49 protein-coding genes (1 of these 49 running past the window's edge) are annotated in these 57,440 nt (G+C 68.6%); 22 read left to right on the plus strand and 27 right to left on the minus strand.

Annotated elements, in window-relative coordinates; all coding sequences use genetic code 11:
* Positions 1-560: 560 nt before the first annotated feature.
* On the minus strand, positions 561-1,556 hold the full coding sequence (locus C5B97_RS14775) for a stage II sporulation protein M (RefSeq protein WP_104312786.1): 996 nt from the start codon (positions 1,554-1,556) through the stop codon (positions 561-563).
* A 16-nt stretch (positions 1,557-1,572) separates the two neighbouring features.
* On the opposite strand from C5B97_RS14775, the gene C5B97_RS14780 reads away from it, so the two are divergent.
* Positions 1,573-2,439, plus strand: a complete 867-nt coding sequence (locus C5B97_RS14780) for an RDD family protein (RefSeq protein ID WP_104312787.1) — start codon at positions 1,573-1,575, stop codon at positions 2,437-2,439.
* Positions 2,440-2,527: 88 nt separating this feature from the next.
* On the opposite strand, the gene ahcY is transcribed toward C5B97_RS14780, so the two are convergent.
* The 3 genes from ahcY to C5B97_RS14795 form a co-directional block, all read right to left on the minus strand.
* Complete coding sequence (gene ahcY, locus C5B97_RS14785; RefSeq protein WP_104312788.1) at positions 2,528-4,000, minus strand: adenosylhomocysteinase; 1,473 nt, start codon at positions 3,998-4,000, stop codon at positions 2,528-2,530.
* Between the two features lie 77 nt (positions 4,001-4,077).
* The gene (locus tag C5B97_RS14790; protein ID WP_104312789.1) at positions 4,078-5,520 is read right to left on the minus strand and encodes a phosphomannomutase/phosphoglucomutase; all 1,443 of its coding nucleotides are present in this window, start codon (positions 5,518-5,520) and stop codon (positions 4,078-4,080) included.
* Positions 5,517-5,723: a DUF3499 family protein gene (locus tag C5B97_RS14795; protein ID WP_104252264.1), complete on the minus strand. Its 207-nt coding sequence runs from the start codon at positions 5,721-5,723 to the stop codon at positions 5,517-5,519. Before C5B97_RS14795 ends, C5B97_RS14790 begins: the two co-directional genes overlap by 4 nt.
* A gap of 35 nt (positions 5,724-5,758) precedes the next feature.
* Between C5B97_RS14795 and C5B97_RS14800 the strand changes: the two genes are divergently transcribed.
* Complete coding sequence (locus C5B97_RS14800; protein WP_179557960.1) at positions 5,759-6,220, plus strand: hypothetical protein; 462 nt, start codon at positions 5,759-5,761, stop codon at positions 6,218-6,220.
* Between the two features lie 24 nt (positions 6,221-6,244).
* On the opposite strand, the gene C5B97_RS14805 is transcribed toward C5B97_RS14800, so the two are convergent.
* The 4 genes from C5B97_RS14805 to manA all read right to left on the minus strand — a co-directional run bounded on the left by C5B97_RS14805 (position 6,245) and on the right by manA (position 12,806).
* On the minus strand, positions 6,245-7,732 hold the full coding sequence (locus tag C5B97_RS14805) for a DUF5719 family protein (RefSeq protein WP_146080832.1): 1,488 nt from the start codon (positions 7,730-7,732) through the stop codon (positions 6,245-6,247).
* The gene (locus C5B97_RS14810) at positions 7,719-10,700 is read right to left on the minus strand and encodes a glycosyltransferase (RefSeq protein ID WP_181027033.1); all 2,982 of its coding nucleotides are present in this window, start codon (positions 10,698-10,700) and stop codon (positions 7,719-7,721) included. The genes C5B97_RS14805 and C5B97_RS14810 overlap by 14 nt, the downstream gene beginning before the upstream one ends.
* A 239-nt stretch (positions 10,701-10,939) precedes the next feature.
* On the minus strand, positions 10,940-11,257 hold the full coding sequence (locus C5B97_RS14815) for a WhiB family transcriptional regulator (protein WP_104252260.1): 318 nt from the start codon (positions 11,255-11,257) through the stop codon (positions 10,940-10,942).
* 217 nt (positions 11,258-11,474) lie between these two features.
* Entirely contained in the window at positions 11,475-12,806 is a 1,332-nt protein-coding gene (manA, locus tag C5B97_RS14820) for a mannose-6-phosphate isomerase, class I (RefSeq protein WP_181027034.1), read from the minus strand.
* A 229-nt stretch (positions 12,807-13,035) separates the two neighbouring features.
* Here manA and C5B97_RS14825 point away from each other — a divergent pair, with 229 nt between their 5' ends.
* Positions 13,036-14,223: an acyl-CoA dehydrogenase family protein gene (locus C5B97_RS14825; protein ID WP_104312793.1), complete on the plus strand. Its 1,188-nt coding sequence runs from the start codon at positions 13,036-13,038 to the stop codon at positions 14,221-14,223.
* A 78-nt stretch (positions 14,224-14,301) separates the two neighbouring features.
* Positions 14,302-15,774 carry an O-antigen ligase gene (locus C5B97_RS14830; protein WP_104312794.1) on the plus strand — a complete coding sequence of 491 codons (1,473 nt, stop codon included), beginning with the start codon at positions 14,302-14,304 and terminating at the stop codon, positions 15,772-15,774.
* A gap of 13 nt (positions 15,775-15,787) precedes the next feature.
* Here C5B97_RS14830 and C5B97_RS14835 read toward each other — a convergent pair whose 3' ends face one another.
* Complete coding sequence (locus C5B97_RS14835; RefSeq protein WP_104312795.1) at positions 15,788-17,155, minus strand: hypothetical protein; 1,368 nt, start codon at positions 17,153-17,155, stop codon at positions 15,788-15,790.
* An 80-nt stretch (positions 17,156-17,235) separates the two neighbouring features.
* Between C5B97_RS14835 and C5B97_RS14840 the strand changes: the two genes are divergently transcribed.
* Together C5B97_RS14840 and C5B97_RS14845 are read left to right on the plus strand one after the other, a co-directional pair.
* Positions 17,236-17,538, plus strand: coding sequence for a hypothetical protein (locus tag C5B97_RS14840; RefSeq protein WP_146080833.1), 303 nt, complete (start codon positions 17,236-17,238; stop codon positions 17,536-17,538).
* Entirely contained in the window at positions 17,535-19,241 is a 1,707-nt protein-coding gene (locus tag C5B97_RS14845; RefSeq protein WP_104312797.1) for a rhamnan synthesis F family protein, read from the plus strand. The genes C5B97_RS14840 and C5B97_RS14845 overlap by 4 nt, the downstream gene beginning before the upstream one ends.
* 44 nt (positions 19,242-19,285) lie before the next feature.
* On the opposite strand, the gene C5B97_RS14850 is transcribed toward C5B97_RS14845, so the two are convergent.
* Positions 19,286-20,668 (minus strand): hypothetical protein, encoded by a 1,383-nt coding sequence (locus tag C5B97_RS14850; protein ID WP_104312798.1) that lies wholly within the window; start codon positions 20,666-20,668, stop codon positions 19,286-19,288.
* 149 nt (positions 20,669-20,817) lie between these two features.
* Here C5B97_RS14850 and C5B97_RS14855 point away from each other — a divergent pair, with 149 nt between their 5' ends.
* Positions 20,818-21,675, plus strand: coding sequence for an NAD(P)-dependent oxidoreductase (locus C5B97_RS14855; RefSeq protein ID WP_104312799.1), 858 nt, complete (start codon positions 20,818-20,820; stop codon positions 21,673-21,675).
* A 66-nt stretch (positions 21,676-21,741) separates the two neighbouring features.
* Here C5B97_RS14855 and C5B97_RS14860 read toward each other — a convergent pair whose 3' ends face one another.
* Entirely contained in the window at positions 21,742-23,034 is a 1,293-nt protein-coding gene (locus C5B97_RS14860) for a glycosyltransferase family 2 protein (RefSeq protein ID WP_104312800.1), read from the minus strand.
* Positions 23,035-23,118: 84 nt separating this feature from the next.
* Between C5B97_RS14860 and C5B97_RS14865 the strand changes: the two genes are divergently transcribed.
* The 3 genes from C5B97_RS14865 (at position 23,119) to C5B97_RS14875 (ending at position 27,192) form a co-directional block, all read left to right on the plus strand.
* Positions 23,119-24,996, plus strand: a complete 1,878-nt coding sequence (locus tag C5B97_RS14865; RefSeq protein WP_219819819.1) for a rhamnan synthesis F family protein — start codon at positions 23,119-23,121, stop codon at positions 24,994-24,996.
* Positions 24,997-25,140: 144 nt separating this feature from the next.
* Positions 25,141-25,989, plus strand: coding sequence for an ABC transporter permease (locus tag C5B97_RS14870; RefSeq protein ID WP_179557949.1), 849 nt, complete (start codon positions 25,141-25,143; stop codon positions 25,987-25,989).
* Entirely contained in the window at positions 25,990-27,192 is a 1,203-nt protein-coding gene (locus C5B97_RS14875) for an ABC transporter ATP-binding protein (RefSeq protein WP_104312802.1), read from the plus strand.
* A gap of 162 nt (positions 27,193-27,354) precedes the next feature.
* Here the strand turns inward: C5B97_RS14875 and C5B97_RS18010 are convergent, their stop codons facing one another.
* From C5B97_RS18010 to C5B97_RS14910, 6 genes are all read right to left on the minus strand, one after another.
* Positions 27,355-30,684 (minus strand): hypothetical protein, encoded by a 3,330-nt coding sequence (locus tag C5B97_RS18010; RefSeq protein ID WP_181027035.1) that lies wholly within the window; start codon positions 30,682-30,684, stop codon positions 27,355-27,357.
* A gap of 268 nt (positions 30,685-30,952) precedes the next feature.
* Positions 30,953-32,017 (minus strand): NAD(P)-dependent oxidoreductase, encoded by a 1,065-nt coding sequence (locus C5B97_RS14890; RefSeq protein WP_104312804.1) that lies wholly within the window; start codon positions 32,015-32,017, stop codon positions 30,953-30,955.
* 70 nt (positions 32,018-32,087) lie between these two features.
* Complete coding sequence (locus C5B97_RS14895) at positions 32,088-33,332, minus strand: hypothetical protein (RefSeq protein ID WP_104312805.1); 1,245 nt, start codon at positions 33,330-33,332, stop codon at positions 32,088-32,090.
* Positions 33,329-34,546: an acyltransferase gene (locus C5B97_RS14900; protein ID WP_104312806.1), complete on the minus strand. Its 1,218-nt coding sequence runs from the start codon at positions 34,544-34,546 to the stop codon at positions 33,329-33,331. The genes C5B97_RS14895 and C5B97_RS14900 overlap by 4 nt, the downstream gene beginning before the upstream one ends.
* A 108-nt stretch (positions 34,547-34,654) precedes the next feature.
* The gene (locus C5B97_RS14905; protein ID WP_104312807.1) at positions 34,655-35,287 is read right to left on the minus strand and encodes a hypothetical protein; all 633 of its coding nucleotides are present in this window, start codon (positions 35,285-35,287) and stop codon (positions 34,655-34,657) included.
* 73 nt (positions 35,288-35,360) lie between these two features.
* A complete protein-coding gene (locus C5B97_RS14910) occupies positions 35,361-37,070 on the minus strand; it encodes a rhamnan synthesis F family protein (RefSeq protein ID WP_104312808.1) in 1,710 nt (569 codons plus the stop codon).
* 93 nt (positions 37,071-37,163) lie between these two features.
* Here C5B97_RS14910 and C5B97_RS14915 point away from each other — a divergent pair, with 93 nt between their 5' ends.
* Positions 37,164-38,216, plus strand: a complete 1,053-nt coding sequence (locus C5B97_RS14915; protein ID WP_104312809.1) for a glycosyltransferase — start codon at positions 37,164-37,166, stop codon at positions 38,214-38,216.
* Positions 38,217-38,289: 73 nt separating this feature from the next.
* Here C5B97_RS14915 and rfbA read toward each other — a convergent pair whose 3' ends face one another.
* Positions 38,290-39,150, minus strand: coding sequence for a glucose-1-phosphate thymidylyltransferase RfbA (gene rfbA, locus C5B97_RS14920; protein WP_104252242.1), 861 nt, complete (start codon positions 39,148-39,150; stop codon positions 38,290-38,292).
* 2 nt (positions 39,151-39,152) lie between these two features.
* Entirely contained in the window at positions 39,153-39,767 is a 615-nt protein-coding gene (locus C5B97_RS14925) for a dTDP-4-dehydrorhamnose 3,5-epimerase family protein (protein WP_068479667.1), read from the minus strand.
* 122 nt (positions 39,768-39,889) lie between these two features.
* On the opposite strand from C5B97_RS14925, the gene C5B97_RS14930 reads away from it, so the two are divergent.
* The 5 genes from C5B97_RS14930 to C5B97_RS14950 all read left to right on the plus strand — a co-directional run bounded on the left by C5B97_RS14930 (position 39,890) and on the right by C5B97_RS14950 (position 45,120).
* Positions 39,890-40,831, plus strand: a complete 942-nt coding sequence (locus tag C5B97_RS14930; protein ID WP_181027036.1) for a glycosyltransferase — start codon at positions 39,890-39,892, stop codon at positions 40,829-40,831.
* Between the two features lie 123 nt (positions 40,832-40,954).
* Positions 40,955-41,938 carry a dTDP-glucose 4,6-dehydratase gene (rfbB, locus tag C5B97_RS14935; RefSeq protein WP_104252240.1) on the plus strand — a complete coding sequence of 328 codons (984 nt, stop codon included), beginning with the start codon at positions 40,955-40,957 and terminating at the stop codon, positions 41,936-41,938.
* Positions 41,935-42,834, plus strand: coding sequence for a dTDP-4-dehydrorhamnose reductase (rfbD, locus tag C5B97_RS14940; protein WP_258068298.1), 900 nt, complete (start codon positions 41,935-41,937; stop codon positions 42,832-42,834). Before rfbB ends, rfbD begins: the two co-directional genes overlap by 4 nt.
* On the plus strand, positions 42,834-43,991 hold the full coding sequence (locus C5B97_RS14945) for a glycosyltransferase family 1 protein (protein ID WP_104312811.1): 1,158 nt from the start codon (positions 42,834-42,836) through the stop codon (positions 43,989-43,991). Before rfbD ends, C5B97_RS14945 begins: the two co-directional genes overlap by 1 nt.
* 163 nt (positions 43,992-44,154) lie before the next feature.
* Complete coding sequence (locus C5B97_RS14950; protein ID WP_104312812.1) at positions 44,155-45,120, plus strand: endonuclease domain-containing protein; 966 nt, start codon at positions 44,155-44,157, stop codon at positions 45,118-45,120.
* 111 nt (positions 45,121-45,231) lie between these two features.
* Here the strand turns inward: C5B97_RS14950 and C5B97_RS14955 are convergent, their stop codons facing one another.
* The 3 genes from C5B97_RS14955 to C5B97_RS14965 all read right to left on the minus strand — a co-directional run bounded on the left by C5B97_RS14955 (position 45,232) and on the right by C5B97_RS14965 (position 48,506).
* The gene (locus tag C5B97_RS14955) at positions 45,232-46,617 is read right to left on the minus strand and encodes an LCP family protein (protein ID WP_104312813.1); all 1,386 of its coding nucleotides are present in this window, start codon (positions 46,615-46,617) and stop codon (positions 45,232-45,234) included.
* Between the two features lie 58 nt (positions 46,618-46,675).
* Positions 46,676-47,218 (minus strand): 5-(carboxyamino)imidazole ribonucleotide mutase, encoded by a 543-nt coding sequence (gene purE / locus C5B97_RS14960; RefSeq protein ID WP_104312814.1) that lies wholly within the window; start codon positions 47,216-47,218, stop codon positions 46,676-46,678.
* 85 nt (positions 47,219-47,303) lie between these two features.
* Positions 47,304-48,506, minus strand: coding sequence for a 5-(carboxyamino)imidazole ribonucleotide synthase (locus C5B97_RS14965; protein ID WP_258068299.1), 1,203 nt, complete (start codon positions 48,504-48,506; stop codon positions 47,304-47,306).
* Between the two features lie 163 nt (positions 48,507-48,669).
* Between C5B97_RS14965 and C5B97_RS14970 the strand changes: the two genes are divergently transcribed.
* Positions 48,670-49,299 carry a GtrA family protein gene (locus tag C5B97_RS14970; protein WP_181027037.1) on the plus strand — a complete coding sequence of 210 codons (630 nt, stop codon included), beginning with the start codon at positions 48,670-48,672 and terminating at the stop codon, positions 49,297-49,299.
* 35 nt (positions 49,300-49,334) lie between these two features.
* Here C5B97_RS14970 and C5B97_RS14975 read toward each other — a convergent pair whose 3' ends face one another.
* The 3 genes from C5B97_RS14975 to C5B97_RS17780 are packed head-to-tail and all read right to left on the minus strand — an operon-like array spanning position 49,335 to position 51,360.
* Positions 49,335-50,048 (minus strand): PH domain-containing protein, encoded by a 714-nt coding sequence (locus tag C5B97_RS14975; RefSeq protein WP_104312817.1) that lies wholly within the window; start codon positions 50,046-50,048, stop codon positions 49,335-49,337.
* On the minus strand, positions 50,048-50,920 hold the full coding sequence (locus tag C5B97_RS14980) for a biotin--[acetyl-CoA-carboxylase] ligase (RefSeq protein ID WP_146080834.1): 873 nt from the start codon (positions 50,918-50,920) through the stop codon (positions 50,048-50,050). Before C5B97_RS14980 ends, C5B97_RS14975 begins: the two co-directional genes overlap by 1 nt.
* Positions 50,917-51,360, minus strand: a complete 444-nt coding sequence (locus C5B97_RS17780) for a DUF4199 domain-containing protein (protein WP_146080835.1) — start codon at positions 51,358-51,360, stop codon at positions 50,917-50,919. Before C5B97_RS17780 ends, C5B97_RS14980 begins: the two co-directional genes overlap by 4 nt.
* Positions 51,361-51,470: 110 nt before the next feature.
* On the opposite strand from C5B97_RS17780, the gene C5B97_RS14985 reads away from it, so the two are divergent.
* The 4 genes from C5B97_RS14985 to C5B97_RS15000 are packed head-to-tail and all read left to right on the plus strand — an operon-like array spanning position 51,471 to position 54,673.
* Complete coding sequence (locus C5B97_RS14985; protein WP_104252231.1) at positions 51,471-53,084, plus strand: acyl-CoA carboxylase subunit beta; 1,614 nt, start codon at positions 51,471-51,473, stop codon at positions 53,082-53,084.
* Positions 53,081-53,326, plus strand: a complete 246-nt coding sequence (locus C5B97_RS14990) for an acyl-CoA carboxylase subunit epsilon (protein WP_244296236.1) — start codon at positions 53,081-53,083, stop codon at positions 53,324-53,326. Before C5B97_RS14985 ends, C5B97_RS14990 begins: the two co-directional genes overlap by 4 nt.
* A gap of 10 nt (positions 53,327-53,336) precedes the next feature.
* The gene (locus C5B97_RS14995; RefSeq protein WP_104312819.1) at positions 53,337-54,083 is read left to right on the plus strand and encodes a hypothetical protein; all 747 of its coding nucleotides are present in this window, start codon (positions 53,337-53,339) and stop codon (positions 54,081-54,083) included.
* Between the two features lie 56 nt (positions 54,084-54,139).
* Positions 54,140-54,673 carry a septum formation family protein gene (locus tag C5B97_RS15000; protein ID WP_104312820.1) on the plus strand — a complete coding sequence of 178 codons (534 nt, stop codon included), beginning with the start codon at positions 54,140-54,142 and terminating at the stop codon, positions 54,671-54,673.
* 102 nt (positions 54,674-54,775) lie between these two features.
* Here C5B97_RS15000 and C5B97_RS15005 read toward each other — a convergent pair whose 3' ends face one another.
* Both C5B97_RS15005 and C5B97_RS15010 read right to left on the minus strand, forming a co-directional pair.
* On the minus strand, positions 54,776-56,053 hold the full coding sequence (locus C5B97_RS15005; RefSeq protein ID WP_181027038.1) for a class I SAM-dependent RNA methyltransferase: 1,278 nt from the start codon (positions 56,051-56,053) through the stop codon (positions 54,776-54,778).
* Positions 56,054-56,100: 47 nt separating this feature from the next.
* Positions 56,101-56,757 carry a putative glycolipid-binding domain-containing protein gene (locus tag C5B97_RS15010; protein WP_181027039.1) on the minus strand — a complete coding sequence of 219 codons (657 nt, stop codon included), beginning with the start codon at positions 56,755-56,757 and terminating at the stop codon, positions 56,101-56,103.
* 202 nt (positions 56,758-56,959) lie between these two features.
* On the opposite strand from C5B97_RS15010, the gene C5B97_RS15015 reads away from it, so the two are divergent.
* Positions 56,960-57,440, plus strand: the 5' portion of a protein-coding gene (locus C5B97_RS15015; protein WP_104312821.1) for a nucleoside triphosphate pyrophosphatase. 170 nt of this gene lie beyond the right edge of the window; 481 of the gene's 651 nt are visible here — the first part of the coding sequence; its start codon is at positions 56,960-56,962; its stop codon lies beyond the right edge, outside the window.

Raw genomic sequence — 57,440 nt, forward strand, 5'->3', positions numbered from 1 at the left:
GAAACTGACAAAAAACAAAACAACACCAAACCCGAAGGCTCAGTACTGACTTGTATTGTCCAAATATGTTTCCAAAAGGAATCCTTACCCCTCCAAAAAGAAGAGGCACGGGATCAAATTGGCATTTGACATAGTGCACGCTGTTGAGTTCTCAAGAATCGAGCGCTTCCCTCTTCAGACCTCACGGCCTTCTCTAAGGAGCAATCGCTTGCACTGCAAACCCCGGACAAGAACCACGGACCGTGAGCATGAAGCTCATCCTCCGCACAACCACCTGGAAGAACCAGAGGCCGTTGATCTCGCTACCCGGTGAGGCAGGAGTTCCGAGTGTAGATCATGTTGCTCCAACTTGCAAGAACAAGTGGCAGATGCTGATCTTTCTTTCAGAACTGTCCGGCCCGTGCGACCCGCTCTCGCGTTTCGCTCCGTCGGCCTGACGAGTGATTACATTACGCAGAGACCTAGCGACGCACAACTCGGGGCGATCCCGGGCGTGTCGCCCGCATCCCCTGCTCCACCCGCGCTCCGGGCCACCGGTAGGTCAGCCCGCGTCAACGCAGTCAGCCGGCGTAGACGCGCTGAGCTCCACCATCGAACTTCTCGAGGGCCCCGGTCTCCCCCGCCCGAACTGCGCGGCCGCCGAGCCAGAGCGCGTAGACCAGGTAGAGACCGAGCGCCGCGGCGCCGATGCCGATCTTGATCGGCCACGGCCAGTCCTGACGAGTCACGAACCCCTCGACGAGTCCGGAGATGAACAGGAAGATCGTCGTGCCGATTGCCACGACGATGAGCGCGCGGCCGTCGTCAGCGAGCGACTGCATCCGCGTCTTCGCCCCCGGTGCCACCCATGCCCAGAAGATGCGAAGACCTGCCCCAGCAGCGACGAAGACCATCGTGAGCTCGAGCAGGCCGTGGGGCGCGATCCAGAGGAAGAAGACGTCGAGGTGCCCGTGAGCACCGAGGACAGCTGCGCTCTGGCCCAGTCCAAGCGCGTTCTGCACGAGCACCACCGGCACCCACAGTCCTGTGATGCCGAACGCGATGCACTGCGCCGCGATCCACGCGTTGTTCGTGAAGACGCGCGCAGCGAAGCTGGATTCCGAGAACTCGGAGTAGTAGCCGACGAAGTCCTCCTCGGCGTACTGCTCCAGGGCGGCCTCGGAACCGAGGAAGCCGAGGATCTCCGGGTTCGCCACGATCCACCAGTAGCTGAGCGCGGCGACCGCGATCGTGAAGAGGGCCGCGCCAAGCGTCCACCACCTCACGCGGTAGAGCGCAGCAGGCAGCGCCATCGTGAAGAACGCCCCGAGGAGCACCAGGATGTTTCGCCCGGCTCCGGTGAACCTCCCCCGCGCACGCGACAGCTGCACGGAGAGGAACTCCCCCTCCCGAGTCTCCCCGTAGCTCGTGCGCAGCGCCGACAGCTCCGTCGACGAATCCTGGTAGCGGGTGATGAGCTCGTCGATCTCGGCGCCGGTCAGATTGCGGCGCCGAGCGAGCGCCCCCAGGCGCTGCCAATCCGCCGAACGGGCGGTTGTGAGAGCTTCAAGATCCATCTGTTTCAATACTGCCATGGCCACTCAGACGCGACCCAGGGAACGCCTGAGCGTCACCGACGAGCAGCTTGTCGTCGGCGAAGGAGTCCACCTGGACGTGAGACCCGCGGGCTTTGCGCTCCGGGCCGCCTCCTCCGCCCTCGACGCGCTGGTCTACATGGCCGGCTACATCGGGCTCCTCATCCTGACGATGACCATCCTGTCGAGCGACGACTTTCCCGTTGCCATCGACGAAGCGCTGCTCAGCGCCATCGCCATCGCCCTGCTCGTCGCCTGCCTCGTCGTCGCCCCCTGTGTCGTCGAGACGCTCACGCGCGGGCGATCGGTCGGCAAGTTCGCGACCGGCCTGCGGATCGTCCGCGACGACGGTGGCGCGTCCGGGTTCCGTCAGGCATTCATCCGCGCCCTCCTCGGATTCATCGAGCTCTACGGGTCGGCAGGCGGCATCGCCATCATCACGGGTCTCGTCAACTCCCGGGCAAAACGGCTCGGCGACGTCCTCGCCGGCACGACCTGCCAGCGCGAACGGGCCCCGAAGCTCCGCCGCCACCTCGGGCCGATGCCCCCGCAGCTCGTCGGGTGGGCGACGATCGCGGACGCAGGCAGGCTCCCCGACCGCACCTCGCGTCGCATCCTCGACTACCTGGACCAGTCCGCGCAGCTCACTCCGGCACACCGGTACCGGGCGGCAGGCGAGATCGCCCGCGAGACGCTCCCCCACGTGCATCCGATCCCGGATGTCGACGCTGACACCTATCTGCGGGGCCTGGCTGTCCTGCGCCGAGACCGCGAGCTCGCGGCCCTTGCCGCGATCGCCCGGCGAGAGGACGCACTCGCGCCCACCCTCAACGGCATGCCCCACTCCTTCCCCGACCGAGGCTGAACGGCTCGGTCACCGAGCGACGACGACGAAGCCCGCCAGAACAGCTGGCGGGCTTCGTCGTCTCGGCGATCGGAAGTGGCCGAACGGATCAGTATCGGTAGTGGCTGACCTTGTAGGGCCCGCCGACCTCGACGCCGATGTAGTCGGCCTGCTCCGGCGTCAGCTCGGTGAGCTGCACGCCCAGGGCATCGAGGTGAAGGCGCGCGACCTGCTCGTCGAGGTGCTTCGGCAGCACATGGACGCCGATCGGGTAGGCGTCGAGTCGCTGCCAGAGCTCAAGCTGCGCCAGGACCTGGTTCGTGAAGGAGCTGCTCATGACGAACGACGGATGACCCGTCGCGTTGCCGAGGTTGAGCAGGCGCCCCTCCGAGAGGACAAGCACCGAACGCGAGTTCGGAAGGCGCCACTCGTGCACCTGCGGCTTGATCTCGACGCGCGTCGCTCCTTCAAGCCGCTCGAGGCCGGCCATGTCGATCTCGTTGTCGAAGTGGCCGACGTTGCCGACGATGGCCATGTGCTTCATGCCGAGCATGTGCTCGAGCGTCAGCACGCTCTTGTTGCCGGTGCACGTGATCCAGATGTCGACCTGGTCGAGCACGTCCTCGACCTTCGCGACCTGGAAGCCGTCCATCGCGGCCTGCCACGCGCAGATCGGATCGATCTCGCTCACGATCACGCGGGCGCCCTGCCCGCGAAGGGCCTCCGCTGCCCCCTTGCCGACGTCGCCGTACCCGACGACAAACGCCGTCTTGCCGCCGATGAGCACATCCGTCGCACGGTTCAAGCCATCCGGCAGCGAGTGGCGGATGCCGTACGTGTTGTCGAACTTCGACTTCGTCACCGAGTCGTTCACGTTGATCGCCGTGAACTGCAGCTCCCCGCGCTCGGCGAGCTCGTAGAGTCGGTGCACACCGGTGGTCGTCTCCTCCGTCACGCCGCGCACCTCCTCGGCGATGCGCGTGAAGTGCCCGGCGTCGTGCGCGAGCGACTCGCGAATGGTGTCAAGGACAACGCGCATCTCGGTGCTGTCCTCATCGCTCGCCTCCCGGACGGACCCGGCGAGCTCGGCCTCGCGGCCGAGGTGCACGAGCATGGTCGCGTCGCCGCCGTCGTCGAGGATGAGGTTGGGGCCGACTGCTCCCTCTGCGCTCCAGTCGAAGATGCGCGAGGTGCACCACCAGTACTCCTCGAGCGTCTCGCCCTTCCACGCGAAGACCGGCACTCCGGTCGGGGCCTCGACCGTGCCCTCCGGCCCGACGGCGACGGCCGCGGCCGCCTCGTCCTGCGTGGAGAAGATGTTGCAGCTCGCCCAGCGGACCTCGGCCCCCAGGTCGGTGAGCGTCTCGATGAGCACCGCCGTCTGGACGGTCATGTGCAGCGATCCCGCGATGCGCGCCCCGGCCAGCGGCTTCTGCCCGGCGTACTGCGCCCGGAGCGCCATGAGCCCGGGCATCTCGATCTCGGCGAGACGGATCTGGTGGCGACCCGCGGCTGCCAGTGCCAGGTCCGCGACGACGAACGGACGTTCGGTGGAGAGCTCGATACCCGACGTTGGTGCCATGAGTGCTGCTTCCTTGCTCCGGGGGTGGTGGTGGATGCTGCCGGCCCCGGCCCCGAGAGGGGCGCGGAGGCCCGTTGCTACTGCGCTCGGATGAGGGACAGCACCTGGTCGCGAAGCGACTGCAGGCGTGCCTCGTCCTTGGCTTCGGCGTTCAGACGGAGGAGCGGCTCCGTGTTGGAGGCGCGCACGTTGAACCACCAGAAGCCGGTCTCGTCCGCACCGCGGACCGTGAGCCCGTCGAATTCCTCGAACTCGGCGATGCTGGCGAAGGCGTCGACGATCCGCGCCAGGGCGGCGGGCACATCCGCGACGGTCGAGTTGATCTCCCCGGACGCGAAGTACGGGTTCTCGAGCCCGCCGATCTCGGAGAGCTGCTTGTCGGATCCGCCGACCGCTGCGAGCACGTGCATGGCGGCAAGCATCCCGTTGTCGGCGCTCCAGAAGTCGCGGAAGTAGTAGTGCGCCGAGTGCTCGCCGCCGAAGACCGCGTCGGTGGCCGCCATCTGCGCCTTGATGAGCGAGTGGCCGACCTTCGTCTGGACCGCCTTCGCGCCCTCCTGCTCGATGGCCTCCGGCACGTGACGGGAGACGATCAGGTTGTGGAGGATCGTGGGCTCGTTCTCGCCGGCTGCGCGCACGCGTGCGATCTCGCGTCGCGCGACGATCGCCGTGACGGCGCTCGGCGAGACGGGCTCGCCGAGCTCGTCGATCAGGAAGCAGCGGTCGGCGTCGCCGTCGAAGGCGAGACCGAGATCCGCGCCGTGCTCGACGACGGCCGCCTGCAGGTCGACGAGGTTCTTGGGGTCGAGCGGGTTCGCCTCGTGATTGGGGAAGGTGCCGTCGAGCTCGAAGTACATGGGGATGATCTCGAGCGGCAGCGCCCCGAGACCGGCCGCGTCGCCGAGCACGGCGGGCACGGTGAGCCCGCCCATCCCATTGCCGGCGTCGACGACGACCTTGAGCGGGCGGATGCCCGAGAGGTCGACCAGCTCGCGCAGGTACGCCGCGTAGTCGGCGAGCACGTCGATGCGCTGCTCCGAGCCCGGCCGATCGACCGCGGGGATACCGTCGTCGAGGAACGCGGCTGCCCTGTCGCGGATCGCGGAGAGACCGGTGTCGAAGCTGAGCGCCTTGGCGCCCGCGAGCGAGAGCTTGATGCCGTTGTAGGCGGCGGGGTTGTGGCTTGCCGTGAACATGGCGGCGGCCGCGTCGTAGCGGCCGGACGCGAAGTAGTCCTCGTCAGTCGAGCAGAGGCCGATGTGCGTGACGTTCGCACCTCGCGCGATGGCACCGCGGGCGAAGGCGGCGGCGAAGCCAGGCGAGGAGTCGCGCATGTCGTGGCCGACGACGACCGTCTGCCCGGCGAGAGCGAATTCGTCGACGAACCCGGCGCCCAGCGCCGTCACGAGCGTCTCCGTGAGCTCGCTGCCCACGAGCCCCCGAACGTCATAGCTCTTCACGACACCAGAGAGAGAACCCCGCTCGTCAGTCGACGCGGGTGCGATAGCCACAGAAGTCATGAACCCAAAACTACCGGACGCATCATGCTCCACCCCTGCGGTGGCGTCGAGCGTTCTGCGTGGCGTGCGCACAGGTCGTAGCTGTGCGGTTCCGCCGCGAGCGCAAGCGGGCCGATGACGGCGAGCTTGTCCTCGTAGTCGAACGTCAGCGTGTACTCCGCTTTGCGGGAGCACGCGACTCGTGAGCATGGTCGATTGGGCATCGGGGCAAGTGTACGCCGGGCGTAAACTCGCAGTCATGCCACGTCGCCGCCGGGAGAAGAAATCCGAGAACGCCAGGAGGCAGGCGCGCCCTGAGCGCGGCCTCGCCCGCGGAAGGCACGGCAGGGGCATCCGCTCGAGCGTCGCGGGCCCCTACCTTCCGATGCTCACCGGACGCGTGGTCAGGTTCGAGAACCATGTCGCGGATGCGATGAACTACCTGCGCGCGGCGAATCCCGAACGGCTCGCGAACGTGCAGGTCGACATCGCCAACGTGCCCAAGACGCTGCAGCACTCCGATGGCATGGACCGCTGGCATGTCGAGGCTCCGAATCGGATCATCCTCTACCGAGTCGCGATCGATCGGCTCGCGCGGCTGCACTGCGAGGACCCGGTGCACTACCGAATGCTCGTGGAACGGTGCGTGCTGCAGGCGGTCGCCGAGCTGCTCGGCTCGGACCCGTGGGACATCGCGCCGGAGCGCTTCGGCGACGAGTGACCTCGCCGGCCGCGGGCCCGGCGCTCAGCGGTAGACGGTGATGACCTCGGCGAGCGGGTTGCTCGCCGAGATGGGGATGGCAGCGAGCTGGCCGTCGCCCGCGTAGGCGAGCTGGACGGAGACCCGGTCGAGTCCCTCGAGCCGGTACTCGCGGCCTGCCTCGACGTCGACGGACGTGGTGCCGTGCGCCGGGATGGAGATCGCAGTCTCAGTGCCGTCGTCTGCGATGAGCGTCGCGGTCTTCTCGACCCCGTCGGCGTCGGCGAGCTGCAGCTTCGGTGACGGGCCGTTCGGCACGGCCACGACCTGGCCGCCGCTCAGCGCGGGAACCGGCTGGTACCAGGCCAGGTCCGAGGAGGTCGCCGTGGCCGTCGTCTGCACCGAGGCGACGACGGGGTGGCTTGCCTCGATCTCGAGGGTGTACTGGCCGATCGGGTATCCGGTGAGCGGGATCTCGGTGGTTCGGCCTCCCTGGATCGTCAGCGAGATCGGCTCGAGCGACGTGCCTGCTGCATCGCGAACGGCCACCGAGAGCTCGGTCTCCTCGTCGCCGGGCGCGAGGACGCGAAGCGTGGCGCCGCGCTCGAGCACCAGGGTGCCCTCCGCCTCGGACGCCGTGCTCGTCGAGGGCACGCCCACGATCGAGAGGGAGGTGCTCGGCGCGTCCTGCGCTCCGATGATCTCGATGCCGCTCGGCGTCGCCCCCGAGGTGCGCGTCTGGTGCAGTGTGGAGGTCACGCTGCCGGAGACGGCTTCGACCTGCACGACGAGGTCGCCCCGGTCGGGCGCCACGCCCTCGAGGCTCACCACCTCACGGCTGCTGGCGGGCACCGCGATCTCGCGGATCGTCGGGGCCTGCACCGTGCCATCCGCCGTCGTCACCGTCACGCGGACCTCGGCGGCTCGGTCGGCGGGGTTCACGAGGACCAGCTGCGTGCTGCTGCCCTCCGCGGTGCTCCCCCCGACGAGCCACTGCTCGGCGGACGGCATGCGGCAGGATGTCGCGGCGAAGCCCGCGGCCGAGGGCTGAGCGAGCTCCAGTGTCTGTGCCGCTCCGAACTCGGTCGGGGCGCCGTCCTCGGTCATCCCCGGAACCGTGAAGCGGACCGGCGCGAGCGCCTGCTGCTCGTCGGCGGCTGGGGTCGACTGCACGATCGGCTCGATGTCGAGCTCGTCGAGGTCTCCGGCGAGACGGATGCTCGTCGTCCCCAGGGTCGCTGGCAGCGTCGGGTCATCCGTCGCCAAGCCGAGCAACGTGAGGGGGCCTGGGCACACGCGCTCCTGCGCGCTCGCGACCGGGCTGACGAGGACAGCATTGGCGGGAGTGGAGAGCACGGCCTCCGGTGCGAGCTGCACCGCCGCGACCACGCCTCCCACGGTCACGAGCGCGGCGCCGACGCTCAGGACCCGCCAGATGGGACGCCGGCCGCTCGCGGCCGGTCTGGAAGCCTCGCGGGCGGCGTCGTCCGCGGCACGCGCCTCGGCGATCACGGTCGATTCATCGGGCGTCATGGTCGCCTCCCCGTGCTCCCGTGCCGAGCACGTCGTCATCGTCGTCCTCGAAGTCATCGACGGTGAGCGATGTGACGTCGCGACGCAGCATCCGCTCGCCATCGTCGAAACCGTCGCCGTCCAGGTCGTACCAGGGGCGACCGGTGGTCTTCTCGCGGCGGCGCATATCGGCGGCACGCGCCGTGAGGCCCCCGGTCGGGAGGGCAGTGAGGAGGGTCAGCGCGAGCAGGACGCCTTGCACGATGAGCATCCACCGCCCGAGCGTCGTCCCGGTGTTCGCAGTGTCGAGGGGGCCGGCGACGCTCGGGTCGGTGGGTTCGAGCGTGGGTCCGACCACCTGCCAGAGCGCGCCGAACTCCGTTGCGCCCGCCGGACGCAGGCCCGGGTTCGCGTCGAGCGAGGACACGAGTCGGCCCTCCATAGTCGCCGCGTCGCTTGAGCCCTCCGGCACGAGCAGGTACGAGATGCCGAGCGCGTGCAGCTCCTCTGTCGGGCGGAAGAGGGAATCCGAGGCGAAGTTCACGGCCAGTTCAGCCAGGCGCTGGTCACCGGAGGAGAAACCGACGCTTGTCGTGCGCAGCGTCGATTGCGAGTCGAGGCCGTCACCCGTTCCCCGTTCGAGCCGCACCTCGACCGCGCCACTCGGAAGCGGAACGATGACGAGGGTTCCCACCTCGTCAGAAGCTCGCCCCTGGGCGTCGACGATCGCTGGAAGGGACCGGCCGTCGCCTGCGCCGACCAGTGCGTCGCCGCGCGCCACCGCAGTTGCCGGCAGTGCAGCCAGGAGCACCATGCCCGCGATCGTGACGCCGGCGAGGACGTGCGAGGCGCGCGCTCGGATCGCCCCGAGCGTCGCCGCGGCCGCCACCACAGCGCCGAGCCACATGAGCGACTGCGCACTGCCCGGCCACAGCGAGATGCTCTCGACGCCGACGTGCGCGAACCCGAGACGGGTTGCCGCCGCGCTGGTCACGAAGCCGAGGAGGAGGAGCTGGAGACCGAAGAGCGCCGCGCGCCAGTTGCGGCCACCTGGGGCGAGGACCGCGAGAAGGAACAGGGGCGCCACCAGGACGGCGGCGATGATCGGGGCGAAGGGATACGCCTCGAGCTGTCCACCAGCCCAGCTGGGATCGGCGACGAGCGAGGTGGGGAAGCCGAGGAGCAGCTGCCACGCATCCGGCGCCGTGCTCGCGAGCGGGACGCCCGGGTCGGCGAACAGGGCCAGCGGCCGCCCTCGGTTCCATTGCGCGACCGCGAGCGGAGCGAAGAGGACCAGGGTCGGAGCGGCCGTCAGCAGTCGCTGCAGGAACCCACGACCGCCGATCACCAGCCAGACGAGCCAGACGACGGCAAGCGGGACCGCGAGGAGCGGAGCGGATGCGATCGCGACTGCGGCGAGCAGGCCGGTGGCCGCCGCGCGCGACCAGTTCCGCGAAGCGCTCAGGGCGGAGAAGATCAGCCATGGGAGGACGAGGTGCGCGATGACCGCCGCGATGCGCCCCTCGGCCAGCGCCACCAGCAGCGGGGGCGCGAGCATCCAGGCGAACGCACCGAAGGCGCGGAGGCCGGCCCGCTTGGTGAGTCGCGCCACAAGAAGCCAGGCGCCCATCGCGGCCAGCGGGAGGGCGAAGAGCCAGAGCAGCACGATGCTGAGACTCGGGTACCAGAAGGTGAGGGTGCCGAGCACCGCGAGCACATAGGTGAAGGGGTCTGCCACACCGAAGGCCCCGTCACCCACGTCGCGGACGCCGTACCCCGTCCTCCCCCACAGCGCGCCGATCGAGTCGGCGAGGGGAAGGAGTCCGCCACCGGACAGCGTCGTCTGACCGATGAGCGGCAGCGCCAGCCCGAGGCCGAGCAGCGTGGACACGAGCAGCACCCAGAGGCCGCCGGAGCCGACCAGCGAGTACCGCTCGCGCTCCTCGTGCGTGAGCGCACGCAGCTCCTCGCGTTGCAGGCCCAGCGTCTTCTGGTTCTCCTCGGCGCTCACGAGCAACGGCTCGATGACCGTCCACGACTCGGTGCGGGTCTTCGCGAACTGCGCCCTCGAGCGGGCCGCGCCCGTCTTGCCGAACGTCACGCGAGCGGCGGACCTGAGCTCTGCGAGGATACGCCGCGGACGCTTCCGAACGAGGTGCCAGACGCCCTTGAGGATGGCGATCGGTATGAGCAGGAGCCGGAGCACGGCGAACGCGGGCGGCGGGGTCTTCGTGAGACTGCGGTGGACCCTCGCGGTATCGCGCGCCGCCGCGACGGCAGAGGCGCTCATCGAGGGGTTCATCGCGGCCGTGCCCGGAGCCTCCGGGTCGCAGGCGACTCGAGCAGACGGGGTCAGGAGCACACGTCCGCCGGCGAGCCACACGCGCGTGCAGAAGTCGAGCGCATCGTCCACTGCCGGGAGACCGGGGTCGAAACCGTCGAGAGCCAACCACGGTTCACGGCGCACCAGCATCCCACCGGCCGCGACACCGAGCACGTCGGAATCCTGATCGAACTGGCCCTGATCGAGCTCGTCCTCGCGAAGGCGCAGGCTCTCACCGTTCTGCAGCATGGACTGGCCGAACTCCACGAGCGTCGCGGCGTCGTCGCTGCGCACCAGCTTCGGGCCGGTCACCTCGAGCGACGGATTCCGCTCAGCCGTCGCGAGGAGCTGCTCGAGCGCATCGTGCTCCGGGGCGTTGTCGGCCGCGAGCAGCCAGAGCCAATCCCCCTCCGAGTGGAGGCCCTGCTCCTCGAGCACGGCAACGGCTTCGGCGACGGCACCGCCGAAGGTCGTATCGGTCTCCAACGTCAGCAGGATGTCCGGCTCGGACGCCCGCATGATGTCCAGTGTCGAATCCGTCGAGGCCAGATTCACCATCACGACGCGTTCGGGGAGGCGCGAGGAGCCCTCGAGCGCGGCGATGGTGCGCTCGAGCGCGCGCGACGCATCTCGCGCGACAAGGATTGCGGTGACTCCGGGACGCATTGAACGAATGGTATTCGGGTCCCCCGGCCGATCTCGCATTGGGGGCGGCAAGCCGCGACACGCGTCGACGGCGCACTGGCTCGTCTCCCGCTCATGCATCCGGCTCCCCCGCTCATGGATGCACGAAGGGCCCCGCCCGACCGGAGTCGAGACGGGGCCCCGCCTGCTCGCGCGCTCTCACCCGAGACTGACTGGCCAAGACGATGCGGCCCGGGCCTGACGCCCGTGGCCCGCGCCGCTCAGGCTTGCTTGCGGAGCTTGCGCCGCTCCCGTTCGCTCAGCCCACCCCAGATGCCGAAGCGCTCATCGTTGGAGAGCGCGTACTCGAGGCAGTCGCTCCGGACCTCGCAGGAATCGCAGATGCGCTTCGCGTCGCGCGTCGAGCCGCCCTTCTCCGGGAAGAAGGCTTCGGGGTCGACCTGCGCGCACAGCGCGTCTGCCTGCCAGGCGAGCGGGTTGTCGTCTCCGACATTCCTGCGGACTCCTGGGACGCCGAGGACGACCGGGTCGACATACCAGTCTTCGGGAACCGAGGGGTTCCTCCCTGGAATTGCCATATCACGTTCTCCCCACGTTGCTTGCGGGCACCTGCCCGCGCGTCGGAATCATTACATCGTTGTAATTCACCCCGCGTCAAGTCGGAAGCCCTCAACACTAAGCCCGGTCTTGAGACTTTTCGGAGAAGCCGCGCGGGATTCGCGACGGCGTGTCGCCGAGGATCCCCTGAGGGACCAGGAAACGGCGCGTCGGAATGCCCGCGCCGGAAATTCCCAGCTAGTCGGCGTGTCGCATCGGCACCGTGTCGCGCCTGTCGAGCCCCGGACCCGCCGCGAAGAGGTCGACCGAGCCGATCACTCGCACCGGCAGCTCGTCCGGGGTCACGAAGACAGACTCGCCCGCCGAGATGGAGGCAGTCGTCTTGGCTCCCTCGAGACGGGCCTCCCCCTCGAGGCAGAGCAGCATCGTGGGCCCATCGAGGTGGATGGTCTTGACCGTGTCGACAGGACTCGGAACAACCCGCACGAGGCGGAAGTCGGGGATCTCGGGCCGATACTCCTCGACACCGTCCTGGATGCGCGTCGCCGCGATGTACGGCGGGGGCACCGGCGCGAAGTCCAGCCGTGCGAGCAGCTCGGGAATATCGATGTGCTTGGGCGTGAGCCCGCCACGCAGCACGTTGTCGGACGCCGCCATGATCTCGATGCCGAGCCCGCGGACGTAGGCGTGCATGTTCCCGGCCGGCAGGAAGATAGCCTCACCACGACGGATGGTGATGTGGTTGAGCAGGAGCGCGAGCGCGATCCCGGGGTCACCCGCGTACATGCGCGCGAGCGTCGCGATGATGCCGCGCTCACGAGCGAAGCGCTCGGCCTGGTCACCGGCCTCGTCGCCCGCGAGCGCGACCCGGGACACGGCGGCGACGAGTTCATCAACCGCCTCGCCACCCTCGAGGAGCCAGGTGACGAGTTCCCGGAGATCCTCGCCGGTGGCGAGCGAGCGGACCCGAGCGCTGAAGTCTGCAAGCGCCGCGCGCCCAGCTCCCGGCTGCTCTTGATCTGCATCCGCCCGCTGGGCGAAGTCGCCGACCACGGCGGCGACCTCACCGAAATCGCGGAAGCCGGCGAGGGCATCCATCGTCTCGCTCAGCGCGAGGAGCATCTCGGGTTTGTGGAGCGGGTCCTTGTAGTTGCGCTCCGGCGCGCTGAGGGGGATGCCGGACGAGTTCTCTCGATCGAACCCGCGACGGGCATCCGCCAGCGTCGGGTGCACCTGCAGCGACAACGGTGCCGCCGCCGAGAGGACCTTCAGTAGGTACGGGAGCCCCGGCCCATCGCCCTCCCGCAGGCCCATGGCGTACCGCCCGAGCGTGGCCACCGGCTCCTGCGCGATCCAGGCGTCGAGCGTCGTCGCCCCACCCGCCAGTTCGGGGTCGACGATTCGACTCGGCGCCCCAGGATGCGCACCGAGCCAGAGCTCGGCTTGCGGCACCCCGTCCCAGTCCGCGTCGTCGAGGGTGCAGGCACCGGTCGTGCCGAGGAGCTGCGAGATCGATCCCGGGGCACCCCAGGCGTAGTCGCGGGGCGCATTCTTCAGTGGCAGAAACATCACGCGAAGGCTACCGAATCTCTGTCCGCCTGTGGGAGAGGTGCGACGAACTGCATGGCAGATACAAGGGTGCGCACCCAGCTCGCGTTCGACTTCATGGTTTCCACCAACCCGGTGGCGCACCCGGCTCACCTCTTCGTAAGCTCGCGGAGCGCTCGATTCGTCGCCGGAGGCAACGCCGCCACGGCCTCGCAGCGCCCCACCCCGCTCGACCAGGAACAGGACGGTCATGGACGACAACGAGTTTCAGCTGCTGCCAGGCGACTTCACCGGGCTCGAAGCCGAGCTCTCTCCAGAGGAGAAGGGCCTGATCTCGAACCTCCGCGACTACCTCGAGCGCGACGTGCGCCCCGTGATCGACGCGCACTGGGAGGCCGCGACCTTCCCGCGCGAGATCGTCCAGGGCCTCGCCGCGGCCGGCGTCGTCGGCCTCGCCTTCGAGGAGACCAGACGATTCGAGAACTCTGCGGTCTTCCGCGGGTGGACTGCCCTCGAGCTCGCTCGCGTCGATGCGAGCGTCGCGACCTACGTCGGCGTGCAGAACGGCCTGGCCCTTGGCGCCATCGGCCTCTGCGGTTCCGTCGCCCAGCGTGAACGCTGGCTCCCCGCGCTGGCGTCCGGGGAGATCGTCGGCGCCTTCGGACTCACCGAGCCCGGTTCCGGCAGCGACTCCGCCAGGGGGCTCACGACGACCGCCGAGCTCGTCGGCGACGAGTGGGTGCTCAACGGCGCGAAGCGCTGGATCGGGAACGCGACCTTCGCGGACATCGTCGTGATCTGGGCCAAGGATGTGGCGGACGGGCAGGTGAAGGGCTTCGTGGTCGACACCTCCCTTCCCGGCTTCACCGCGACGAAGATCGAGCGGAAGGTGTCGCTCCGCATCGTGCAGAACGCCGACATCACCCTCGACGGCGTGCGCGTGCCCGCCGACGCGAAGCTCGAGCATGCCAACTCGTTCAAGGACACGGCCCGTGTGCTGCGCAAGACCAGGGCCGAGGTCGCATGGCTCGCGACGGGCATCGCCGTCGGCGCCTACGAGACCGCGCTCGCCTACGCGAAGGACCGGCTCCAGTTCGGCGCCCCCATCGCGGCACGACAGCTCATCCAGGAGCGCCTCGTCGACGCGCTCGGACTCATCACCGCGAGCATCACGCTGTGCGTTCGGGTGTCGCAGCTCGACGATGACGACGCCCAGCGCGACGAGCACTCGGCGCTCGCGAAGGCCGTGGCCACGGGAAACATGCGACAGGTCGTCGCCCTCGCGCGGGAGGTGTGCGGAGGCAACGGCATCGTCGCCGACTACGGTGTCGGCCGGTTCTTCGCGGATGCGGAGGCCATCTACTCGTACGAGGGAACCAGGGAGATGAACACCCTCATCGTCGGCAGGTCGATCACGGGCCACGCGGCGTTCGTGTGAGCGGCGCCGGCCGTCGCGCGGCCCAGGCTTCCAGCGGACCAGCACCGATCAGGTCCGCGAGTGAGCGAGAATAGGCCGGTGAGCTCCACCCGAATCCCCGCAGACTCCATCGCGACCGAACGCGCCCCATGGCGTCGATTCGTGTCCCGGGTACCGGGGAGCCCCGGGCTCACCGCCTTCGCGACGTTCACGTTCTTCACGGCCTTCGCCGGCGACTTCTGGCGCAACCTGCTCACCTGGTACGGCTTCGGCGTCGTCGTCGCGATCATCATCGGCATCTCGATCTGGCTCCTCGCCAGCAAGAAGCCCCTCCCGAAGATCATGCATCTCCCGTCGGCGCTGGTCGCCTTCGTCGTCTGGTGCGCCTTCTCCATCATCTGGTCCGCCTACCGACCCGAGTCGCTCCTCGGCTTCGGCATCCAGCTCGTGACGGTGATCGTCGCCCTCGCCCTCGCCGTCTCGCTCACGAAGCCGCAGTTCCTGCGCGCCTTCAGCGCGGCCATGCGCTGGATCCTCGGCCTCTCGCTCGCGTTCGAGGTCCTCGTCGCCATCTTCTTCCCCGGCGGCGTGCTGCCCCTCGCCCTCCTCATCCCCGGTCAGCTCGAGCGCGTCTCCGGCATCCCCGGAGCCACCGCCGAGACCGTGCCGGCCGCGTTCCTGTGGAGCCAGGGGCACATCTTCGCGGGCAGCGCCATCCAGGGCATCCTCGGCAACCGCAACCTGCTCGCCATGGCCGCGCTCCTGTGCGTCATCGCCGTCGCCGTGCAGTGGTACGCCAAGCAGATGAAGCGGTGGCCGGCGATCACGTGGATCGCGCTCGGCCTGGTCGCGATCCTCCTCTGCAAGTCGGCGACCGTCTTCGTGGGGTGCGCCGTCGTGCTCCTGGCCGTGGCCCTCGTCTTCATCGCACGCCCGCTCAGCAACGCGCAACGGTGGGGCATGTACGGCGCGGTCTTCGCCATCATGCTCGTCGTCGGCTGGATCGTGCTCCAGTTCAACACGCAGCTCTTCGGCCTCATCAACCGCTCGAGCGACATGTCGGGCCGCGGCGACATCTGGGCCGAGGTCGGTCGGCTCGGCAGCGAGCACTGGCTCACCGGCATGGGGTGGATCAGCTACTGGGCCCCGTGGGTGGAGCCGTTCAAGGGACTCCTCGTCGTCGACGGGGTGCACTTCCTGCAGGCCCACAACGCCTACCTCGACGTGTGGATGCAGACGGGCGTCATCGGTGCGTTCTTCTTCGTCGGCATCGTGCTCTCGACCCTCATCCGCACCTGGTGGCTGGCCGTCGACCGCCCGCAGACCGACGCCAGCGGACCCCGCGACTTCCCGCCGACGGCCATGCTCGCGTTCCTGCTCATGGTCGCCCTCGCGGTGCAGTCGCTGACCGAGTCGCGCCTCCTCGTCGAGGGGAACTGGCTGCTGCTCTGCTACCTGGCGATCTACTCGAAGCTGCGCATCCAAGACCTCCCCGCGCTGCCGAGGCGCACCATCTCGACCAAGACGGGGCCCCTGCCGATCGTCGAGCGCAACAAGCTCGAGGGCGTCTGACGCTTCTCCTCCGCTACTTCCCGGCGTCGCGGAGCAGGTCGTCGCAGGCGAGCACGAAGGACTTGCCGGGCGCGACGGCGAAGACGCGCTCGCCCTCCGGCTCGCCGACACAGGTTGCGACCGCATCGCGGTACTGCGCCGACCAGGCAGGAACGGCGCGGCGATCATCCGGCACGGTCGCCCACTGCGACACCACCGCGGCCCCGACGGCGAGCAGGAGAGCCGCGGCGGCCAAGCGCGCAGCGCGCGGGGCTCGCACTCCCCAGCGCTCGACGATCGCGGACGCCGCGAGCGGGAAGCTCGCGAGCGCGAAGATCGCTGCGGCGGCCCCGTAGCGGATGTCGATCTGCGCAGTCAGCCAGTCACCACCCTCGAACCGGGCGAACTGGAAGATCGTCAGCGGGTTGACGAGGAGCGTGCCACCGAATGCCGCAGCCGAGACCAGCAGCAGCGCGGCTAGGGCCACGCGCTCCGGTCGCCGCCCGATCGCCATCACGAGCCCCACCGCGAGCGCGAAGGGCACGAAGGCCAGCACCAGGATGCCCGCCCCCTGGCTCGCGAGCGCCACCGCGTTCGACTCGGTGTCGCCGCTCCAGACGGGAAGCAATGCCGTCGCGCCCCAGCCGACGAGCACATCGGCGACGGAGATGGGCCCATGTGGGGCGTTGAACTGAGGCCGGGGGGCGAGCAGCCACGTCACGAGCTGAGGCAGGACGCCCAGGAGGGCGCCGGTGAGCAGGAGCCACACCGCTTTGCCGCGATCCCAGAGGAGGCGAAGCAGCAGGATGGGCAGCGCGACGATTGCCTGGACCTCCGTCAGGAGGCAGACGAGGACAACAGCGGCCCAGAACCCCCGCTCCGCCCTGGACACGTCGCTTCGGGAGACGAAGATCCACACCACCAGCCACAGGCAGTACGTGTGCAGGTTCGCGAGGTCGCCGAGCACCTCGCGGCTGATGAGCGGCACGAACACGGGAACGAGGGCGACCGCGACGCGCGCAGGCAGCCACGTGACGATTCCCCTGGCCAGGCGGAACGTGCCGGCGCAGACCAGGGCGGTCGCCAGGAGGCTCAGGAACGAGACCGCCACACCGAAGTTGTCGCGCGGGAAGAGCTCCGCGGCGACGATCGTGAACACCCGAGGCAGGAAATGCTGGTAGCCGGCGTACGGGTGGAACAGCGTGGCGAGGCTGCCGAGCTCGATCTGCTCGCGCAGGAACGTATCGCCGTCCTCCGCCCAGAGCACTCCGTGCGCCCCGGCCGGCACCCGGAACCACGCCAGCACGAGGGCCACGGCGAAGACACCGGCCACCCAGGCGGACTCGCGGTGCGGAGCGAGTCGCCACCGTTCCGACTCGGAACCGACTGCTCGCGCGCTCATCCGTCGATGCTATCCGCCGCCGAGCCGACCCCGCGGCGAGGGAGACGAACAAGGGAGTCACCGGCGATATGCTCGTGGCCATGCCAAGCAGCGCACCCGATACCCGAAGCTCCGCAGAACTGGTCGTCGAGATCGAGGCACTCCGGGAGCGCCTCGACGAGCTCGCCCGCGAGCGGGCTGAGGAGAAGGCCGAGAACGCCGAGCTCAAGGCGAGGGTCCTCGCACTGCAGAACTCCCTGGACGACGCGCACTATCACCTCAACGTGCGGCCGACGACCGCGCAGCGCGCCCGCAACCTCCTGCGTCGTCTCCCCTCGCTGGCCCGGAGCATCCCAAGGCGCATCCTCGCCGTGCCACGGCGCATCCTGGGTGGCATCAAGTGAAGCTGAGCGACCTCAGGTCGCCCAAGCGGCTCGGTATCTTCTTCTTCTTCGACGAGCAGGGCGTCGTCGACGAGTACGTCACGACGCTGCTCGACGGCATGCAGCCGCACCTCGACCACGTCATCGTCGTCGTGAACGGCGAGCTGAACGACGCAGGCCGCGAGCTGTTCACCGCGCGCCCCGGCACCGACCTCATCGTGCGTCCCAACGAGGGGTTCGACTCCTGGGCCTACAAGACCGCCATCGACTCGATCGGCTGGGAGGGCCTCGCCGAGTACGACGAGTTCGTGATGTTCAACTTCACGATCGTCGGCCCGGTCGCCGACATGGGCCTCATGTTCGACACGATGGATGCGAAGGACCTCGACTTCTGGGGCATCACCGTGCACCACGCGGCCCCCTTCGACCCGTTCGGCGTCCTCGAGACGCCGACCCTGCCCGTGCACATCCAGTCGCATTTCATCGCCGTGCGTCGCTCGATGTTCCTGTCCGAGCCGTTCCAGGACTACTGGGATGACCTGCCGCAGATCCCCGACTACTCGCACGCCGTCGCGAAGCACGAGGCGAAGTTCACGTGGTTCTTCGACCGCCTCGGTTTCACGTGGGAGACCTACGTCGACACGACCGACCTCGAGCCGTACACGCTCTACCCGCTCAACACGTACCCGGTCGAGCTCATCGAAGAGCGCAACTGCCCCATCTTCAAGCGCAAGACCCTCTTCGCGGGCATCCCGTCGACGATCGAGGAGATCGCCGGGTTCAACGCGACGCGGCTCTACGAGTTCCTCGAGACCTCCGGGCGCTTCGACATGGCACAGCTGCGGCCGCACATGCAGCGCAGCATGGACCAGTACGCGCAGTTCTCCACGCTCCACGACTGGGCGATGCTCGAGTCCACGGCCGCGTCGTCGACGGAGTTCGCGGTCCTCGTCCCAGTGGGCGCAGGATTCGAGGAGCGCCTCGCGCAGGCTCGCCTGATCGAAGGCCGGGCCGCGCTGGTCGTCACCGGAACCCGCACCCGGCTGAGCGACGCGGACGCCCTCATCCAGGCCTCTGGCGCCCTCAGCATCGAGGTGGCCTCGCACTGGTCGGAAGCCGCCGGCCGCATCAGCCAGGACGTCACGATCGTGCTCGGCCCCGACGCGTTCCACCAGAGCGGACGCCAGGCGGACCTCGTCGACGCGCGCGCGTTCGGCGCAGAGACCTTCGGGCTCCCCGACCCGTCGGCGGCCATCGCCGAGTTCGAGCGTGCTTCAGAGCTGGGACTGCTCGTCGCGGCCCCGCTGCTCCACGGCGAGCACTTCGGCGAGCTCGGCCGGGAGTGGGATGACACCACGCCGGCGTTCGAGGGCATCGCTTCGATGCTCGGGATCGCGGTGCCCTACTCGCGAAAGACGTCGCCATTGCAGGGGTCGGGCGGCACGGTCATCCTCCGCACCGAGGCGATCCGCACATTCGGCGCGTCCGTCGCGTCGGCGCCGTACGGAAGCCTCGTGCAGCTGAGCACCCGCGACTGGCAGAAGCTCGTCGCCCTGGCGGTGCAGACCGCGGGCTTCGTGCCCAGGGTCGCCGTCACGCCGGCGCTCGCGAAGTACCTGCTGTCGATGACCTTCGACCTGCTGCGCCGCATCAACCGCGCCGCCGGGCCGAGCGGCGGTGCGCGCGCGTCGACGCTCGTCGCTCGAGTCGAGTCCCTGCGCTGAGCCGCGGTCGGCCGTGCTCCCTCGCGAGGGCGCACGGCCGCAGATCACTGCCTGACCGTGGCGCGCTCGAGCACGTCTCGGCAGGAGAGGTCGAAGTACCTGATGCCCGGCGCGCTCTCGAAGGTGTAGCTCGACTCCGGCGCGGCCTCGCAGGCGACGACCGCGGCCCCGACCTGCGCGCTCCACGGCTTCGCCATCGTCTTCGCTGAGGCCACCTCCGGCCCCTGGATCGCGATGTAGCCCAGGACGACGGTCGAGAGGACCAGCACGACCGTGCGCGACAGGACCGGGAACCTCGGGCTGAAGCGCATCACGAGCGAGGACGCCGCGAACGGAAGCGCGGCGAGCACGAACAGAGCCGCGGCCGCGCCGTACCTGAGGTCGATGGGCACGAGGAACCACTCGGGGCCCACGAAACGCGCGTACTGGAACGACTCGTGCGGGTTCACGAGAAGGGACCCGCCGAAGGATGCCGCCGAGATGAAGAGCAGGCCGCAGAGCGCGAACCGCTGATACCCCTTGTCGAAGACGAGGGCAGCCAGGGTCGCGAGCACGAACGGCAGCACGGCGAGTGCCAGGATCTTCCACCCGTACTCGGCCAGGAGGATCGAGTTCGTCTCACGGTGCCCGTTCCAGATCGGGAGGACGGCGTTCACCAGCCAGCCGACCACGACATCGGGAATGCCGATCTCGACACCCTCCTTGATGGGGCGCGGCGTCGTGAGCCAGGAGAACATCTGCGTTCCCACGCCGATGAGCGTTCCGGCCGCGATCGCGAGGACTGGAATGCTGCGGTCCCAGAAGAGGCGCACGACCACGAGCGGCACGACGAGCAGCGCCTGCACCTCGGTGAGACAGGCGATGAGCGCGACGACTCCCCAGAGGACGCCCTCGATCTTGCTTGCTGGCTTCGAGAGCGCGACCCACGCCGCCAGCCAGAGGCAGTACGTGTGGAGGTCGGCGAAGTTGCCGATGATCTCGAGGCTCAGCAGCGGCACTGCCACGGGGACGAGCGACATGAGCACACGGCCCGGGATCCAGCGGATGATGCCCCGAGTGAGCCGGTAGGTCGCAGCGGCCGTGAGCCCCGCGAACACGACGCAGACCGTGAAGACGGCGCGGTTGTAGGACTCGAGGGGGACCCATTCGACGACAGCAGCGCTGAAGACCCTCGGCAGGAAGTGCTGGTACCCGGCGTACGGATGCAGGAGCGTGGCAAGCGTTCCCCGCTCGATCTGCTCCTTGAGGAAGATGACCCCGTCCTCAGCCCAGACCACATCGTGATCCGGCAGCGGGATCCGGAACCACGTCCAGACCGTGACCACGAGGAAGACCACCACGACCCAGACCCAGTCCCGCCTGGTCCAGTCCGGAAGCCTGGATGCACCAGGAGCAGGGCTGACCACGCTGGCTGTCGTCCTCGTCATGCGTCTCCTCTTTTGCAAGCGGCCGCGCGTCCTGCGCCGCCTCGTCCACCGCAGCAAACATCATGGCACGGAACGTGTGCCGCCCTTGCTGGCCTCGGATGCCGATCTTCGTGCTCCGTTAGAGTGAGGGCCTTGTCGAAAGGAACGTCATGACAGAACGCCAACGGGTGCTGGTGACCGGCGCTGGGGGGTACATCGGGCGCCACGTCGTGAACGCGCTGCTCGCCGAGGACGCAGACGTCGTGGCCGTCGTCCGACCCGGTGGCGCCGCGAAGGTCAACCCGGCTGCGACGGTCGTCGAGCTCGACCTGCTGAGCAGCGACGCTGACTACTCGAGCGTCCTCGAGCCGGCACCGACCTCGGTCATCCACCTTGCCTGGGAGGCGGGCTTCGCCCACAACTCCCCCGTGCACATGCTCAAGCTGTCCGATCACTTCAGGTTCCTGAACTCGGCGGTCGAAGCTGGCGTCAAGCGCCTCGCCGTGCTCGGCACCATGCACGAGGTCGGCAGGCACGAGGGTGCGATCACCGCCGAGACGCCCACCAACCCGCTGTCGCTCTATGGCATCGCGAAGGACGCGCTGCGCAAGTCGACGTTCCTCGCCTTCGACGAGAAGGTCACGCTGCAGTGGCTGCGCGCCTACTACATCTACGGCGACGACCGGAACAACCAGTCCATCTTCACGAAGCTCCTCGAGGCCGCGGACGCGGGCAAGACCGAGTTCCCGTTCACCTCCGGCAAGGCGAAGTTCGACTTCATCCACGTCGAGGAGCTCGGCACGCAGATCGCGGCCGTTGCCCTCCAGGATGAGCTGCGCGGCGTCGTCAACGTGGGCTCGGGTGTGCCCGTCTCGCTCGGCGAGCACGTCGAGCGGTTCATCACCGAGAACGACCTCGACATCTCCCTGAAGTACGGGGCGTTCCCTGACCGTCCGTACGACTCCAAAGAGGTCTACGGCGACGCGAGCGACATCCAGTCGTTCATGGCGGCCCGAGCCGGCGCCTGAGCACCGCCACAGAGAGGAGCGCGCCGTCGATCTCTCGACAGCGCGCCCCTTTCTCCGTCCTGACGGTCAGCGCCTGAGCACCGACTTCGCCGCGCGGCGCGCCTTCCGTTCGAGCTTGACCGCCGGCATCTGCTCGACCGCCTGCAGCTGCTGGCGGGCCCCGAGCAGCTCGGCGCCGAGCCGCGCCGCCTGTGCGCGAGCATCCGCTGCGCTGTGCTCGGCGGCCGCCGTGCGGTCCTCACGCAGCTGCAGCTCGTAGAGCTTCGTCTGCGCCTCGGCCTCGCGCTGCCCCAGCTCGTTGTACGCCGTCCGCAGACCGACGAGGTCCAGCTCTCGCTGGTACAGCGTCGAGTTGCGCTCGTCGACTTCCTCACGGAGCAGACGCACCTCCTCGTGTGCGACGTCGTCATACCTCTGGAAGAGCGCGGCCCGCTCGCGGAGGCGCAGCAGCTGCTCGTCCGAGTAGACCTCGTCGTGACCGTCGTCCAGCGTCGCGGAGAGCTGCGCGGGCACCACGGCGGCGTCGCCGATCGCGCGCAGGGCGTCGATGATGGATGTGTCCTCCACGTAGCCGCCGTCGGCGAGCTCGGACGTCGTGGGCATGCGCAGCGCGAAGAAGTCCTCGAGCACGCCGGCCTTGTACCGCCGCCAGTCGCGCATGCCATGGTGGTTCGCGCTCGGGCGAAGCCCCGGGTTCGCCTCGAAGCCCAGCGCCATCGCGACCGTCTTCCGCTCGAACTGCGACCAGGAACGCCACGGCACGTGCAGCACCTCGAGCTCGAAGCCCTCCGGCACGTCGCCATGCTGCTCGAGGGAGACGAAGTGGTTGCCGTGCGCGACCTCGACCTCGTCCGAGCCCACGTGGATGGCGTTGGGAGTCGGGTGCGCGAACACCCCGGCGCGGTTCAGCTGCTCGATGGAGCGCTCGTCCCTGAAGCGGAGGCGAGCGAGCCCGCTGCCTTCGCGCCCGAACGAGCCGACCATGTTGACGACCGGGACGCGGAACGTCGTCAGGTCGGGGCTGTAGTGCTCGAGCGCCTGCCTGACGGTCAGCGAGCGGTCGCGCGCGAACACGAACTCGTCGGCATCGCCGTTGATGACCCAGTCAGCACCGTGCTCGGAGTACGCCGAGCGAGCCATGCGCGTCACGACCTGGGCCTGCTGCTTCTTGTGCTCGGGATCGTGCAGGAGGGTCATGACCCCCTTCTCCTCGTACTGCTCGAGGATCTCGCGGGTTCCATCGACCGACGCGTTGTCGGTGACGATGAGGTGGTCGATGCCCTGAGCGAGCGAATGCTCCACGACGGCCGCGATGATGTCGGCCTCGTCGCGAACCATCATGGTCATGACGATTTTCATGGGCCAAGGCTACCCCGCTGTAGCATGGGGCATCGGCTGGCGCCCACCGGCGCCCGGCCCCGACAGACTCCAGCCGGGGTCGCCGTGAGCAGAGCAAAGGACGCCAACCTCATGCGTCGAGTGGTATTTTTCCTCGTCTACGACAAGCAGGGACACGTCGGCGGCTACGTCGAGCACTGCCTCCGCGAGCTGCGCGCCCACGCCGAGCACATCTTCGTCGTGTCCAACTCCCCCCTCACCACCGACTCGCGGCGCCGCCTCGAAGCCGTCGCCGACACGGTGTGGGAGCGCGAGAACGTCGGCTACGACGTCTGGGCGTACCGCGACGCGCTCCGCGAATTCGGGTCAGACCGCCTCCGCGACTACGACGAGCTCATCCTCGCCAACTACACCTTCTACGGGCCCATCGGCTCGTTCGCGCCGCTCCTCGAAGAGGCCGACGCGAAGACCGTCGACTTCTGGGGCATCACCGACCACGCGGCCGTGGTGCCGAACCCCATCACGATGACCGGCGTCATGCACCGCCACATCCAGTCGCACTGGATCGGCGTGCGCCGAAGCATGTTCACCTCAGACGCCTGGCGCTCCTACTGGGACGACATGCCCCGCATCGACTCCTACGACGACTCCGTCATGTTGCACGAGGCGCGTTTCACCCACTACTTCGAGTCGGCGGGCTTCTCCTCGTGGGTCGCCTACGCGTCGGCCCACTACGGCGACCAGCACCCGATCTTCAACCTCGCCGACGTGCTCATCGCCGACGGCTGCCCCATCGTCAAGCGGCGCTTCTTCTTCCACGACCCCATCTACCTGGACGAGCTCGCCATCATCGGCAAGCGCGTGCTCGAGCAGCTCGAAGAGAAGCACTACCCGCTCGACCTGCTCTGGCAGGACATCGGCACGACGGCCAAGCCGCGCATCCTGAACACGAACGCGGCCCTCCTCGAGATCATGCCGGACGTCGACCTGGGCGGCGCCGACCCGAGTGACCTCCGCGTGGTCGTCATCGCGCACGTCTTCTACGAGGAGATGATCGACGAGATCGTCGACCTCGCCAACACGATCCCCGGCGGCTACGACCTCGTCGTGACGACCGCGAACGCCGACAAGCAGACCGCGATCCAGGAGCGGCTCGTGGAGCTCGGCCGCCCGGACGACGACGTGCGCATCGTCGGCTCCAACCGCGGCCGCGACATCTCGGCGTTCCTGCTCACCTGCAGAGACGTCCTCGAGTCGGGACGCTACGACATCGTCGTCAAGCTGCACTCGAAGAAGAGTCCCCAGAACGGCTTCAACTCGGGGCGGCACTTCAAGGAGCACCTGTTCCAGAACCTGCTCAACTCCCCCGGGTACACGACGAACCTGCTCCGCCTCTTCGTCGACCACCCCACGCTCGGCATGGTCTTCCCGCCCATGATCCACATGGGCTTCCCGACGCTCGGCCGCGCCTGGTTCGCGAACCTCGAGCCGGCCAAGGAGCTCGCCGCGAAGCTCGGGATGCGCGTCGAGTTCGACGAGACCAGCCCGCTCGCGCCGCTCGGCTCGATGTTCATCGCGCGCCCCGAATCGCTGCGCCCGCTCGTGCAGGCCAGCTTCACGTGGGAGGACTTCCCCGACGAGGGGCAGTACGCGGATGGTGGGCTCCCGCACGTGCTCGAGCGACTCCTCGGCTACTCCGCGATCAGCGAGGGCTTCCACGTCCGCACGGTGCTGACGACGCACAACGCCGCCATCTCGCACACGCTCCTCGAGTACAAGGTGCAGGAGATCACGGCAGGCCTGCCCGGCCTGTTCCGCGAGCAGGTCGAGCTCGTGCGTCGGTACATCGCCTCCCAGGCCGAGTCCCCGCTCGGTCGCGCGAAGGGCATCGTGCTGAGCCGGACGCCGGGACTCGCGAACGCGCTGCGCCCGGTCTACAGCCGGTCGCGCGCCGCGTACCGCAACTTCCGGGCAGGTCGCTGACCCGCCCCACCTCGCGCGTGCGGCCCTCGGTGGCCGCGCCGCGAGGCTCCGAATTGGCCCCGAAGCCTGGTGTTAGTCTTGGGCGGCCCCTCCGTGGGGCCAGCGTCACAAGGTGTGCGGAGGACAATGTCTAAGCCTGTTTCTGTGAGGTCCCAGTCTCGGGGTCTCACGTTCAATCTCCTGGTCAATCTCACACTTCGTGAGATCCGGTCGGAGTACAAGCGCACTGCGCTCGGGCGAATCTGGTCGCTCATCAACCCGCTCGCGCAGATCGCGACGTTCTCGCTCGTCTTCGGGCTGCTCTTCGAGATCTCGGCCCCTCCCGGTACGAACTCGGGCGTGCACTTCTTCCCGCTGTGGATCGGCATCGGCGTCGTGAGCTGGGGCTTCATCTCCAACTCCGTCAACGGCGGCATGGGGTCCCTCGTCTCGAGCGCCGACCTGCTGCGCAAGGTCTACTTCCCCCGCTGGGTGCTGCCGCTCTCGCGCATCCTTGCGAACGCGTGGACCTACATCATCGAGATCGCGGTCATCACACTCATCATGTGCTTCATCGGCGGCCCCATGGTGCTGGCCTACCTGCCGCTCATGATCCCGCTGCTGGCCCTCATCATCATGTTCGTGCTCGGACTCGCGCTCATCCTCTCGGTCGTCGTCGTCTACTTCCGCGACATCGAGCACCTCTGGGGCATCCTCACGCAGCTGTGGCTCTACGCCTCCGGCGTCATGTTCCCCCTGCAGATGGTGCAGAACGCGCAGGACAACCTGACCGAGGAGGGCAGCCTGCTCTTCGGCGAGCCGTGGCCGCTCGTCTTCCTCTTCCAGCTCAACCCGACGCAGCGCATGCTCGAGTCGATCAGGAACATCGTCTACGACTACCAGGTGCCGCCACTCGAGAACTGGCTCTACATCGGGGTCTGGGCAGTCGTGATGCTGGTCATCGGCATCCTCGTGTTCACCCGGTTCTCGAAGAACATCGTGGAGGAGCTCTAAATGGCAGGCACAGCAGTCGACGTCTCCGGCGTCTCGAAGACCTTCCGCATCTACCACGACCGCAACCAGTCGCTCAAGGCGACGGTGCTCAAGGGTGGGCGGGCGAAGTACGAGGAGTTCAAGGCCCTCGACGACGTGACCTTCGAGGTCCCGGAAGGCGGCACCTTCGGCCTGCTCGGCCGCAACGGCTCCGGCAAGTCGACGCTCCTCAAGTGCATCGCCGGCATCCTGTCGCCGAACACCGGGACCATCACGACGCGCGGCCGCATCGCCGCGATGCTCGAGGTCGGCTCCGGCTTCCACCCCGAGCTCACGGGACGCGAGAACGTGTACCTCAACGGCTCCATCCTGGGCATGTCGAAGCAGCAGATCGACAGCCGCTTCGACTCGATCGTCGACTTCTCCGGCATCGAGAAGTTCATCGACCAGCCCGTGAAGAACTACTCGAGCGGCATGTACGTGCGCCTCGGCTTCGCCGTGTCCATCCACACGGAACCGGACGTGCTGCTCGTCGACGAGGTGCTCGCCGTCGGCGACATGGACTTCCAGGCCAAGTGCCGCGCGAAGTTCGCCGATTTCAAGGCCAGCGGCCGCACCGTCGTCGTCGTCTCGCACGGCCTCGAGGGCATGCGCGAGTTCTGCGACCGCGCCGCGTGGCTCGAGCAGGGCGTGCTGCAGGAAGTCGGCCCCGCGACGGCGATCATCGACAAGTACCGGGATTCCGGCAACGTCACGGAGATCATCGAGGGCGGCGGCCAGCGCCACGGCAGCGGCGAGCTCTACATCGACACGATCGAGCTCGTCGGCGAGAACGGCGCCGTCGACAACGAGATCCGCACGGGTGAGTCGCCCACCATCCGCCTCAACTTCGAGGCGAAGCGCCCGGTCGAGCGCCCGAACTTCAAGATCGCGATCGAGACGCTCGAGGGCGTCCGCATCTGGAGCACCTCCTGCAAGCAGCTGGGCTGGCAGCCCGACTCCGTGCAGGTCGGACAGGGCAGCATGGACTTCCACCTCGACCGCCTCGCGCTCGCACCTGGTGAGTACGTCGTCAACGCCGAGGTGTGGCGAGACGAGAGCACCACACCCGTCGACAGCCTCACCGGCTCGTTCCGCTTCGGCGTGCACGCAGGCACCCCGTTCGCGCTCGAGGGTGTGCTCGCGATGGACGCCCGCATCGTCGCGAAGCTCCCCGGCCAGTAGCGCCGCACAGCCACCGCGGAAGACCCTCGCCTCGGCGGGGGTCTTCTGCGTTGTCGCTCGATTGCTCGAGCCCTCGAGCGGCTCGAGCGTCCCTATACAGAAGACCCCCGCCAGGTGAGCATCGCTCGCCCCGGCGGGGGTCTTCATGTCGTGCGGTCGGCGCTAGCCGGCGACCGGCTCTCCGATGCGGAACGTGGAGAACAGCTCGCGTGACAGCTGGAACGTCGTGGGCTCCGTGGTCGCAGCCGGCTCGGCGGCGGGCGTCTCGTCGACTCCAGCACCGGCCTCAGGGGCCTCAGCGGGTGTCTCGACGGGCTCCTCGGTCGAGGTCGCGGTCGGCTCGGCGGTAACCCCGTCCGTGGCATCCGGGCGGCTCGTGTCCGTCGGCTCCTCGTCGGCGGTCGCCGCTTCGGTTTCCGTCGCCTCAGGTCCAGCCGTCTCGGTCGGTTCTGCGGTGGCCGTCGCCGTCTCGGTCACGACGGGAGTCGCAAGCGAGGGGTCGACGGGGTGCAGCACGCCGTCCTTCACGAGGTAGAGCGTTCCGTCTGGGCCGAAGACCCGGTCCGTGATCGGCTCGGCGGTCGTGGAGACCGTGAGTCCCGCACCGACCTCGGGCGAGATGAGCGCGAAGTCGAGACCGAAGGCAGCCGCGTACTCCGGGGTGGCGAAGGGCACGAGCTCTCCGTCGACTCCGATGTAGGAGACGCCGCCGACCGTGACAGCCGAGGTGTAGAGCGGTGAGGTGTTCTCACCGAACTCCGCGAAGTTCGCGTCCGGCACGCTGCGCGGGTTCTCGATGGCGAGTCCGAGCTGCGCCGCTACCTCGGGCGAACCGACCTGCAGGAGCTCGTCGCCGTTCACGATCCAGGTGCCGGTCCCGGCACGGTTGGTGATGACCTCACCGGCCGTGAGCGGGACAGCTGGCTCCGGCGCTGCCGTCTCCGTCGGCTCGGGAGTGCCGGGGGCATCCGTCGACGTCGGAGTGGGCTCGAGCGTGGGGTTCGTGGGCTCCGGAGTCGCACTGGCGGTCGGAGTCGCGGTCGCAGTCGGTTCCGGCGTCGCCGTTGCCGTGGGCTCGGGCGTCGCCGTGGGAGTCGCCGTCGGAGTCGCCGTGGCCGTTGCCGTTGGAGTCGGCGTGGCCGTCTCGCTCGGCGTCGGCTCGCCCCAGCCTGCTGGGAGCTTGGTGAGCTGCGCGCCCGTCGCGATCTGGTCGGCGAACGCGGTCGGGACCGAGATCACGTTGCCGACGGCGCCGAACTCCACGAGGAGCTTCGGGGACGAGATGTGCTGCTTCTCCCCATCCGTGATCAGGAAGATCTTCCCGCTGCCGTCCTTGATGAACTCGGTCATCGAGGCACCCGCGTTCGGGACGACGCCGCAGAGCTGCGCCGAGATCCCCGGGAAGTCGATGCCGTAGGCCGCTTCGAGCTCAGGCGTCAGCTTGTACGCCTCTCCCTCGGTCGCGACGTAGGCGTCGTCCCCGCAGCGGAACTGGTTCGTCGTGATGGCCGTGTCCCGAACCGGGATGCGGTCGAACGAGGCCTGGGTGATGACGTAGGGGCTCGAGCCGAAGCCGTAGTCCTCGGCGAGCTCGCTGCTGGCCACCTTCGTGAGGTGGGCGCCGTCGAGCACGTAGAGGGTGTCGCTGTTCGGGCTCTTGATGAGCGCGCCGTTGGTGATGCCGTTGCCGGTGTCGATGCCGTCGAGCGTTCCCTTCGGCACCGTGTAGATGGTGCTCGAGATGCCGCGCTTCGTGGCCTCGGCCTCTGCGTCGCTCTTCGAGGAGAACTCGACGCGCTCGCCGCCGACGACGAGGTTGATCGTGTCGGATCCGCTCTCCTGCACGAAGTGGGCGCCGGGGACGGAGCCGTTCTTGCCGAGCGAGCCGATGATGCCGGCCGGGAGGGAGACGAACTTCGAAGCTCCGTACGTCGACGCCGGGACCCGCAGGAGCCCGCCATCGGTGTGCACGTAGCTCGACGTTCCGTCGGTCACGAGGGGCTCCGCCGAGAGGGCGTCGCCCTGGGTGAGCTTGCCGTAAGCCGGGCCGAACCTGCCGGACGCCTTGAACGCGCTGAAGTCGGCGAGCGATGCGGGAACGGCATGAGCCGTGAGGTCACTGTCGAGCACGACCTTGCCCGAGCCATCGAGCTTCTCGACGACGGCTCCGCCCGTGAGGAACGGCTCGCCGTCGCTGAGGAAGTCGATCTTGTCGTCCTTCAGCTTCGTGGTGCCGATGTACATGCCCTGGGCGCCGAGCTCGGCGATGTCCGCGACCTCGCGCTTGGTCGTGCCCTCGATGAAGAAGATCTGACCGCTCGTGTTCTGGACGAACTTCTCCAGCGCACCGCCGTTGTTGAACTTGTCGAGCTGCTCCTGCGTGATCTTCGCGAGGTCCGAGCCCTGCTGGTAGCCGAAGTCGGCCGCCACGGTCCAGTTGCGAACCTTCCGGAAGACGCCGTCGTCGATGTAGTACGGCGTGTTGTCCGGGCCGACGAGGATCTCCCCGACGTTCGCGCCGGTCGTGTACTTGTCGAGCGTCGATGCCGGAACCGTGGAGACGGCGCCGAGCGCGTACGCGAAGTCAGCGACCTTGGACGCGGTGACCGGGTAGCGGACTTCCTCGGAGAGGAAGTACACCTGCGAGCTGCCCTCGGCCTTGACGAGCCACGGCACGCTGACGGCGCCCTTGGGGTCGCCGAACCAGTCGGTGTACATGCTCCAGAAGTTGCGGTTGCCGTACGCGGAGCATCCATCGCCCTCGCCGTACATGTTGTTCAGCGCGGCCTGGTTGGGCTGGTACGGCGTGTAGTTGTAGAGACCGGCCGTCGCGTAGTTCGAGATGTAGACCGCGGAGGAGCCGCAGGAGAAGTTGGGGTTGTACAGCACGTTGTTCGACGCGAACGGGATGTGGTTGAAGCTGTACGGGTTGGCCTTGTAGTTCTGGAACTGACGCGCCGCGTTGTAGACCTGGTAGAAGAAGCCGCCGTAGCTCTGGTCGCAGGGTGCCGTGTCCGGGCAGCCGAATCCGGTCGCCGCCGCGAGGCGACCGAGGGTCGGGCTCTGCATGGAGACGAGGCTCTGCTCCTTCTCGAGGAGCACGAGCATGGCCTTCTGGCTGAAGTTGCAGGCCTGGCCGACCTTCGCGATGATGTCTGCCGCCGATTCGCCGCCGCCCGCGCCCGAGTAGGCGGAGCAGTACTGCGTGGCAGGCATGGAGGGCGTCGCCTGCGTGTAGTTGCGCAGCGCCGTCGGGGACGACGAGCCGTTGCGCGAGACGAGGAACTGCTGCACCTCGGCCGCGGACATCGCGTTGCCGTTGTAGAAGTTCTCGTCGCTGATGAGGTTGCCCGGGTCGAAGCCGCTGGCGTCCGCCGCAGCGGCGGCCTCGATGCCGCCGTTCGTGGGGCTCGAGGCGATGAGCTGCAGCCCGAGCAGCCCGGAGGCTGCTACCGCTGCGGTAGCGAAAATGGCAAGAGTACGGCGAAACATGAGTTCCCAACGCGTCGGTCGACTGGGTTGCTGCGCATCCACGGAGTGCACCGAGAAGGCTCAGCAGTTTCCAAGTATGCATACATGCGCCACGGAACTCCACACCCGTCCCAACTTTCACACGAGTCACATAAACAACATCCGTGTCAGCGTCGACCCTGCGAAGCCCGGAAACACAACGATCACGGCCCCAGGCAGGTCCGTGATCGTCGCGACACGCCCGAGGAGAGAAATCCAAGGAATCCGGTCGCTGTGCCGTATATGCGAGCTACTCGGCCCGTTCGAGTCTCTGCGCGTCGATCCAGTCGCAGAGGAGGCCAACACCCTCATCCACCATGACTCGAGGACTCCAGCCCAGCGCGGCGCTCGCTTCCGACACCTCGCAGGACGCGTGACGGACGTCGCCATTGCGGAACTTCCCGTTGATCTCGGGCGCAGGCGCCCCGTAGTGGGCCGCGATGAGCTCAGCGAGGCGGAGGATCGACGTGCCCTCACCCGAGCCGATGTCGTAGGCGTTCGCGTTCGAGTCCGACTCGAGCGCGCCACGCACGATGGCGTCCGCCACGTCATCGATGAAGACGAAGTCTCGGATGATCTGGCCGTCCTCGTACACGGGGATGACCCGGCCGGCCTTCGCCTCCTGGGCGAAGAACGACACGATCCCGGTATACGGATTGATGAGCGACTGACCTGGGCCGTACACGTTCTGCAGGCGGAACAGCACATCGGTGACTCCGAGCGACAGGCACCACGAGCGGAGGATGTGCTCCTGCGCGAGCTTCGTGGCCCCGTACACGCTCGTCGGCGAGGGCGCCACCTTCGAGGAGACGAACGGGAGCGCGGAGAGCCCGGGGAAGTCCCACTCGCCTCGCTCGAGCATGGCGGCGGAACGCTGGCCCGGGTAGCTCACGGCCCCGTGGGCGTCCACCCAGGCGCCCTCGCCGTAGACCGCGCGGCTCGAGGACAGCACGATCTTGCTCGGCAGCTTGTCGGCGCGGACAAGTGCGTCGAGCATCTCGGTCGTCCCGACGACGTTCACGCTCGCGTGGCGCGTGGCCTCAAGCAGCGACTGCCCTGTGCCGGTCTCCGCGGCCAGGTGGATGATGACGTCTGGAGTCACGTCGCCGAGGAGGGCATCCCAGTCGGCCGCCGAGGTCACGTCGCCCTGCACGAACTCGACGCGACTGTCGAGTTCACTCGGGCGCTCAGGGACCGGGTGGATCTGCGGGTGCAGGTTGTCGAAGGCGACGACCCGATCGAAATGCTCGGGCAGGCGGTGGGAGATCGCGGATCCGATGAATCCGGCTCCCCCGGTGATGAGGCAGGTCGTCATGGCGTTGCTCCTTAGGGTCTTCCCCCAGGCTAGCGAAGTGCCGTGGCCGGCGACGATGGCGCCTGCCAGGCTACTCGGCTGGGAGGACCGGGATCCAGTTGAGGTACCGCTCCGTCATCTCGAAGATCACGACATCCGGCTGGTAGTCGGCCGCCTCCGCGAGCACATCCGGGATCTGCTCGGTAGCGCTGCCGAGGTTGCTCGTCACCTGCTTGGTCTCGGCGAAGCCTGTCTGCCAGGTCGGTCCGGCGCTGTTGCCCTGACTGTCTCGCACGATCAGGGCGCGCAGGTCGGACTGTGCCCCCTCCGTCACCGTGGTGGCCGGCAGCTGCAGCATGTCGAGCCCCTTGCCGGCATCGACCTCGAGCACGGAGCCGTCGTTGAGCGTGGCCTGCATCTTCGGCGGCGCCTGGTCCAGCACCGGAGTGCCCCACCCGGTGTCCGTCGTCGGGAACCCGTAGGCCTCGAACTCGCTGATGACCGGCATATCCCCGACGCTCGAGTAGTCCAGCGGGGCGAGCGCCTGGTACTTCGCGTCGACCGCTCCGAGGCAGCCGGCGAGCTGCTCCCAGCCGATGGCGGCGCCGAACGGTGACCAGTGGCTGTTGCCGGGCGCGTAAACCGCACCCTCCTCGGATGCGTCGCGCAGCGCCTGGCGGGTGTCGACGAGCGGCAGGTCGGGATGCGCGTCGACCAGGTAGTCGAACGCCGTCGGCCCGCGGAGCTCTTGCGCCCACTCGGGCAGCTGCTCAGGATGCACCGACCAGTCCGCGGGGACGACCTGGACCACGAAGTCGATGCCCTGTGCGCTGAGGCCCTCGTCGATGGTCCGGAAGTAGTTCGCCCACTCCTCGCTCTCCTCGTCGCTGAGGAAGCCGCGGCCGAGGGCCTGCGAGAAGTTGTTCGCCTGCGTGTCGCCCCAGAAGACCCAGCCGTTCTCCCCCGGGACGAAGAGCTGCGCGTCTGGGTCGGAGCCGATGTGCTCGTCCCAGACCGCCTCGCTGGCCTCTCGCTCCTCGCCCGTCCATGGAGAGTCGGTGACGGGGTCCACGAGACCCGGCTGGCATTGCTGGGCCGGCAGCCGGGTGGCCTCCGACTCGGGAGCCTCCGCGGGCGGCACGAACTCCTCCATCGCTATGGCGTTCCGGGTCTGGTACCCCGCGACCGTCGCCACGATCGCAGCGATCAGCAGCAGGATCAGCGGGGTGAGACGCACCCGGTGCCACCGCTGCGCCCACGTCAGACGCCCCGTCTCGGACTTCGGCTCCTCGAAGCCGCTGTCTGGCCGGACGCCGCTCGGACCGACGGCGGTCATGAGCTCGACTCCACGCGTCCGGCGCGGATCCGCGCGGCGAAGTTGGACGACGAGTAGGCGGGGTTGACGATCCTGCGCTTCACCGCATCCACCACCGGGGTGCCCCGCTCGAGCAGCCAGGCGAGCCACTTGGGGGTCCAGTTCTTGAGGCTCATCGCGGGGCTCTCGATCAGGTGCCAGGAGATGTACGCGCAGATGTGCGCGGCGACCGCGATGACGAGGTGGTAGACGAACCAGCCGGCGTTCTGCAGGCCGAAGTACGCCCCGAACTGCATGAGCGGCCAGGCGAAGATGTAGATGCCGTACGAGAGGTCGCCGTGCTTCTCCCATTTGTTGAGCCGCGGCGTGCGGATCGCGAACCACATGAGGAAGTACATGAGTCCGTACTGACCCCACATGTTCCAGCCGCCGAACGCGTACGCGAAGCCCGCGATGCCGAGCGCGAGCACCGCCAGCCGGTCATCGATCGGGATCTTGTCCCCGAACAGGGCGAACAGCATCCCGAACGCGAAGGGGGCGAAGAACATCGGGTAGAAGGGGTTGGTGAGGAACGGGCTGAGCGAGGTCATCTCGACCCAGCCGCTCCAGGTGAGGAAGTTCACTCCGATGATGCCGACGGCGATGAGGCCGCCGACGATGCGGTTCGAGAACACGCCGAAGAGCCCGAGGAGCCCGACCATGATGTACGCGCGGAACTCGTAGAACAGGGTCCACGCCGACCCGTTCCAGTCGAAGCCGCCGATGCTGGCGAACGGCAGCGAGCTGCCCATGCCCGCGATGTTGCGCTGGCCGAGCTCGAGCCACATGTTGCTCAGGAAGTACGTGAAGGGCGACTCGGTGTCGGCGTCCCAGTAGCCCGCCATCGAGCCCGTCTCCTGATGCCAGGCGATCGGCGCGAGAATGAACGCGGTCGTGAGCAGCGCGAGCCAGAAGGCAGGGAAGATACGGAGAGCCCGCCGCCAGAAGAAGCGGAAGATCGTCGACTTCCCGCGGCGGCTCTGCGTGATCAGGTAGCCGGAGAAGAAGAAGAACCCTGCGACGGCGACGCCGCCGACGGACTGCTCGCTGGAGATCTGAGTGCCGAGGTCGTGCCCGCCGTAGAACCCTGCGAGGGGTCCCGCGTGCGCGAAGATCACCGCGAAGGCGAGAAGCCATCGGAGGAACCCGATGCTGTTGGCCCGTGGATCGAAGGCCTTGTCGAGCGTCAGCGGCATAGCTTCCTAGGTCGTGGAGTCGTTCGCCCGCAAGCAGGCGGCGCTTCATCCTACACAGAGAGCAGAATCGCGATTTCGGGCCGTCAGGGCGGAATTCCGGGGCTTCGGCTAGGAGACGGTGACCGTCATCGGCTCGCTCGAGCCACTGCCAGCCGGGCCCTCGTACTGCATGACGGCCGACCAGTCGCCGGCCTTGATGGCCGGGTCGCGCAGGTTCACGATGCAGCTGGACGCGTCGGTGTCGGCCGAGGTGGGGGCGGTGGCCGTCGCGGTGGCCGCGAACGTCTCGGGACCGTTCTTGAGGACCAGCGTGCACGTGCCGCCCGGGTCCGTGGTCGAGACGAGCGCTGCGGCAGAGATGACGCTCTGGTCCGGCACCCAGTAGACGCGGCTGAGCGAGACCTGCACGCCGGAGGCCTCGGCGGGGTCGCTCGGCTCGGCCGTGGCCGTCTCCGTCACGGTGACGGTCGGCACGGGCGTCGCCGTGACGATGAGCGTCTCCGGAACGGCGACCTCGGTCGCCTGCGGCAGCGTCGTGACGGGTGCCGTGTTGTCGGCAGGAGCGCCCTGGCCGAGTGGGTTCATGAGCACGAACACGATCGCCGCGATCGCCACGGCCGCCGCTATGAGGAGGCCGATGACAAGCCCCCGGCCGGTGCCACGGCGTTCGGCCTGGCTCTCCAGCTCTTCGAGCTCGTCGGGGTCGTACTGCCCGCCGAGCGGCGTCTCGCCATTGCTCATCTGCCACCTCCAGTCGCAGACACGGTACCCCGGCGCGGGTAACGGCCACCTGATGCCGCGCCGCGAAGCGGGGTCAGCGGACGCGAGCGAGCAGTCCCTTGGCATCAGCGGCGAGACGCCGCAGCGGCTCCTCCAGCGCCGGCATCCGGCGGAAGAGCGACGTGGCGAGACGCGCGACGCGACTGCCGCCAGGCTTCCGTGCCCGCGCGAGCCGGTGCGGCGCCCTCACCTCAGCGCCGAACTCCGCGACGAGGTCCTCGTACTTCGCGGCCAAGAGGGCGTAGTCACTCGCGAGCCCGTCGGCTGTCTCCGCCTCCGCCACGGCGAACCCTGCATCGAACACGAGGCGGCTCGCGAGCAGGTCGAGCAGCCGGGAGAGCTCGCCGTCGGGGAACCGGGCCTCGAGCGCCGAGAACCCATGCGCGTCCAGGACCGCGGCGAAACGGCGGAGCGCATCCACCCGGTACGCGGCGAAGCCCGCAAACGGCGCGACGGGCGAATTCGCGTCCAAGGGTGCAACCGCACCGAGCGAAGCTGCCAGCGCGGCCGACTTCGCTCGCGCACCCCGCCAGCCGTCGGCGAGCAGCCCTGTGCCGATCGGCGGTGTGACAGGGACGACCATGCCGAGCGTTCGGTGGTCGGCGAACTCCCACGCGAGGGGCTCGGCGCGCTCGAAGATGACCCGGCGCCCACGCTGGCGGGCGAGCAGGGAAGCGCTCGCCGGCATCGAGTCCAGGGACGCGGCAGCGACCGACTCGACGAGCACGAGGTCGGATTCGAGGAGTCGCGCGTCACCGTTCGCCAGCCTGCGCCAGAAGTCACCGCGCACGATGCGGAGGTGGAGCCCCGAGATGGTCGCCGACTCGTCGCCGCTCGCCTCGTCGCGAACCCACTCGTGCGTGACCGCGGTGGATGCGCGGCGCAGGACCCTGGGCCCTGCCCCCACTCCCCCGGCCAGCACACGGCTCGGCGCGAACCTCGCCGTGCTCTCGACGAGCACGTCGATGGGGAACGCGCGACGCTCGAGATCGAGCGCGACATCACGAGCGGACACACCCCGATGGTCGAGTTCGACGGGGTCGTGGACGAAGATCCGGCGCTTCACGAGCGGCGCACCGGCCTCGAGCAGCAGGACAGGCGTCTCGAGGCTCGGATTGGCGACCGGTGCCCCCTCGACTCTGAAGTTGCCCGCCGGGAACTGCGCGCCGACCGAGAAGCCGCGCTCCGCGAAGAACGGCGAGAACCGAGCCTCGTGGTGCCGCACCGAATCGTCGTACGACCGGATCTCCGGCAACGACGCCCAGTACTCGGCCCACGCATCGCTCACCACGACGCTGCGGCGCACGGCGATCCAGTGCGACTGCAGATGTGCTGGCATCGTGCCGCGGCGCGTGTACGGGTCGGGCGTGAGCTGGCCGTGCTCGGTGACGCCCCACACATCGTGCCCCGCCGCATCCGCCCACTCGAACGTCGCGGCGAAGTCGCCGACGGGGCCGAGGAACGTGTAGTTCGCGAGGATCACCTCGTCGAAGGCGGCCAGACGCTCGGCACCGATCTCCTCGAGCGCCGCACGGTAGCCGCCGACGTCGAAGCCCTCATTGGGTCGCTCGAAGACCGAATCGGCGACCGCGCCGAGCGACGCGCGCGACTCGTCGGTCACCGAGCCGTTCACGACGACGAAGAGCTCACTCGCGTGCGGGCGCAGGCCGCGGAGGGCGTGCAGCACGCCAGCGTCGGCGACGCCAGCCCTGTCGAAGAGCAGGTAGATGACAAGTCGATTCATAGTCGCGGGCGGCCGATACGGCCGACTCCTCCCCTGAGCGCGTGCAGACTCGTGCCAAGCTAGCACCACCGCGCACCAGACCCAGGAGAGCAGATGCCAGCTTCGCGACTCGTCGCCGAACGCCGACCAGAGGACGCACGCGAGCCGCGGCTCGGAGACGCTGCCGTCACCGCGGTCGTCTGCACGCACAACGGCGAGAGATTCCTCGAGCAGCAGCTGCTGAGCATCCTGTCGCAGAGCCACCCCGTCGCCGAGATCGTCGTCTCGGACGACGCGTCCAGCGACGGCACCGTGGAGCTCGCCCGCCGCGTGCTCGAAGCCTCCGACCGGGCGTTCCGCATCTACACGCGAGACGAGCCGCTGCGTGTCAGCGCGAACTTCAGCTTCGCCTTCGGCGAGGCCCGCACCGAGTACCTCGCGACGAGCGACCAGGACGACGTCTGGCACCCCAAGAAGGTCGAGCACCTCCTCGCAGCCCTCCTCGGTGACGACGAGGCGCTCCTCGCCCACTCGGACGCGCTCCTCGTCGACGAAGACGGCGAACCCATCGGCGGCACCCTCCTCGACTCGCTCGAGATCACGCAGACCGAGTGGCGCGACTACGAGAACGGGCGGCAGCTCGAAGCGCTCACCGCCCGCAACTTCGTGACCGGCGCGACCATGATGCTGCGCGCATCCCTCGTCTTCCGGGCCGGCAATGCGCCGGCCCCCTGGATCCACGACGAGTGGCTCGCGACGACAGCCGCCCTCGTCAACGGCCTCCGCGTCGTCCGCGAGCCCCTCATCGACTACCGGCAGCACACCGACAACCAGATCGGGCAGACCGCGCCGACGCTGCAGGTCAAGATCGCGCAGGCGACGAAGGACGGCTCGGCCGACCAGCTGCGCCGCTACCGCCGCGCCGTCGCCCTCCTCAAGCGCGTCACCGAACTCGGCGGCACGGCAGAGCAGGAAGCCCACGTGCGGCGCAAAGTCGCCCACGAACGGCAGAGGCTCCTGCTTCCGACCGCACGAATCCGGCGCGTGCCCCGCATCCTCAGGTGGACCCTGCGGGGCCGCTACCGCACCTACTCGCGCGGCAGCTACGACATCGCCCGCGACCTCTTCCAGTCACTGCGGGACCGCGACGCGCACACCGGGAGCTGAACCCCGGCTGCGACGCCGACGACGAAGGCCGTGACTCGGACGAGTCACGGCCTTCGCCATCATGAGGGACCCGCTACGCGAGCAGTCCCTGCATGTAGCGTCCGTATCCGCTCTTCTGCAGCGGCTTCGCGAGCTCAGCGAACTCGGCGTCGTCGATCCACCCGGCACGCCAGGCGATCTCCTCGATGCAGCCGATCTTGAAGCCCTGGCGGTCCTCGATGACGCGCACGTACTCGCTCGCCTGCATCATCGACTCGAACGTGCCCGTGTCCAGCCACGCCGTGCCACGGTCGAGGACCTGCACCTGCAGCTTGCCCGCATCCAGGTACGCCGAGTTGATGCTCGAGATCTCAAGCTCGCCACGCGCGGACGGCTCGACGTTCTTCGCGATCTCGACCACGTCGTTGTCGTAGAAGTAGAGGCCGGGCACCGCGTAGTTCGACTTCGGCACCTCCGGCTTCTCCTCGATCGACACGGCCTTGTTGTCCTCGTCGAACTCCACGACGCCATACGCGACCGGGTTCGACACGTGGTACGCGAAGATCAGGCCGCCGTCGAGCACGTTATTGCCGCGCAGCGACGAGCCGAGGCCCGAGCCGTGGAAGATGTTGTCGCCGAGCACCAGCGCGACCGAGTCGTCGCCGATGAACTCCTCGCCGATGATGAACGCCTGCGCGAGCCCATCCGGCGACGGCTGCACGGCGTACTCGATGCGCATCCCGAGCTGCGAGCCGTCACCCAGCAGGGCACGGAACTGCTCGTTGTACTCGGGCGTCGTGATGATCAGCACCTCGCGGATGTCCGCCATCATGAGCGTCGACAGCGGGTAGTAGATCATCGGCTTGTCGTAGATGGGCATGAGCTGCTTCGAGATGCCCTTGGTGATCGGCCACAGGCGCGTGCCCGACCCGCCAGCGAGGATGATTCCCTTCATGGCTACGCACCCGCCTTCGCGCTGAGCTCCGCGTAGTAGGCGCGAGCCTCTTCCCAGCTGGGAAGGAGACCGGACGCGGCCGCCTCGGCGAGCGAGGGGGCATCCGTGTCCTTTGGGGAGAGCAGCAGCTCGCCGGCCTCCTCGGGGAACCGCAGGTCGACGTCCTTGTCGAGCGGGTTGATGCCGTGCTCGCGCTCCGCGTGGTACGTGTCGGTGACGAGGTAGCTGACCGTCGCGTCGTCGGTCAGCGCGACGAACGCGTGACCGAGGCCCTCGGAGAGGTAGATCGCCTTGCGGTCGACGTCATCGAGACGGACCGAGTCCCACTCGCCGAACTTCGGCGACCCCGTGCGGATGTCGATGACGAAGTCGAGCACGGCGCCGCGCGTGCACGTCACGTACTTGGACTGGCTCGGCGGGATGTCTGCGAAGTGGATGCCCCGGACCACGCCACGCGTCGACACCGAGGTGTTCGCCTGCTTGAGGTCGATCGAGTGCCCGACAGCTTCTGCGAGCTTGTCGAAGCGGTACCACTCCAAGAACACGCCGCGGTCGTCGCCGAACTGCTTCGGCGTGATCTCGTAGCTGTCTGGGATGCTGAGTTCGCGAATCTCCATGCCGAGGAGTCTAGTGCGGTGCGTGCAGCGATCGCGCTCCGACGCACTCGGCCATACTTGGGGGCTGGCGACCTGCCCGACCCATGGGGTTCGCCGCACGCAAGAGAGAAAGAGGACGACGGATGCACACCAACGCCGAGTCGCGCACGCCGCCGCGCGTCGCCGTCCTCCTCGCGACGCACCTGGGCAGGACCTACCTCGACGAGCAGCTCGACTCGATCCTCGACCAGGCAGGGGCCGACCTCCACGTGTTCGTCTCCGACGACGGATCGACCGACGGCACCCTCGAGCTCCTCGCCGAGCGGGCCGCAGCCGACGCGCGCATCACGATCCTGCCGCCCGAGACCTTCGGCGCCCCCGCCCCGAACTTCTTCCGCCTGCTGACGACGATCCCCATCGAGGAGTACGACTACGTCGGTTTCGCCGACCAGGACGACGTGTGGATGCCGGGCAAGCTCGAGCGCCACATCCGCCTCCTCACCGAGGGCCACGCCGACGGCGTCTCCTCGAACGTGACCGCCTTCTCGGAAGACGGCACGCGCATCCTCATCAAGAAGGACTACCCCCAGCGCCTCGCCGACCACCTCTTCGAGACGCCGGGCCCCGGGTCGACGTTCCTGCTCACGAGGCGCTTCGCGCACCTCGTCGCCGAGCAGCTCGACAACCCCGACTCCCCCGCGCGCGAGGCCTTCGCGCACGACTGGCTGATCTACGCCCTCGCGCGCGCCGCCGGTCTGCGCTGGATCATCGACGGCGAGTCGACCGTCGACTACCGGCAGCACGTCGCCAACGCGGTCGGCGCGAACACCGGCCTCGCCCAGGCCTGGAAACGGCTCCGCCTCACCTCCAACCGCTGGCACCGCGGGCAGGTGCAGCTGACCGTCGAGGCGTGCATCCACATCGCCTCCCCGGAGGAGCTGCCGAGGCTGCAGTGGCTGCACGAGATCCTCGTGGAGTTCACGTACCGGGACGCGCTGCGGCTCGTGCGACGCTGGCGTCAGCTGCGCCGCAGACCGCGCGATCGCGCCGCCCTCGCCACGCTCATCACCGCACGACTGTGGTAGCACGTCGGAGGGCCGCGCTAGAGTAGCTCCGACCGCGCGCGGGTCACACCGCGCCGCTCGAACCGCACAACCATCGGCAAATTTCCATCGGCACAGCCCGGCCGACGATTGAACAGGACAGGTATGAAACTTCTCGTGACCGGCGGGGCCGGCTTCATCGGCTCGAACTTCGTGCGCCGCGCGCTCCAGGACCAGTACGAGGGTCTGGAAGGCGTCGAGGTCGTCGTCCTGGACAAGCTGACCTACTCGGGAAACCTCGAGAACCTCGCTCCCGTGTCCGACTCCGAGCGGTTCACGTTCGTCGAGGGTGACATCACCGACGACGTCGTGCTCGACGAGTGGATCCCGAAGGTCGATGCAGTCGTCCACTTCGCCGCTGAGTCGCACGTCGACCGCTCCGTCCGCGACGCGTCCGTGTTCATCGAGACGAACGTCGTCGGCACGCAGAAGCTGCTCGACGCGGCCCTGCGCCACGAGCTTCCCCGCTTCGTGCACGTCTCCACCGACGAGGTGTACGGCTCGATCGAAGAGGGAAGCTGGAGCGAGACGTTCCCGCTCGAGCCCAACTCGCCGTACTCGGCGTCGAAGGCATCCTCCGACCTCATCGCGCGCTCGTACCACCGCACGCACGGCCTGAACGTGTCGATCACGCGCTGCTCGAACAACTACGGCCCGTACCACTTCCCCGAGAAGGTCATCCCGCTGTTCGTCACGAACCTCATCGACGACAAGCACGTTCCCCTCTACGGCGAGGGCAACAACATCCGCGACTGGCTGCACGTGGACGACCACTGCCGCGGCATCGCGATGGTGCTCGTCGGCGGCAAGCCCGGCGAGATCTACAACATCGGCGGCGGCACGGAGCTCACGAACAAGGAGCTCACGCAGCTCCTGCTCGACGCGACCGGCAAGGACTGGTCGTACGTCGACCGCGTCCAGGACCGCCTCGGCCACGACCTCCGCTACTCGGTCGACATCTCAAAGATCCAGCGCGAGCTGGGCTACGAGCCCAAGGTTCCGTTCGAGCAGGGCCTGGCTGACGTGGTGCAGTGGTACCGCGACAACCGCACCTGGTGGGAGCCGCTGAAGGAGCGCGCTGCCCTGTGACCGATTCGACGTCTGTCCCCGCCGCGGCGGCCGCACCAGCGGCCGCCGCGCGGTTCCTGATCACGGGTGCATCCGGGATGCTCGGCCGTGACCTCCAGCGTGCCCTCGCGGGCCGGGACGTCACCGCCCTGGATCGCGCCGCGCTCGACATCACCGACCCCGCGGCGGCCTCGGCCGCCGTGGCGGGGATGGACGTCGTCATCAACGCCGCCGCCTACACGAACGTGGATGGCGCGGAGACCGACGAGGACACCGCATACGCGGTGAACGCGACCGGCCCGGGCGTGCTCGCCGCCGCGTGCGCCGAGCACGGCGCGAAGCTCGTGCATGTGTCCACCGACTACGTGTTCCGCGGCGACGCGACGTCCCCGTACGAGGAAGACGCCGACCACGACCCGATCTCCGCCTACGGCCGCACGAAAGCGGCGGGCGAGACGGCCGTGCGCGACGCCCTGCCGGACGCCTCCTACATCGTGCGCACCGCCTGGCTCTACGGGGCCGACGGCCCGAACTTCGCGAAGACCATGGCGCGCCTCGCGGCCACCAAGCCCGAGGTCTCGGTCGTGTCCGACCAGCTCGGACAGCCCACCTACTCGGCCGACCTCGCGGCCCAGATCGTCGCGCTCGTCGACGCCGACGCACCCGCAGGCACCTACCACGGCACCAACGCGGGCATCGCCTCCTGGTACGACTTCGCGCGAGAGATCTTCCGCCTCGCGGGCTTCGACCCCGCCAACGTGAAAGAGACGGACAGCACCGCGTTCGTGCGTCCAGCCCCACGACCCGCCTACTCCGTCCTCGGCCACGACGCCTGGGCGAGCGCGGGAGTTCCACCCATGCGGCCCTGGCTCGACGCACTCGAAGACGCCGCCGCCCAAGGAGTCCTCAGAACCTGATGGTTACCCTTCGTGTCCTGCTCGATCGCGCCGCCGACGAGCGCCCAGGCGGAACCCGGCGTTACAGCGAGGAGCTCGGACGCCAGCTCATCGTGCGCGCGCCACGCGGGTGCGACGTCGAGGCGATCATCCCCAAGCGGTCGCGCGAAGAGGTCGCGCTGCTCGAGGAGCGCGTGCCCGGGCTGACGAACGTCGTGCAGGCTCCACTTCGTCCGGAGCGCCTCGAATCGTCCTGGTCTCGAGGGCTGCTCACGAACTCCGTCGGCGGCGGCTTCATCCACAGCTTCACTCCCCTCGCCCCCATGCGCGACATCTCACTCAGCCAGGGCATCGACCAGACGGTCGTCACCTGGCATGACATGACGGCGTTCACCCACCCCGAGCTCATCAGCTCGCACACCGTCAAGCACCACAAGGCGCTGCTGCGCCGCGCGTTCCGCTACGCGAGCGGCATCGTCGTGCCGACCAACGCCGTCGCCGACCAGGTCATCGAGCACTACGACTTCGGCGACCGCGTACGGGTCATGAGCCCCGCCGCGGCAGCCAGCATCCGCCTCCCCGAGTCCGAAGAGGCCGGCGATGCGATCGCCGAGACGCTCGGACTCCCAAACGACTACATCGTCACGCTCGCCTCGCTGCACAAGCGCCACGGCCTCGCGCAGCTCCTCAAGGCACTCGGCGAGCGCAGCCTCGACGGCGTCAAGCTCGTCGTCGTCGGCCCGACCGAGCGCGGCGACGTCACCCTCGACGCGCTCGTCAGCGAGTCCGGGGTCGCCAGCGAGCGCGTCGTCGCCGTCGGAGCCATCACCGACGAGCAGCTCGCCGTCGCGCTTCAGCGCGCCAGCGCGCTTGTCGTGCCCAGCCTCAGCGCCGGATTCGGTCTGCCCATCATCGAGGCCTTCAAGTTCGGCACCCCCGTCATCACCTCCGACGACCCCGCCCTCGTCGAGGTGGGGCTCGACGCGACCCTCGTCGTGGAACGCGGCGACGGTATCGCCGACAGCGGCTACCCGGAACGACTCGCCGGCGCCATCGCCGGGGTCCTCGGCGACAGCGACCTCGAACGTCGACTGCGCCTCGCCGGCAAAGACCGCGGCGGCATGTTCTCGTGGGAGATCTCGGCCGACCAGGTCTGGAACTTCCACGCCGACCTGTAGCCGCGTCTCGGGCTGGAAACCTCACTTCGTGGCGGGAAAGTTCCCCCAACGAAGTGAGGTTGTCATCCCGAACCCGGTGACGGGATGTGGAATCCGCGGCTGAGGTCGATTCGCGCTGTGGATAACTTCGCCCTGATGGGCGAGCGCTCCCTACCCTGTCCGCATGACGACAGAAGCACCGCTCCCGCCCTCCCGTCCGGGCTCCGCCTTCACCACGGGTGAAGGGCTCCGTGCCGGCCTGAGTGCACGTGAAGTCTTCGGATCGAGCTACGCGCGCCCGCACCATGGCATCCGCACCAATGAAGAACCGGTCACCCCCGAAGAGATGGCGACGGCCTATCTACCGCGGATGCGCGACTGGCAGGCCTTCGGGGACACGACCGCTGCGATCTTCTGGGGGCTGCCGGTGCCGAACCGCCTCCTCACGAGCATGACGGTGCACATCGTGGTGCCAACCGGGAGGAATGCTCCGAAGGGGAACAGACTCGCAGCCCGGCGCATCTCTCCGGACAAGTGGGAGCGCGTCGAGCACCGGGGCACGCCACTGGCAAGTCCGGCGCTGACTTGGGCGCTTCTCGCGCGCATCCTTTCGATACGGGAACTCGTCACCGTCGGGGACGCTCTTGTCTCCACATCGCGAAACTACCGTTCGCTCCGCCGACCGGACGACCCGAGCATTCCCGACAACGAATACGCGAGCGTCCCTCCCCTCGCCACACTCGAACAGCTCAGCGAGATGAGCAGTGGCTGGGGGCGAACCATCGGTGCGTCCCGAATCCGCCTGTCTCTGCCGCTGATCCGCGAGGGTGTCGAGTCACCGAGAGAGACAGCGACGCGCCTAGCGCTCCTCGCCGCGGGATTCCCCGAGCCGACGGTCGCTCACGAGGTCTTCCTGGCAGGCCGATTCCTGGGTCGGGTCGACCTCGCCTACCCGGAGCTCAGGATCGCCATCGAGTACGACGGCAAGCACCATTGGACCGAGGAACAGGCGCTCAAGGACATCGCACGAATCAACCGAATCCAGCAGGCTGGTTGGCTCGTGATCCGAGTGACCCGAAAACAGCTCGCGAACCCCGCCGAGTTTTTTGCGCAGGTCCGCGCGGCGTTGAAGCGCGCCCAGGCGAGATAGCCCCGACTCGGGATGGAGAAATCACCTCGTGCTGGGGAACTTTCCGCAAAGAAGCGAGTTTCCCATCCCGAAGCCGAGCGGAGGCGCGAGCCGAGCGGAGGCTGGCGCGCGCTACTCGGCGGGCGCGGTCTCCTCGGGGGCCGGCGCCTCTGGCGGGTCGGAGGCGATCGCGTCCTGCACGGCGACGTGGATGGCGGGGATGTCGGGGTTGCCCTGGTCGAAGTTCGGCGGCACGATGTCGAGGCGAACGCTGTTGCCGCTGCGGGACTTCAGGAGGAGGTCGCCGACGTAGCCGATCATGCCCTCGGGGATGTCGGTCTGCACCACCTTCTCGAGCGCATCCGTGACCGGGCCGATCTTGCCGAGCAGGTTGCTGGGGGTCATGGTCGCCACCATCGCCTCCTGCAGCTGTCGCTGGCGTTCCATGCGTGCGAAGTCGGTGGTCTCGTAGCGGGAGCGGGCGTACCAGAGTGCGGTCGAGCCGTCCATGTGCTGCTGTCCCACCTCGATGAACTCCGTCGCGGGCGCCCATCCGGGTGAGCCGTCGTCGTTGATGCCGATGCCGACGCGTTCGGTGACGTTGATGTCGACGCCGCCGAGGGCGTCGATGAGCTCGGTGAAGCCGGCCATGTCGACGAGCACGTAGTACTGGATGCTCAGCCCGGTGATGCCCTCGACGGCGTCGCGCATCGCCTCGATGCCGGGCTCGGAGCCCTTCTCGCCGGCGTCGGCGTAGCTGCCGTTCTCGGAGATCGTGGCCTCGGTGTAGACGGAGTTGAGGTAGCAGACGTCGACGGCGCAGCCCTCGTAGAGGTTCGGGTAGAGGTCCTGCATCGGCCCCTCGGAGAACGGGAAGCTCTCCATCGCTCGCGGCAGTCCGATGGTCGTGAGCTTGCCGGTGAACGCGTTGAAGCTCATCACGCTGATGGAGTCGGGGCGGAGCCCTTCGCGGTCGTCGCCGCGGTCGCCGCCGAGCATCATGATGTTGAGCTGACCGTCTGCTGGCAGCTGGATGCCGTTGGAGGCGCCGCCGAAGAGCCCCTCGATGGCGGACCTGCCCTGGTTGGCGACCTGCGAAGTGACCGCAGCGAAGACGAGCGGCACCGTGACGAGCACGACGCCGACGATGGCGATGAGGGGGCGCGCGACCTGTTCGAGCTTGATGATGCGCACGAGCCGCAGCGCGTCCAGCCCGCTCACCACCCACATGGCGATGTAGAAGAGCAGCACGAGGTGCGCGATCGTGATGCCGAGTGTTGTCGAGAAGACGAAGAGCAGGGGCCCGCGGAGCACGAAGGCGAGGATGACGACCACGAGGATCGCGGCGATGCCGCCGAGCCAGATGGACAGCATGAAGCGCCCGAACTTGCGGTTCCCGGCGAGCACCTGCGCGGTTCCCGGCAGGAAGAAGTTCGCGACGAGCAGCCACCAGGCGCGCCTGGTCATGAGCTGCGGCGAGCTGGCGTCCGGGTACCGGAGCGGGAGGGTGAGTGTCATGGGGTCCTGCGGTCGAGGAGCATGGATGCGGCGACGGGTCTGGCCGGCGACGGCTTGGCTAGAGCGACTGCTTGAGGGCGTCGTTCTTGGCTTCGACGGCGTCGCGCAGTCCGTCACTGTAGTCGGCGAGTCTGGCCGCGAGCGCTTGATCGCCTGTGGCGAGGATGCGTGCGGCGAGGATTCCCGCGTTCTTGGCTCCACCGATGGAGACCGTCGCGACGGGGATGCCGGCGGGCATCTGCACGATCGAGAGCAGCGAGTCCATGCCGTCGAGGTACTTGAGCGGCACGGGGACGCCGACGACGGGCAGCGTTGTGAGGGAGGCGACCATGCCGGGGAGGTGCGCTGCGCCGCCGGCTCCGGCGATGATGACGCGGATGCCTCGGTCGCGCGCTTCGCGGCTGTAGCTGACGAGCTTCTCCGGGGTGCGGTGCGCGGAGACCACTTCGACCTCGGCGGGGACGCCGAACTCGGCAAGCACGTCGCGGGCCTCGTGCATGACGCGCCAGTCGCTGTCGCTGCCCATGATGATGCCGACGAGGGGCGTCTGCTGCGAGGCTTCGTCGGTGGGCGCGGGCGATGCGGTGGGGTTCTCGCTCATGCGTGCAAGCGTAGACGCGGGTTCGCCGGGCGCCGCTGAGGCGTGCCGGTGGGGCCTTTCCTCCGGGCGCGCCAGGTCACACGCGTCAGACGGTGCTGTCGTCGTCGAAGGCGGCTGCCGCTGCGCGAGCACGGTAGGCGACGTCGTCGAGTTCCTGGCCGGCGACGGTCACGTGGCCGACCTTCCGCCCGGGGCGCGCGGACTTGCCGTAGCTGTGGATCTTCGCGTCGGGATGCGCGTGCATGGCTCGCTCGTAGCGGTCGCCGTAGCTGCCTTCTTGCGGGCCGCCGAGCACGTTGACCATGACGGCGTGCGGTGCGGTCATGCCGGTGTCGCCGAGCGGGAGGTCGAGGACGGCACGGAGGTGCTGCTCGAACTGGCTCGTCGTGGATCCGTCGATCGTCCAGTGGCCTGAGTTGTGGGGGCGCATGGCGAGCTCGTTGACGAGGATGCGCTGGTCGGTGGTCTCGAAGAGCTCGACCGCGAGCACTCCGGTGACGTCGAGGCCGAGGGCGACGGACTGGGCGATGGTCGCGGCGACGTAGCCGAGGCGGTCGTCTGCTCCTTCGGCGCCAGGCGCCGGGGCGAGGACCTCCGCGCACACGCCGTTTCGTTGCACGGTCTCGACGATGGGCCAGAGGCCGATCTCGCCGGAGGGCCGGCGGGCGACGAGCTGCGCGAGCTCACGGCGGAAGTCGACTCGCTCTTCGACGAGGAGCGGCTCGCCTGCTTCGAACCAGTCGGCGCCTTCCGCGCCGGATCGCACGATGCGCACGCCCTTGCCGTCGTACCCGCCGCGCGGCGTCTTGAGCACTGCGACGCCGCCGTTGGCGTCGATGAAGGTCTGCAGTTCGGCTTCGTCCTGCACTTCGGCCCACTCGGGGATGGGGACGCCGAGTTCCGCGAGCCGTCGGCGCATGAGCAGCTTGTCCTGCGCGTACTGGAGGGCGTGGGGTCCCGGTCGCACGGCGACACCGGCGTCGACCAGCCCGCGGAGGACGTCCTGCGGGACGTGCTCGTGGTCGAAGGTGACCACATCCACGCCTCGGGCGAACGCGAGCACCTCTTCGAGCACGTGCATGTCGCCGACCTCGGTGACCGCCCGATCTGCGCTCTCACCGCGGCTGGCGGCGAAGACGCGCAGGTCGATATCCAGCTCGATAGCGGGCGGGAGCATCATTCGCGCGAGCTGCCCTGCTCCGATGACGCCGACGACCTGACCCATGGTTCGCTCCGTTCGAGAGTGTGCCGGCAGTCTGCTGCCGTGGAGGAGTCTGTGCGCCCGCATCGAATTCGACGTGAGGGGACTTCTCCCCGCCTTCGGTGCTGTGGCAATCTCGTGCCTGTGCTCTGACGTGTCTATACTCCGACGAGGGTCACAACTCCCCGACAGTTTATCCTGCTTGCGGCGGCATCATCCCCGCAAGTGCCCCACGATGGAGGTCGAGCGCTTGACCAATCGCTCCCACAAGCACGCAGAGCCGCATCACTCTGAGCCTGAGGATTTCGTCGGCTTCGTCGCTGCTGAGACGGCCGAGTTCGATCTTCCCGCCCAGCGCACCTCGAGGTCGCTCTGGGGCCGCGTCGCCAACGTGTTCCGGCGCATCGCCGCGTCCAAGGGCATGATGGCGCAGCTCATCAACTTCGGTCTGGTCGGCGGGGTCGGCTTCATCGTCGACACTGGCCTCTTCAACGTCCTCATGCTGACCGTGCTCAATCCGAGTGAGGTCGCGCACGGTGCGCTCTGGGCGAAGGTCATCTCGACGTGCGCCGCGATCGTGACGAACTGGATCGGCAACCGCATCTGGACGTTCCGCCAGCACAAGCGCCAGGACAACTTCCGCGAGGCGATCGAGTTCTTCGGCGTCAGCCTCGTGGGGCTCGGCATCGGTCTGCTGCCGATCTGGTTCACGAACGCCGTGCTCGACAACCACTCGCTGGTGGCGTACAACATCGCGAACCTCGTGGGCATCGGCCTGGGTGCGATCTTCCGCTTCATCCTCTACCGCTTCTGGGTGTTCTCCCCGAAGCGCGTCGCCGAGATGCAGGACAAGAACGACTCGGACGTCGCGACCAGCTGACGCCCGCCCGCGCCCCGAGACCGACCTCTTCGACCCTACGGCCCGCTGAGTTCCCGGATGCACGCGGCGACCGAGTTCGCGCTCGGGACGTCGACGAGTCGCAGCCGCTGCCCTGACACCGAGGTGATGACGATCGTTCCCGAGCGGAACATCGCCTGCCACAGGTTGCGCCGGACGGTGACGTCGACGATCGCGTTCATGGGGATCTCGCGGTTCTCGCTCGTCAGCGTGCCGTGGGAGAGCACGACCCGGTGCGTGGTGATTCGGTTCCGAGCCTGGAGCCACATGACGATGGGCACGATCCCGAGCAGGACGATCGCGGCGAGCGAGACGAGCAGCCAGGCGTGGCGGGCCCCGATGGTGGCCTCCTGCAGGGCACCCAGGTTATAGCCGGCGGCGCCGAAGCCGGCGATGAGGATCAGCGAGGGTAGCAGGAGGCGACGCCCGTGCTTCCGGACCCGCATGACCGTCTGCTCGGGCAGGCGCATTCCGAGCGGCTCGTAGTGGCGCTGCGGGCCGCTGTCTGGCTGCGCGGCGTATCCGTCGTACTGCTGGTTGCCGTGCTGCTGGCTGGGGTCGCCGTGCTGCGGGTACTGCGTGTACGCGTGGGGAGCCGCCGGCTGGGCGTACTGGTTCGGGTACTGCGCGGGCTGCGCAGGGTATTGCTGGTAGCCCGGCTGCGCACTGGCGGGGGCACCGAAGATCTGGTCCCAGGACTGCTCGCTCGGGTGCGGTGGGCGGCCGCGCATCAGGCCCCGTTCTCGGGGCGCACCCGTTCGACATCGCCCGCAGCGACGGCTCTCGTCTCACCGTTGTCACCGCGGATCACGAGGTGCCCGTCTGGTGTGAGCTCGGTGGCGAACCCGTGCAGCACCTCGCCCGAGGGGAGGGATGCGGCGACTCGCGCCCGGAGGGTGGAGCAGACGTCGCTCAGCTCGCCGTGCGCGCCGCTCGCGACGGCGTCTCCCTGTGCCGCGCGAAGCGCGTCGAGGCGCGCGACGAACTCGGCGAGGTAGGCGGGAAGCAGTTCGGCCGGATGCGCGGGGAGCATGCCGCTGAGGGCGAGCGAGGTCGCGTGCGGGGTGGGGAGCTCGTCGGACTGCAGCGTGATGTTGACGCCGGTGCCGACGACGCAGGAGAGCTCGCCGTCACGAGTGCCGAGGACTCGGCCGAGAATGCCAGCGACCTTGTTGCCGTCGATCTGCACGTCGTTCGGCCATTTGATCTCGACGCGGGCCGCCTGCTCGTCGGGGCGGAAGCCCGGTGCGGGCGGTGAGAGCTCGAGGATCGCGCTGCGGAGGGCGAGGCCCGCGATGAGTGGCAGCCAGCCCAGGATGCGGGGAGCGGTCTCGTCGTCGGTGAGGCGCACGAGCGTCGATGCGGCGAGGCACTTGCCTCGGGGGGACACCCATTCGCGCCCGTGGCGTCCGACGCCAGCGGTCTGCGCGTAGGTGACCAGCGTGCTGAGGGCCGGGTTCTGGCTGGCCTCTCCTCCGGTGCGCTCCCAGATGTCGGCGAGCACGTCGTTGGTCGAGGTCGCCTCCGGCACGGAGATGAGGCGGAGCTCGGTGCCGGCCGCGCGCCCCCCGAGGAGGAGCTGGGTGATGGCGGGGGCGTTCACTGGGCACCCGCGATCGCCGAGCCGATGAAGGAGAGGTAGACGAACGTCATCACGACGGAGGCGAGGACGGCGACGAACAGCGTGACGAGCGCGGTGATGGCGAGCGCCTTCGAGCGTCGCTTCTGCCAGAGGGCGACGATCGCGAGGACGAACGCGACCGCGGCGATGGAGAGCGCGAGCGCGATGTTGAGCACGGGAACAGGGATGAACGCGAGGACCAGCGACAGGACGGCGACACCGAGCGCCCACATCCCCCAGACGCTGCGGCGTGACTCGGGAACATCCGCCGGCCGGTCTCCGCGCGCGTTCGCGTCGTACGGGGTGACGGGGGCGCTCGGCGGCAGCATGCACTGCTGCGCCTGCGCATCCGGTGCGAGCGGTACTACCTCGGCGCCCGGTCGAGGCGCGGCCTCGTTCGGTGCACCAGTGCCCTGAGTCATGCCGTCAACCTCTCAAATGTCGTGCGTCGCGCGTGTCTCGTGCACGCCGCCGGGCACTCAGGCTAACCCGTACGGCCGCATGTGAGCCGTTGCCCGGTAAAGTAGCGCGGGTGAACTCCGCACCACTTGACTCCGCAGCGTCCGGCCCGACTCCCACGAGCACGGCCGACAAGATCGCCGACCTCAGGGCCCGCCACGCGGAAGCGGTGACGCAGGCGGAGGAGGTCTCCGCGTCGAAGCAGCACGCGAAGGGCAAGAAGACCGCCCGCGAGCGCATCCTCGAGCTCCTCGACCCAGGTTCGTTCGTCGAGCTGGACGAGTACGTGCGGCACCGGACGACGGCGTTCGGCATGGATGCGCGCCGCCCGTACGGCGACGCGGTCATCACCGGCACCGGCACGATCCACGGTCGCGGAGTCGCGGTGTACTCGCAGGACTTCACGACGTTCGGCGGCTCGCTCGGCGAGGTCGCCGGCGAGAAGATCATCAAGATCATGGACCACGCCATGAAGGTGGGGGTGCCGATCATCGGCATGCTCGACTCGGGCGGGGCGCGCATCCAGGAAGGCGTCGTCGCGCTCGGCAAGTACGGTGAGATCTTCCGCCGGAACACGCAGGCCTCCGGCGTCATCCCGCAGATCTCCATCGTCATGGGTCCCGCTGCGGGTGGGGCCGTGTACTCCCCCGCGCTCACGGACTTCGTCATCATGGTCGACAAGACGAGCCACATGTTCGTGACGGGGCCCGACGTCATCAAGACGGTGACGGGCGAGGAGGTCGGCTTCGAGGAGCTGGGCGGCGCGCTCGCGCACAACCGCACCTCGGGCGTCTCCCACTACCTGGCAGCGGACGAGGACGACGCGCTCGACTACGCGCGCCAGCTCCTCTCGTTCCTCCCTGACAACAACCAGGCGGAGCTGCCGAGCTACGACATCGAGACGGAGCTCGAGGTCACGGACCTCGACAAGAAGCTCAACACCGTCATCCCCGACTCCCCGAACCAGCCGTACGACGTGAAGCAGGTCATCGAGCTCATCGTCGACGACGGCGACTTCCTCGAGGTGCAGCCGCTGTTCGCGCCGAACATCATCATCGGGTTCGCGCGCGTCGACGGCACCTCTGTCGGCATCGTCGCGAACCAGCCGAACGCCATGGCGGGCACCCTCAACATCGAGGCCGGCGAGAAGGCCTCCAGGTTCGTCCGCTTCTGCGACGCGTTCTCCATCCCGATCCTCACGCTCGTGGATGTGCCCGGCTACCTGCCAGGCACCGACCAGGAGTGGTCGGGCGTCATCCGCCGCGGCGCGAAGCTGCTCTACGCGTATGCGGAGGCGACCGTGCCGCTCGTCACCGTCATCCTGCGCAAGGCCTACGGCGGCGCGTACATCGTCATGGGGTCGAAGCAGCTCGGCGCCGACCTGAACTTCGCGTGGCCGACGGCCGAGATCGCCGTCATGGGTGGACAGGGGGCCGTGAACATCCTCTACCGCGGTGAGATCAAGCGCGCCGAGGAGGCCGGGGAGGACGTGGCCGCCGTGCGCACGCGCCTCGCGAACGAGTACACGTACAACGTGGCGTCTCCCTTCCTCGCCGCGGAGCGCGGTGAGCTCGACTCGGTCATCGAACCCGCGTCGACCCGCGTCATCGTCGCGAAGGCGTTGCGCACGCTGCGCACGAAGCGCGCTTCGCTGCCACCCAAGAAGCATGGGAACATCCCGCTGTGAGCCAGGAGCAGATTCCCTCGCACGTCGGCCTCGAGCACATCGTGCGCACGGTCAGCGGCAATCCGAGCGAGGACGAGCTCGCCGCGGCGACGCTTGTGCTCGCGTCGATGATCGAGTCCGCGCAGGACCTCGACCGACCGCGTGACATCGTCAGGCGGCGCACGACGTGGGAGCTCTCCCAGCGCGGGATGCGGGGCGGCGGCTCAGCGAGCGACCCGTTCGGCGGCTCCTACCGGAGCTGATTCCACCCGCATGCGAACCGAGCGATCGTCTGGCGGGTTCCTGTTCGCCGTCGTCGCCTTGCTTGCCGTGGTGCTGGTCTTCGCGACTCCTGCCGGTGTGCCCTCGGACGACGAGGGTGGCGCGAGTGCGGCAGAGCCGTGGAGCGCTGAGGGCGTCCGCGAGTGGTTCGAGGTCAACGTCTTCGGCACGCAGTCCCGCTTCGAACCGGTCGTCGTCGCGCCGGAGGATGCGCAGAGCTCCTCGTTGAGCTACCCGCCGCTCGTCACGGCCCCGCTTGGTCCGTGGCCGGAGGGGGACGCAGGCATCGACGCGTTCATCGCGGCATCCGGTGTTCCTGCGACCTGGGCTGCGGATGGCCAGACGGCCTGCCCTGAGGCCGCGCAGGCCTGCACGAAGCAGTCCTGGTGCGAGGGCAGCGGCTGCCCGGTCGAGCCTCCGACGGCCAGCATCCATCTGCGTGCGGATGATGCGACGCTGTTCCCGACGATCACGGAGGTGGGCGCGTCGGTCCTGATCCATGAGCTGGGCCACGCGCAGCAGGCGTACGTCTTCCCGAACCCGGACGAGATGATCCGCGTGCTGGAAGAGGAAGGATATGGGCAGTTCTCCGGCTGGGACGGCAGCACCGTCCCCGCGGTCGAGGGGCACGCCGAGTGCTACACGCAGGCGCTCATCGCGAGCTCAGCGTATTTCGCGGACTGCCCGGTCGATCGGAAGGAGCGCGCCGTTGCGCTGCTTCTCGAGAAGCGGTCCTGAAGCGCCCATTTTGTCGCTACAGTGAGCGAAAACCACCGAGCCTCCAGGGGGAGAACATGGCGAAGAGCACCGTCACATCAGCACTCGCGATCGGAGCACTCGCGCTCCTCGGGTTCGGCCTCACCGGCTGCTCAGCGGCGCAGGAGATCGCGGACTCGGTCGAGAGCGAGGTCTCCGGTGGTGAGAGCGAGGTCCGCGACGACGAGACGCAGGAGGTCACCGAGTCGGGTGACCTCGACGTCTTCAAGCTCGCGATGGGTGACTGCTTCAACGACGCCGGCAGCACCATGGTCAGCGAGATCCCTGTCGTGCCGTGCTCGGAGCCGCACGACTTCGAGGTGTACTTCGAGGTCGAGATGCCCGCGGGCGAGTACCCGGGAGACGAAGCCATCAGCGCGCAGGCGGAAGCCGACTGCACGGCGCAGTTCGCGACCTTCGTGGGGCTTCCCTACGAGGAGAGCGCGCTGAACTTCAGCTACCTCACTCCCACCCAGCAGAGCTGGGATGACGCCGATGACCGCCTCATCCAGTGCATCGTCACCGACGAGGCCGCGCAGACGACGGGCAGCCTCGCCGGCGCAGCTCGCTAGGACGCTCTGGTCTCGTCGTTCGACGGAGACCGTGCGGTGAACGCCGGGTGCCTCGCGGATGCGAGTGCCCGGCGTTCTTCGCGTGCGGCGACGTCGTCCGGGTCAGGCTCGCGCGAAGCGCGCGATCGTCTCGAAGTGGTGGGTGTTCGGGAAGAGGTCGTAGGCGCGCATCCACTCGAGCGCGTAGCCGTGCGCGAGCAGGAGGCCCGTGTCGCGTGCGAGGGCGACTGGATCGCAGGCGACGTAGATCAGCTGGGCTGGCGCGAAGCCGGCGATGCGGTCGACGACGTCTTTACCTGCACCCGAGCGGGGTGGGTCGAGGATGACCGTGCCGCGGCTGATGCCTTCCCGGTCGAGGTGCGTGGCGTCACGTTCGAGGTGCACGAGGTACTGGTCGACGCGTGCGGTCACGGCGCTCGCGCCGCGCCATTCGGCGAGGTTCGCCGCGGCGTGGCGGGTGGCCGCCGCGTTCGACTCAACGGTCTCGATGAACGCGCCTGGCCCGGCTTCCTGCGCGAAGGCCGCGGCGAGGAGGCCGACGCCGCCGTAGAGGTCGAGGTTCACGGCCTCCGCGTCGACGAGTGCCGGGTCGAGCGCGTCGGCGACGGCGTTGGAGAGGGTCTCGGCGGCGAGTCGGTGCACCTGCCAGAACCCGTCTTCGTCGACCTGGTACTCGCGCCCGTTGACGACCTCGGTGACGACGCCCGGCTTGCGCCCGTGGGCGCCGTCGAGGATGGTCCGCATGCGCGTGTCGAGCTCAGCCGGCGCGACGAGTTCGATGCGCCCGGTTCCAGCGAGGCGCTCGCCGAGGGGAGCCAGCTCCTCGATGTCGCCGTGAGCGAGCGGCAGCGTCTCGGTCTCGATGACGCGGTGCGAACGCGCGGCGTATGGGCCGACGCGGCCGTCCTTGTCGACGTGCAGGGTCACGCGGGTGCGCCACCGGGTGCCACCGTTCTCGTCGTCGCCGAGCAGCGGTTCGACGACGCCCTGCCATTCGTGGCCGGCGAAGCGCGCCATGGATTCGCTGAGCACCTGCGCTTTGAGCTCCCGCTGCCGGGCGAGGCGGATGTGTCCGAGCTCGGCACCGCCAGCCCGGTCCTCCGGAGCTCGCTCGATGCTCGCTTCCTGCCAGACGTGCGCCTGGCGGTCGGCGGACGCGCGCAGCACGTCGGTGGCGACGGCCCGAGCGAACGACTTCCGCACCTCGGTGATTCGCGCCAGCACTCGCTCCCCTGGCACGGCGTCGGCGACGAACACGACGCGACCCTCGTGGCGAGCCACGAAGATGCCACCGTGCGCGATGTCGCCGACTTCGAGTTCGACCTCGTCGCCTGGGGTGATCTCCGCCGAAAGGTGCTGGGTCGTGCCGTCCTGGGTCATGCGCTCGAGCCTAGCCGGGTGCGTGCATCCCGCCCTCCGCGTGAGGGTCAGAGGCGGGCGAAGAGACCGGGGTAGGTGAGGACGAAGCCCTGCTCGTCGGTCGTGATCTCACGCTCGAAGGAGCCATCGACTGCTTGGAAGAGGTAGCGGGTGCGACTGAGGCGGCGGTACCGCTGGCGGTCGAGGAACACGGCGAACGTCTCTGTGTCGATGTAGGCGACCTCGATCTCGCGCTGCTCACCGACCTCGAGGCCGAGCCTGCGCATCGGCAGCGTGTTGGTGAGCGGCGTCGCACGGATGTCCACATCCAGTGCCCCGCTCAACTCCGGGGCTGGACGATCGCCGACGCGCCAGTCGCCGCGGCCATTGGACGTGATGGTGAGGCTCTCCCCTGAGCGGGGACGGCGGAGGGAGACGAGCCTGGTGCGCAGCACGGGGTCCGTCTCGAGCAGGTATTCGAGCTCCGGATTCTGCGCCGGGACGGGTGCGCCGACGGCGGGCGCTGAGATTCGGGAGTTCGCAGTGAGGGCTCCGACGGCGTTCTCGACGACGCTCGCCGACTCGACATGGCCGGTCGCCTCGGCCACCCAGGCGAGCATGGCGGGGGCAGACACGGCCTCGACGCCTGGCGCATCCCACACCACCGATGAGCGGGAGAACCTGGTCTGCCTCGGCGCACGATACCGCGATTCGAGACGGGTCACCCGACGCCCCTCCCCTCGGAATCTGGGCGCTGGGCCGAACTGCGGAGCCTGATGAGCATGCGAGAGATCGTATGCAGGCGGCCTTGGCGCACTCTGGCAGGAGCTGGCGCGTTGGCTGACCGCGCCCTGACCGGCAGCCCAGGGAGCTGCCTCGCGTGCCCTCCAACGCCGCGTCCTCCCACAGCCCCGGTACCCTCGCCTCATGCGCTTGTACCTCGCCTCGACGTCGCCCGCCCGTCTCATGCTGCTCCGCCAGGCGGGCATCGAGCCAGTCGTCATCCCGTCGAGTGTGGACGAGGACGCCGTGATCGAGGCCCGCCTCGCTGAGGGTCCTCTCGATCCGAGCGACTACGTGCAGCTGCTCGCCCGAGCCAAGGCGCTCGCGGTCGCGGATGCGCCAGACCCGTCGACGGGAGCACCGCTCGACGGGCTGGTGCTCGGCGGCGACTCGATGTTCGAGATCGGTGGCCGGATGCTCGGCAAGCCCTACGAGCCGCAGGTGGCCCGCGAGCGCTGGCTCGCGCAGCGTGGCCAGACGGGCACGCTGTGGTCAGGGCACTGGCTCGTCGACCGCCGTGGTGGCTCGAGCGCTTCCGGGGACGGGGTCGGGAGCACCGCGAGCGCGAGCGTGACGTTCGCTGGCGACCTCGACGACGCCGAGATCGACGCCTACGTCGCCTCGG

Origin of the sequence: Pseudoclavibacter sp. RFBB5 (assembly GCF_002931555.1) — a bacterium.
Classification (GTDB): domain Bacteria; phylum Actinomycetota; class Actinomycetes; order Actinomycetales; family Microbacteriaceae; genus Pseudoclavibacter.

Coding starts and splice junctions, on each gene's coding strand:
- C5B97_RS14775 (WP_104312786.1), bottom strand. CDS start 1,556: ATGGATCTTGAAGCTCTCACAACCGCCCGTTCGGCGGATTGGCAGCGC.
- C5B97_RS14780 (WP_104312787.1), top strand. CDS start 1,573: ATGGCCACTCAGACGCGACCCAGGGAACGCCTGAGCGTCACCGACGAG.
- ahcY (WP_104312788.1), bottom strand. CDS start 4,000: ATGGCACCAACGTCGGGTATCGAGCTCTCCACCGAACGTCCGTTCGTC.
- C5B97_RS14790 (WP_104312789.1), bottom strand. CDS start 5,520: ATGACTTCTGTGGCTATCGCACCCGCGTCGACTGACGAGCGGGGTTCT.
- C5B97_RS14795 (WP_104252264.1), bottom strand. CDS start 5,723: ATGCCCAATCGACCATGCTCACGAGTCGCGTGCTCCCGCAAAGCGGAG.
- C5B97_RS14800 (WP_179557960.1), top strand. CDS start 5,759: ATGCCACGTCGCCGCCGGGAGAAGAAATCCGAGAACGCCAGGAGGCAG.
- C5B97_RS14805 (WP_146080832.1), bottom strand. CDS start 7,732: ATGACGCCCGATGAATCGACCGTGATCGCCGAGGCGCGTGCCGCGGAC.
- C5B97_RS14810 (WP_181027033.1), bottom strand. CDS start 10,700: ATGCGTCCCGGAGTCACCGCAATCCTTGTCGCGCGAGATGCGTCGCGC.
- C5B97_RS14815 (WP_104252260.1), bottom strand. CDS start 11,257: ATGGCAATTCCAGGGAGGAACCCCTCGGTTCCCGAAGACTGGTATGTC.
- manA (WP_181027034.1), bottom strand. CDS start 12,806: ATGTTTCTGCCACTGAAGAATGCGCCCCGCGACTACGCCTGGGGTGCC.
- C5B97_RS14825 (WP_104312793.1), top strand. CDS start 13,036: ATGGACGACAACGAGTTTCAGCTGCTGCCAGGCGACTTCACCGGGCTC.
- C5B97_RS14835 (WP_104312795.1), bottom strand. CDS start 17,155: ATGAGCGCGCGAGCAGTCGGTTCCGAGTCGGAACGGTGGCGACTCGCT.
- C5B97_RS14840 (WP_146080833.1), top strand. CDS start 17,236: ATGCCAAGCAGCGCACCCGATACCCGAAGCTCCGCAGAACTGGTCGTC.
- C5B97_RS14850 (WP_104312798.1), bottom strand. CDS start 20,668: ATGACGAGGACGACAGCCAGCGTGGTCAGCCCTGCTCCTGGTGCATCC.
- C5B97_RS14855 (WP_104312799.1), top strand. CDS start 20,818: ATGACAGAACGCCAACGGGTGCTGGTGACCGGCGCTGGGGGGTACATC.
- C5B97_RS14860 (WP_104312800.1), bottom strand. CDS start 23,034: ATGAAAATCGTCATGACCATGATGGTTCGCGACGAGGCCGACATCATC.
- C5B97_RS14875 (WP_104312802.1), top strand. CDS start 25,990: ATGGCAGGCACAGCAGTCGACGTCTCCGGCGTCTCGAAGACCTTCCGC.
- C5B97_RS18010 (WP_181027035.1), bottom strand. CDS start 30,684: ATGTTTCGCCGTACTCTTGCCATTTTCGCTACCGCAGCGGTAGCAGCC.
- C5B97_RS14890 (WP_104312804.1), bottom strand. CDS start 32,017: ATGACGACCTGCCTCATCACCGGGGGAGCCGGATTCATCGGATCCGCG.
- C5B97_RS14895 (WP_104312805.1), bottom strand. CDS start 33,332: ATGACCGCCGTCGGTCCGAGCGGCGTCCGGCCAGACAGCGGCTTCGAG.
- C5B97_RS14900 (WP_104312806.1), bottom strand. CDS start 34,546: ATGCCGCTGACGCTCGACAAGGCCTTCGATCCACGGGCCAACAGCATC.
- C5B97_RS14905 (WP_104312807.1), bottom strand. CDS start 35,287: ATGAGCAATGGCGAGACGCCGCTCGGCGGGCAGTACGACCCCGACGAG.
- C5B97_RS14910 (WP_104312808.1), bottom strand. CDS start 37,070: ATGAATCGACTTGTCATCTACCTGCTCTTCGACAGGGCTGGCGTCGCC.
- C5B97_RS14915 (WP_104312809.1), top strand. CDS start 37,164: ATGCCAGCTTCGCGACTCGTCGCCGAACGCCGACCAGAGGACGCACGC.
- rfbA (WP_104252242.1), bottom strand. CDS start 39,150: ATGAAGGGAATCATCCTCGCTGGCGGGTCGGGCACGCGCCTGTGGCCG.
- C5B97_RS14925 (WP_068479667.1), bottom strand. CDS start 39,767: ATGGAGATTCGCGAACTCAGCATCCCAGACAGCTACGAGATCACGCCG.
- C5B97_RS14930 (WP_181027036.1), top strand. CDS start 39,890: ATGCACACCAACGCCGAGTCGCGCACGCCGCCGCGCGTCGCCGTCCTC.
- rfbB (WP_104252240.1), top strand. CDS start 40,955: ATGAAACTTCTCGTGACCGGCGGGGCCGGCTTCATCGGCTCGAACTTC.
- C5B97_RS14945 (WP_104312811.1), top strand. CDS start 42,834: ATGGTTACCCTTCGTGTCCTGCTCGATCGCGCCGCCGACGAGCGCCCA.
- C5B97_RS14950 (WP_104312812.1), top strand. CDS start 44,155: ATGACGACAGAAGCACCGCTCCCGCCCTCCCGTCCGGGCTCCGCCTTC.
- C5B97_RS14955 (WP_104312813.1), bottom strand. CDS start 46,617: ATGACACTCACCCTCCCGCTCCGGTACCCGGACGCCAGCTCGCCGCAG.
- purE (WP_104312814.1), bottom strand. CDS start 47,218: ATGAGCGAGAACCCCACCGCATCGCCCGCGCCCACCGACGAAGCCTCG.
- C5B97_RS14965 (WP_258068299.1), bottom strand. CDS start 48,506: ATGCGGGCGCACAGACTCCTCCACGGCAGCAGACTGCCGGCACACTCT.
- C5B97_RS14975 (WP_104312817.1), bottom strand. CDS start 50,048: ATGCGCGGCCGCCCACCGCACCCGAGCGAGCAGTCCTGGGACCAGATC.
- C5B97_RS17780 (WP_146080835.1), bottom strand. CDS start 51,360: ATGACTCAGGGCACTGGTGCACCGAACGAGGCCGCGCCTCGACCGGGC.
- C5B97_RS14995 (WP_104312819.1), top strand. CDS start 53,337: ATGCGAACCGAGCGATCGTCTGGCGGGTTCCTGTTCGCCGTCGTCGCC.
- C5B97_RS15000 (WP_104312820.1), top strand. CDS start 54,140: ATGGCGAAGAGCACCGTCACATCAGCACTCGCGATCGGAGCACTCGCG.
- C5B97_RS15005 (WP_181027038.1), bottom strand. CDS start 56,053: ATGACCCAGGACGGCACGACCCAGCACCTTTCGGCGGAGATCACCCCA.